Consider the following 53,636-nt stretch of genomic DNA (forward strand, 5'->3'; position numbering starts at 1 on the left):
CACTATGTTCCGGGGTGTCGGGCGGGGCCGGACCTCGGTCCACCCCCAGTTTCTGGGCCGGGGGCGGGCGGCGGCCCCCCCCCCCCGGGGGCCGCCCCGCCCCCCCCCCCCCCCGGCCCGGGAAGCGAGTTGGGTTCGGCCCGGCGGACCGGCCATGATCGGACGCATGACACCGTCGCTCAAGGCGCCGCTCAAGGCCCCGCGCCAGACCCCGCGTCCGACCCTGATCGCCGACGCAGCCATCGCCCTGATCGCCGAACGCGGCCTGCGCGGGCTCACCCACCGCGCCGTGGACGAGTCGGTCGGCCTGCCCGCCGGTTCGACGTCCAACCGCGCCCGGACCAGGGTCGCGCTGCTCGAACTCGCCCTGACCCGGATCGCCGAGCTGGAGTCCGTCGGCTTCGGCGTGCCGACCATGGTCGAGGGCTCGCCCCGCGACCTGCTCACCCAGGGCGTGGCCGACGGCCTGCACCAGGCCATGAACGACGGCCGCGCCCTCGCCGTCGCGCGCATCGAACTCGCCCTGGAGGCCGCCCGCCGGCCCGAACTGCGGGAGGTCTACGACCGGCTGGGCGCGCGCTTCCTCGACCTCGCGACCTTCCTCCTCACCCGCTGCGGCTCGCCCGAGCCCGAGGAGGACGCCCGCCGCCTGGTCCGCTGGTGCGACGGCGTGGTGTTCAACGCGGTGGTCGGCAGCGGCCACGGCCACCCGCAGACCGCCGTCGAACTGCACGAGGAGGTGACCCGCTACCTGGACGCCCTGCTCGGCCCGGCTTCCTGAGGCCCGGCTTCCTGAAGCCCGGCCTCCTGTGGTCCGGCCTCCTGGGGCCCGGCTCCCTGGGGCCCGGAATCTCCTCCCGCCGGCGATGTCGAGATCCCGTCGGCGGCTCCGTCCTCCTCGTGAAGGGCGCTCCCGGGGTACCGGCGGGCGCCGCAGCGGAGAGCGGAGAGGACATGATCGCCATGCAGGAGCTCGTCCAGCGGACCATCGACCAACTGGTGGAGTCCGGCGCCGAGCTGGGCGTCCAGGTCGCGGTGTACCGGCACGGTGAGCTGGTCGCGGACGCGGTCGCGGGCGCCGCCGACCCGGAGGGCGGCCGTCCCGTCACCCCGGACGTCCCGTTCTTCAGCGCCTCCACGGGCAAGGGCGTGACGGCGACGGTGGTGCACGTCCTCGCGGAGCGCGGCGCCCTCGACTACGACACGCCGATCGCCGAGCTCTGGCCCGAGTTCGGTGCCCACGGCAAGGGCGGGGCGACGATCCGTCACGCGCTCACCCACTCCCTCGGCGTCCCGGCGGTGCCCTCCGGTCTCACGGTGAAGGACCTCGCCGACTGGGACGGCATGTGCGCCCTGATCGCCGGCACCGAGCCCTGGTGGGAGCCCGGCACCAGGACGGGCTACCACGCGGTGACCTGGGGCTTCGTCATGGGCGAGATCGTCCGCCGGGCCGTCGGCAAGCCGATCTCGCAGGTGCTGGAGGAGGAGGTCGCGGCCCCGCTGGGCATCGCCGACGAGCTGTACTTCGGCGTCCCGGAGGCCGAACTCGGCCGCCTCGCCCGGCTGGAGGACGCGCCCGGCTCCGCCGGGATGCTCGCGGCGATGCCCGCCGACCTGCCGCTGTTCAAGGCCACCCCGCCCGCCGTCACCCCCAGCGCCGCCTACGGCAACGACCCCCTGGTACTCACCTCGGACATCCCCTCGGGCGGCACGATGTCCGCCCGCGCGGTGGCCAGGATGTACGCCGCGCTGCTGGGCGAGGTCGACGGCGTGCGGCTGATCTCGCCGGAGCGCCTGCGCGAGATCACGGCCCTGGCCACGGCCGACGTCGACCAGATGGTCGGCTTCCCCGCCCCGCGCGCCCTCGGCTACAACCTCGGCCGCCCGGGCGCCGACCCGCAGCAGACGCCGAGCGTCTTCGGCGTGCCCGGCATGGGCGGCAGCGCGGCCTACGCGGACACCGCGACCGGGTTCTCCTACGCCGTGACGAAGAACCGTTTCTTCCCCGGCCCCTCCGCCGCCGTCGACCGGATCGCCGCACTGGTCGCCGAGGCCGCCGAGAACTGAGGCCCCGAAGCCCACGAGCGCGGGCACGAGCGCGGGCGCGGGCACGAGCGCGAACCGGCCACGGAACTCCGGCACCTGGCAGGCTGGCCCGCATGATGATCCGTGAATCCTGGCGGGACGACGAGGTGCTGGAGATCAGCCCCGAGCTGACGGACGCCGAGCTCGACGAACTGTTCGCCGCGTCCTGGCCGGGCCACCAGCCGACCTCCTTCGCCCCGATCCTGGCCCGCAGCCTGGCCTGGGTCTCGGCCCGGAGGGGAGGCCGCCTGGTCGGCTTCGTCAACGTCGCGGGGGACGGCGGCCGGCACGCCTTCATCCTCGACACCACCGTCCACCCGGACGAGCGCCGCCGGGGCCTGGGCATCCGGCTGGTGCGCGCGGCGGCCGAGGAGGCGAGGGCCCGCGGCGCCGAGTGGCTCCACGTGGACTACGAGCCGCACCTGGAGTCCTTCTACGCCCGCTGCGGCTTCCGCCAGACCGCCGCGGGCCTCATGCAGCTGTAGAGCCGGACAGCCGCGTGCACAGGAAGTCGGCGACACCGACTTCCTGTGTACGCCACACAGCGGCACGGCCCCACAGCGGCACGGCGCTCAGCACACGACCGGCGAGGCGATGGCCGGGCGGACCAGGGCGAGCATCAGGTCGAGGAACTGCTCCGGGTGCCGGAAGCTCGCGAAGTGGCTGGCGTCGCGGATCAGGGCGAACTCCTTGACCGGCGCGCTCACGTCGTCGAAGAAGCGGCGCGCGGACTCGGGCGGGGTGAGCACGTCGCCGTCGCCCTGGAAGACGAAGAACGGGATCCGGAACTCCGTCCCCTCGGCCCACTCGTCGACGCTCCGGGCCTGGAGCTGCAGCCCGAGCGAGAAGTGCATGGCCTTCATGGACGACCGCAGCCCGCGCAGCGTGTGCAGGGGCGAGAACCAGAGCGAGCGCACGACGACGGTCTTCATGGTGTCGTACGAGAGCGGGTCCGTGGTCAGTATCAGCTTGTTGAGCTCGTCCGTCTGCTCGAGGGTCGGGCCGTCCGGGCGTGCGCCCGCCGCCAGGACGGTGGCCAGCTGCTTCCTCTTCCCCTTCCCCGCCGCCCGCAGCCGCCGCACCAGCGCGTCGTACGCCGTGCGCTCCCGGCCGCCGGCGATGACGTTCTGGTCGGTGCCGACGTAGGCGCTGTACAGCTCGGGGTGGCTGCGGGCGAGCCGCAGGCCGAGGACGCTGCCGAAGGAGTTGGCGACGAGCACCAGCCGGTCGACGCCGAGGCGCTCGCGGACGTGGCGGGTGACCTCCAGGGCGTCGCGCTGGAGCTGGTCGAGGGTCAACTCGCCCTGGCCTTCGGGGGCGTTGGCGAAGGTGAACCCGGCGCCGCGCATGTCCCAGCGGACGATCGTGAAGTGCCGCTCCCAGCTGCGCGTGCGGGGGAGGTGGATCAGGTTGGAGGCGCCGGGCCCGCCGTGGATCTCCAGGATCACCGGGTTGCTCAGGTCCTCGCCGCGGACGGAGACCCAGGTGTCGATGCCGTTGATCCGGACGAAGCCCGACTCGTCGATCCCGTTCGGCGTGCTGATGCGCAGCTGCGCGGCGAGGCGGGTGCGCTTGAGCTGCCGGTAGCCGAGCAGGCCCGCGACGGGCGTGGCGAGGGCGGCGGCGGTGACGGCGGTGACGGCGGTGAGAGTGGAGAGGGTGGAGAGGGTGGCGAGCATGGTGTATCCCCCAAACTGTTTAGTGCATCAGCAGTTCCGATGTGTTTAAGGTATACGCAGTTTCGGGGTGCGTCAACGGGCGCCCCGAGGGACGAGAGGCAAGGGGAGCCGGAGATGGCCAAGGAGAAGCCGCGAGACCTGCGCGCGGGCATCGCGCTGCTGTGGGGCGAGCAGGACCGGCCGACCCGGGGCCCCAAGCCGAGCCTCACCCCGCAGGGGATCGCCGCGCGCGCGGTGGCGATCGCCGACGCCGAGGGGCTGGAGACGGTCTCGATGAGCAAGGTGGGCGCGGAGCTCGGGGTGTCCGCGATGGCGCTCTACCGCTACGTACCGGGCAAGGCCGAGCTCGTCGAGCTGATGGTCGAGGACGTGCTCGCCGACGTGCCCGACCTGGCGGCGGCCGGCGAGGGCTGGCGGGAGCGGATCACCGCCTGGGCCCGCGCCTCCGAGGATGTCAACCGCGCCCACCCCTGGCTGCTGACGGCGACGGCGATGCGCCGCCAGCTCATGGGCCCCCACCAGATCGCCTGGCTGGAGGCCGCGCTCGCCGCGCTGGAGCCCACGGGCCTGAGTGCGGTCGAGCGGCACCGGGTCTTCCTGCTGGTCGCCGGGCTCGTCCGGACGATCGCCCAACAGCGGATCGACTTCGACGAGGAGCACAGCCGCGAGTGGGGCCGCCTCGCCGGCGAGGTGCTCGAGCGCCACGCCGAGCGCTTCCCGAGCTTCACCCGGGCCGTCGCGGACGGCGCCTTCGGGCCGGACCCGGTCGATCCGCTGGAGTTCGGCCTCGGGTGCATCCTGGACGGCGTCCAGCGGCTCATCGACGCGGGCTGAGCCCCGCGTCGCGCTCGCGCCAGGCGCGCTCCCAGGCCCGGGTCAGCGCGGGGTAGACGACCAGGTGCCGGAACGGCGCGATGAAGGCCATGTAGAAGCGCCCGAACGGGCCGTTGGGCTTGACCAGCACGGCCATCCGCAGCTCGTACTCCCCGTTCGCCCCCTGCGCCCACCCGAGGTGCATGACGGCGTGGACGGTCCCGTTGGCGATCTCCCGGGCCGCCTCGTCCGGCAGCTCGTACATCGAGGTGAACGGGCTGCCGGCGGGCAGCTCGACGGCGGTCCCGGCGAGTTCGGCGGGTAGGCGCTCGCGCAGTGGGCGGACGCGGGTGCTCAGGCCCTCGCCGTCGCGGTCCCAGCCGAGCAGTCGGCCGAGCCGCCATCGCACCGCGAACAGGAAGCGGGTCGGCAGGTTCCTCGGGGCGAAACCTCCCTGGAGCATGGCGGCGAGCATCTCGGGGAAGTCCTCCGGCCCGGCGCCCGGGGTGCGGAAGGACCACACGTCCTCCAGTCGGAAGTCCCGGGTGAACTCGTGGATGCGCCACGGCTGTCGCGTGTGCGCGGTGGAGGGGAGCTTCATGGCCGTCATCGCCCTTCCGGCTCGTTATACGCTTGCGTACAACCGAGGCTAGACCGGTTTATACGGCTCCGTATATCGGGCCGGCGAGTGAGGTGGAGCACACCGTGGGCGCAGCGCGCACACCCCGTGACCGGTGGGTGGAGGAGGGCCTGGCCGTCCTCGCCGAATCCGGCCCCGACGCCGTCCGCGTCGAAGTGCTCGCCAAGCGCCTCGGCGTCACCAAGGGCGGCTTCTACGGGCACTTCGCCGACCGCGACGCCCTGCTCGCCGCCCTGCTCGACGCCTGGGAGCGCGAGGCCATCGACGAAGTCCTCGACCGGATCGAACGCGAGGGCCCCGACCCCAGGGCCAAGGTCCTGCGCGCCCGCGAACTCACCTTCTCCGGCGACCGCCTGCTCCCGCTCGACCTCGCCGTCCGCAACTGGGCCCGCCGCGACGCGGCGGTCGCCGAACGGCTGCGCCGCGTCGACAACCGCCGCTTCTCCGTCCTGCGCGGGATCCTCGCCGCCCACTGCCCCGACCCCGCCGAGGTCGAGGCCCGCTGCCTGCTCCTCTACTGCCTCGCCATCGGCCACCACTCCCTGCCCGCCGACCACGAGGGCTTCACCCGCGCCGAAGTCCTCACCCGCGCGGCCGAGTTGATCCTCGAACCGCTCCCCGGGAAGCTCTAGAACCGGTCGGCGTTCTCCCGCGCCCAGTCGCGGAAGGTGAGCGCCGGGCGGCCGGTGACGGCCGGGACGGCCTCGCTGACGGCCTCCGGATCGCCGATCCGCGCCCCGAGGAAGTCCAGGGCGCCGTCGGCGATCCCGGGCGGCCAGCCGCTCGCCAGCATCCGCTCCCGGGCCGCGCCGCGCGGGATCTCCTCCCAGCGCGCGGGCAGCCCCGTCGCCTCGGCGACGATCCGGAGCTGCTCGGCCTGGGTGAGCGCCTCCGGCCCGGTGAGGTAGTGCCGGGCGCCGTCGTGGCCGTCCCCGGTCAGTGCGCGGACGGCCACCGCCGCGATGTCCCGCTCGTCCACCGGGCACAGTGCGGCCTCCCCGCCGAAGCCCCGTACGACGCCGCCGGAACGGATCTCCTCCGCCCAGCGCAGCGCGTTCGCCGCGAAGCCGTGCGGCCGCAGCGCGGTGTACGCCACCCCGCTGCGCTCCAGCAGCGCCTCCACCTCCCCGTCCGGGCGCCCGGGGGACTGCGGACCCACCCCGGGGACGTCCCGCACGGCCGCCGAGGACAGGAACACCACCCGCCCCACCTCCGCCGCCAGCGCCTCCACGGCCTCCCGCGCGCCCTCGATCGGCAGCGGCCACACCAGGAAGGCCGCGTCGGCCCCGCGCGCCGCCTCCCGCAGGGTCTCCGGGCGCCGCAGGTCCCCCTGGACGAACCCCGCCCGCCGGGCCCGCTCGCCGTCCCTGGTCAGGGCCCGCACCCGGACCCCGGCGGCCGCCAGCTGCTCCACCACCCGGCTCCCGACCACCCCGGAGGCGCCCGTCACCAGGACCGTCGACACGTCGTCACTTCGCTTCGTCGCCATGCCTCGACCGTAGGCGGGCGCCACCGGGCGGCCCATGCGCGTGGATCTCGCGTTCCTGCGCGATCGTCTACGGTCGGTCAGGTGGACGGGCACATGGACGGGAACACCACGGGCAGGACCACGGGCAGGAACGCGGGCGTGGACGTGCTGAGCGACGTGATCGCGACCCTGCGGACGGGCGAGCCGCGCTCGGCCCGGGTCGCCTGGCGGGCGCCGTGGGGTCAGCGCTTCCCGGGGGCCCCGGGCGCGGGCTTCCAGGTGATCCTGCGCGGCCGCTGCTGGCTGCTCCCGGACGGTGGCGAGCCGCTCCAACTCGCCACCGGCGACGTGCTGTTCCTCCCGCGCGGCACCGGGCACTCCCTCGCCGACGACCCCGGCACACCGGTCGCCGAACCGCGCTGCGAGGAGCCGGTCGAGCCGATGCGGCCGGAGCTCGCCTCGGACACCGTCACCCTCTGCGGCGCCTACCAGCTCGACCCGCTGCACGCCCACCCACTGCTGGCCGACGTCCCGGACGTGCTGCACCTGCCGGCCGCCGGCGGGCGGCACCCGGAACTGCGGGCGGCCGTCGGGATCCTCGCCGGCGAACTGGAGCAGCCCCGCCCGGGCGCGGCGGCCGTCGTCCCGGCGCTGCTCGACATGCTGCTGCTGTTCATCCTGCGCGCCTGGTCGCAGCAGGGCCACGGCGACGGCACGGGCGAGGGCTGGGCCTCCGCCCTCGCCGACCCCGCGCTCGCCCGTGCCCTCCAGGCCGTCCACGCCGAACCCGGCCGCGCCTGGACGGTCGAGGCCCTCGCCGCCGAGGCCCGCCTGTCCCGCGCCGCCTTCGCCCGCCGCTTCACCGCCACCGTCGGCCGGACGCCGCTCGCGTACGTCACCTGGTGGCGCATGGCCCTGGCCGCCCGGCTGCTGCGCGAATCCGAACTCCCGCTGGGCGCCCTGGCCTCCCGGGTGGGCTACGCCTCCGAGTTCGCCTTCTCCCACGCCTTCAAGCGCCAGCACGGCGTGGCCCCCGGCAGGTACCGCAGCGCGCCGCGGTGACGCGTCCTCAGGGCAGCCGGGGCGCGTCCGGGTGGTAGGCGCGCTGGCGTTCGACCGGCGCGGCGTGGAAGTCCCCGGCGCCGTTGAGGACTTCGCCCCGCCCGACGCGCAGCCCGTGCGCCCGTCCGTAGCCCTTCAGCACGCCCCCGCGCCCGTCGGGGTCGGGGTGGGTGTGGGGGCCGCCCGCGGCCAGTTCGACGTCGCGGACGGAGATCGGGCCGAGCACCTGCGCGCCGTCGCCGACGCGGCAGTCGCCGCTCAGCTCCGCGCCGTTGGAGATCCTGGCGCGGTCGCCGACGTAGACCCGGTCGGGGCCGTCGGCCCTGATCCGGGCGCCGCCCTCACCGATCAGCGCGCCGCGGCCGACGACGATCCGCCCGCCGTCGCCCGCGACGAGGCGGGCGCCGCCGTACAGGACGACCCCGGGCCCGAGTTCGCACCGGCTGCGCTCGTCGCACTCGATCGTCGCGCCCGGGTACAGCACGGTGTCCGGGCCGAGGCGCGCCCGGCGCGACACCAGCACCGAGAACGGGTCGAGCACGGAGACCTCGTGCCGGACGAGCGCCATCGTCTCGGCGGGCGTGAGGAATCCGCGCTCGCGCCGTACGTCGTCCAGCCGCTGCCAGAACCTGTCATCCACCATGATCGTCGGATCATAGTCACGCCGCGCGGGCTCGCGGAGAAGCCGGTGCGCGGATAAGCCGGTGCGCGGACCCGCCCGTGGTGTCAGACTTCCCAGTCGCCACGCCACGCCCCACCCCCGCGAGGAGAGCCGTGATCGGCAAGCTGCAGTGCCTGGTGATCGACTGTTCCGAGCCCGCCGCGCTCGCCCGCTTCTACGCCGCCCTGCTCGGCGGCGAGGTGGACCGCCCGGACGGCCGCTGGTCGCTCGGCGAGTCCTGGTCCACGCTGCACCTGGACGACGGCGAGGTGCTCTGCTTCCAGCGCGTCGCCGACCACCGGCCCCCGCGGTGGGCCTGCGCCGAGCACCCGCAGCAGGCTCACCTGGACGTGGACGTGGCCGACCTCGACGAGGCCGAGCGCCGGGTGCTCGCCCTCGGCGCCGTCCGCCTGCACGACGCCGGCGGCTGGCGGGTCTTCGCGGACCTCGCCGGCCACCCGTTCTGCCTGGTCAGGGGCTGAGCCCCCGAGGGCGTGCCGAGGGGCCGCCCGCAGGCGGCCCCCGGCACCCGGCGGCGGGGTCTCAGCCCCGCAGCACCTCCATCTCGACCTCCTGCCGCGTCGCGTCCCCGGGCACCGGCAGCCGCAGGCCGGTCACCGCGAAGCCCGCCTTGACGTACGCGGCCTCGGCGCGGGTGTTGTCCTCGTGGACGAACAGCCGCACCCGCCCGATCTCCGGCTCGCTCAGCGACCAGGCCCAGGCCGAGGCCGCCCCCACGAGTTCCTGGAGCAGCCCGGCGCCCCGCGCCTCGGGCCGGACGTAGACCCCGACGAGGTGGATCTGCGGGGCCTCGATCACGTCGCCCTCGATGGCGCCGTCCCCGCCGGGCAGCTCGACGATCGCCGTGATGGTGCCGAGCCAGCGCCCGTCCTCGGTCTCGGCGACGAACTGCCGGGCGGAGGCGGCGCCCTCGGAGGCGTTGGCGGCGCGGGTCCGCCAGAACTCGTCGGGCTTGGCGGCGGCCTGCTCGTGGGTCTCAAGGAAGGCGACGGCGGCGGCCGGGTCGAGGAGCGCGTCCAGCCGCATCCGCCGGACCTGCTCCCAGTCCCCGGCCCTGATCTCTCTGATGATGGTGCTCATCGCATGATGATTCCATCGGCCGAGGTGAGAGCCGCAAGCGGGTTTCCCGGACGCCCTACGAGATCCGCCGGATCTGCCGCACCGCGAGCATCACCAGCAGCGCCGTCAGGGTCAGGAAGATCCCCGACTCGATCGCCTGGAAGGTCCAGAACCGGTCGGCGGGCTGGTACTCCATCACATTGGTGTACGGCCCGACGCCCATGCCCCGCCCGGCCATGTTCTTCCCGCAGTCGGCGGCGCCGGGGCTCCCGGGTGGCGGGCAGCCCATGACCCCGTCGCTGATCACCGTCTCCCCGGTGCCGTCGTGCACGGACTGGCTGAACACCCAGTCCCCGGACAGCCGGTTGGGGAGCAGCCCGCTGTCCGCCGCGTACGTCACCGTCTTCGCCGGCAGGAGGTTCGGCCGCACCACGGTCTCGACCAGGACGCGCACCACGGCGAACGCGGCCAGTGAGATGCCCATGGCCGGCAGCACCCTGCGGGTCGCCGTGCCCACGTACACGCCCAGAGCCACCGCGAACAGCGTGTAGGCGACCGGCGTGACACCCTGCACGTCGAAGAGCATGTAGCCGAACCGCCCCGGTCCGGCGGTCGCCAGAGGCTCGATCCACCAGGCCACGCCGAGTGCGTAGACCACCGCCAGCAGGACCGAAACGCCGCCCACCAGGGCGAACTTGGAGAGTGCCCACTGCCGCCGGCTGATCCCCTGGGTCCACACCATCCGGTGCGTGCCGTTCTCCACCTCGCGGGCGACCATCGGCGCGCCGAGGAAGAGGCCGACCAGCACGGGCAGCAGCAGGAGCAGGATGGCCGCGTAGAGCAGCCCGCCGTACTTGTTGTCGAAGCGCTGGGCGAGCCGTTCGCAGCTGCCGCTGTCCTGCGTCATGGTGGCGTGGCCGAGCTTGCCGAGGCAGTCGGCGAGCCCGAGGTCGTGGAAGGTGCCCCGCATCGCGAGACCGGTGGGCGCCATCACCGCGGCCAGCGCGGCCAGGGTGACGAGCATCCAGAGCAACTGCTTGCGGTGCTGGCGCCAGATCAGCCAGGTCATGCGGTCACCTCCGCGGAGAGCGGGCTGCGGGTGTCGCCCGCGCCCAGGTAGGCGAGGACGAGGTCTTCGAGGGTGATCGGGTGGACGGACCAGACGTTCTCGTCCACCGGGCCGTCGGTGCGCACCAGCAGCGTGGACTGCCGGTCGGTGTGCCCGGCCTGGATCACCGACGCCACGCCCGGCACCGGCCCGGGGCCCACCCGGGGGCCGACCAGCGTGCAGTGCTCGGCCAGCAGGTCGTCGGCCGAGCCCGCGAGTTGGACGTGCGAGCGGTTCAGCAGCATCAGGTGGTCGCAGACCCGTTCCAGGTCGGCGAGCAGGTGCGAGGAGAGCAGCACGGTGGTGCCGAACTCGGCGACGGCGCCCATCAGTTCCTGCATGAAGGCGTGCCGCGCCAGCGGGTCGAGCGCCGCCACCGGCTCGTCCAGGAGCAGCAGCCGGGGCTGCTTGGCGAGGGCCAGCGCCAGGGCGACCTGGGCGCGCTGGCCTCCGGAGAGCCTGCCCACCGGCCGGTCGAGCGGGATGTCGAGCCGCCCGAGCCGGTCCCGCGCGGTGGCGGGCTCCCAGCGCCGGTTGAGCTTGCCGCCCATGGTGATCAGGTCCTGGCCGCTGAACTCCCGGTACAGCGGGGTGTCCTGGGCGACGAAGCCGATGTCGGCCATCACCTCGGCGCCGCCCCGGGGGTCCTGCCCGAAGACCCGCACCTGCCCGGCGTCGGGGCGCAGCAGTCCGACCGCCAGGTGCAGCAGGGTGGACTTGCCGGCGCCGTTCGGGCCGACCAGTGCGGCGATGCAGCCGGCCGGTAGGTCGAAGGAACAGCCCTCCAGCGCCCAGGACTTGCCGTACCGCTTCCCCAATCCTTGCGCCTGCAAGGCGATTTCCGTCATGTCTTCCCCCAATTGAGCGTGGCCCGCATCGTGGTGTCGATCAGCGCGGCGATGTCCTCGTGCGCGAGCCCGGCCGCCTCGGCCTTGTGCAGCCAGACGACCAGGTCCTCGCGCAGCTCGGCCTGGTTGGCCAGCGCGGGCCCGGCCAGGGTGCCGACCAGGAAGGTCCCCACTCCCGGCCGGCCCTCGGCCAGCCCCTCCAACTCCAGTTCCCGGTAAGCCTTCAGGACGGTGTTGGGGTTGATCACCAAGGCCCGCGCCACATCGCGCACCTTCGGCAGCTGGTCGCCGGGCTCGGCCAGCCCGACCCGCAGCGCCTGCTTCACCTGCAGCACGAGCTGCATGTACGTGGCCACCCGTGAGCGGCCGTCGAGGACGAACTCGATCACTTCCTGTTCTCCTGTCTTACGACAGTAAGACAGCATGGGCGCAGATAGGTCAAGTAGTCAACCGGAATGCGTTGTTGACGAACCGTGTGCCGGGGCTGAGGCTCAGGAGGTTCGGGAGGTTGAGGAGGTTATGGAGATTCGGGAGGTTCAGCCGAGGACGAGCCGGTCGCCCAGCCGCAGCCGCCCCGGCGCCGCCACCTCGGCGAGCGCGTCCAGCCGCCCGTCGTGGGTGTGCACGATCGTCTTGAGGATCTCCGGGGCGTGCGGCAGCCCCGGCTGCGGCGCGGCGGTCATCGCACAGCGCTCGCTGGAGCGGACGAACGCCAGCCGGGCACTGTCCGGCGCCTCCCCGTGCGCCTCGCGGCCGAACCACTCGTCCTCGACGAACGGCGGCGTGCCCGGCGGGGTGCGCAGCACGATGTTCGGCCGGAACCGCCGCTCGTCCACGGCCGTGAACGGGACGGCCTCGCGCAGCCAGTCCAGGGTGGCGGTGGTGAGCAGGCTGACCGGCAGGTCGTCGAAGTGCGAAACGCCGTCCTCGCGGGCGAGTTCGACATCCGGGCGCTGGAGGTAGGCGCGCAGGAAGGCGGTCGGGTCGGCGACCCGGCGGCCGAGCGGGTCGAACAGCTCGGGCCCGTCGATGCGGTGGCCGAGCCGGGAGGACAGCCGCAGCAGGCCGTCCATCCGGCGGAACCGCCGGGGAGTGCTCTTGCCGGAGCCGAGCCGGCCGGCCGCGTCGCGCACGGCGTAGAGGCGGTCGCCGGCCAGGCCGCGCCCGTCCACCTCGACGGAGTCGAGCCGCTCGCCGCCGGTGGATTTCACGGGGTAGCGCCAGAGTCGCTCGATCACTCCGATGATCTCAGCCATGGCCGGAAAGCCTAGCGGCGGCTCCCGGGGATGGTCTAGACCAAGTGCAGGGCCTGCGAACGGCCCGCGCGATCCGACCGAAACAGCGTCAGCCCAGGCGCGCCACCGCCCGTACGGGGGCGCCGTCCGCCGCCACCAGCCGCAGCGGGAACAGCGAGACCTCCACGGGCCGCCCGGCCTCCTGCGCCTCCAGCAGGGGCCGAAGGTCGGTCAGGTTCTCGGCGATCACCCCGCCGCCGCTCGCCCCCAGCAGCACCCGGTGCGCGGCCAGCGTCGGCTCCTCGCCGGCGGGGCGGTCGCGCTCGTCGTGTTCGTCGGTCAGGTCGGCGAGCAGCGCGGCCACCGCCGGGTCCTCCGGGCCCGGGTCCGGCGTGGGGTCCACGCTCAGCGCGTCCACCCCGACCGTGCGCACCCCGGCGGCCACGATCGCCTCGGCGGCGGCCGCGCTCAGGCTCGGGTGGGCCAGGTACGCGTCGGTGCCCCAGTGCCGGGCCCAGCCGGTGGCCAGCAGCAGCACGCTGCCCTCGGTGCAGCGCTCCAGCGCGGGCGCCAGCGACTCGGGGGTGACGACCGCCCGGGGCTCCAGCCCCCGCAGGTCCGCCACCACGGCCGGTCCGGTGAACCGCTCCAGCGGAAGCCCGTCCAGAGTGGGCCAGGTGACGTCCACGTGGTACGGCGCGTCCACGTGCGTCCCGGACTGCGAACCCAGGTGCAGGGCCAGCACGTTGACCCCGGCCGTGGCGGTGGTGAGCGCGGGTGCCAGCACCACGGCCGGATCGCCGGGGTAGACCGGCATCGCGGTGGTCACCTGATGGGTGAGGTCGACGAGAGTCGCTGCCATGACCCCCATGCTCCCAGGACCGGCGCCCGCGCGGGCCCGGTCGGCGATGCCGGGCACGAACCCACGCGAACCCTCACACGAACCCTCACGTGAAGCCGGGGACGAACCCCCAGGTGAACCCGGGATAGAAAGGGCGCATGGGAACAGCGAAGCGTCAGCCGTGGGTGGTCGGGGTCTCGGGAGCGTCGGGGACGCCGTACGCGGCGTCGGTGATCCGGGCGCTGCTCGCCGCCGGGGAGGCGGTGGACCTGATCGTCAGCCGCGCCGCCCGGCTCACCATCCTCGACGAGACGGGCATCTCCTTCCGTGACGCCCACTGGCGCACCGACCTCGCCGCCTGGCTGGGCGCCGACGAGGCCGCCCTCGACGACGTCCGCCACTGGCCCGCCGGGGACTTCGCCGCCGGGCCGTCCAGCGGCTCGTACCCCGCCAAGGGCATGCTCGTCGTCCCCGCGACGACCGGCGCCGTCGCCGGCATCGCCCTGGGCCTCAGCAAGGACCTGCTCCAGCGCGTGGCCAGCGTCACTCTCAAGGAGCGCCGTCCACTCGTCGTGTGCGTGCGCGAGACACCACTCAACGGGGTGACGTTGAAGCACCTGGTGGAGCTGGACGCGCAGGGCGCCGTGGTGCTGCCCGCCTCGCCCGGTTTCTACGCCGGCGGCTCCACCGTCCGGGAACTGGTCGACTTCGTCGCCGGACGGGTCCTGGACGCCGTCCGCGTACCGCATTCCCTGTACCTGCGCTGGGAGGGCGAGTTGGGAGCGGCGGCCCGGAAAACGGGCGACACCGAGGCCGCACAGGCTGAGGGGGAGTAAGGAGAGCGAGGGCGGGAGAGTATCTTCTCTGCGATATCCGGGTCGGTCAGCGCGCAGCGCCTTTGAATCCGGATAATGATCTGTGGGTCTGGTGAGGTTCGGAAGGACGCGGACGGTATATGGACACGGTGGACAGGCAGCTCATCCAGGCGCTCCGGGAGAACGGCCGCGCGTCCTACGCCGAGCTGGGCCGACTGGTCGGCCTCTCCGGGCCGAGCGTCACGGACCGCATCAACCGCCTGGAGCAGGCCGGTGTGATCACCGGCTACCGGGCGACGGTCAACCCGGCCTCGCTCGGCTTCGGCGTGACGGCCCTGATCGGCCTTCAGCTCACGGACGCCGCCGACCACGAGGACGTGGCGTTCCGGCTGAAGGACCTCAACGAGGTCGAGGACTGCTGGTTCATCGCCGGCGACGACTCCTACATGCTCAAGGTCCGGGTGGCCGACGTGGCCGGCCTGGAGTCGGTGGTCAAGCGGATCTCGGGCACCAAAGGCGTGGCACGCACCCGCACCACCGTCGTACTCTCCACGAAGTGGGAGAACCGCGTGAGTGAGCTGCCCCCGGTAGGAGAGTGACGACGATGGCCCTGGTCGGTCTGGAGGAACTGCGCGCCGCCCGGCAGCGCATCGCGGGCGTGGTGGTCCGCACCCCGCTCGTCCCCGCCCCCTGGGCGGCGGACGGCGAGCGGCGGCTCTGGCTCAAGCCGGAGAACCTCCAGCCGACCGGGGCCTTCAAGACCCGGGGCGCGTACAACCGGCTGGCGGCGCTGACCGCCGAGGAGCGCGCCCGGGGCGTGGTCGCCCAGTCGAGCGGCAACCACGCCCAGGCGGTGGCCTACGCGGCGCAGCTGCTCGGGATCAAGGCCGTGATCGTGATGCCGGACACCTCTCCGGCCGTCAAGGTCGAGGGGACCCGCTCCTTCGGCGCCGAGGTGATCCTGGTTTCGCCGGGCGAGCGGGACACACTGCCCGGCGAACTGGCCGAGCGCCACGGCTACGTCTGGGTGCCCCCGTACGACGATCCGTTCATCATCGCCGGCCAGGGCACGGTCGGCCTGGAGATCGCCGAGGACGCCCCCACCGAGCTGGACACCGTCCTGGTGCCGGTCAGCGGCGGCGGTCTGATCAGCGGCACGGCGGCCGCCCTCAAGCTCACCCGTCCCGGTGTCCGGGTGATCGGCGTGGAGCCCGAACTGGCCGCCGACGCCCAGGCCAGCCTGCGTTCCGGCCGCCGGGTCGAGTGGCCGGTCGCCGACACCTACCGCACCATCGCGGACGGGCTGCGCACCCCCTCGGTCGGTGAGCTGCCCTTCGAGCACCTCACCGCCTACGTGGACGACGTCGTGACCGTCACCGAGGACGAGATCCGCGCCACCGTCGCCCTGCTGGCCCGCCGCGGCCGCCTGGTCGCCGAGCCCTCCGGCGCGGTCGCCCCGGCGGCGTACTTCCACCGGGCCGCCGAGACCGGCGGGCAGACGGTGGCGGCCGTGGTCAGCGGCGGCAACATCGAGCCCGCACTGCTCGCGGAGCTGCTGTCGGCGAAGGCGTGACCGCAGGGGCATGAGCACATAGGCGTAACCTCGTCTCCGGCAAGGAATCGAAAGTCGGAGGAGGCGGGGCACCGCATGGACGCAGGGCTCAAGCGCGAGCTGGAGGCGAAGGTCTACGCGGGTGAGCGGCTGACCCGCGAGGACGGGATCGCGCTCTACGAGAGCGACGACCTGGCCTGGCTGGGCGGCCTGGCCCACCACGTGCGGACGAAGAAGAACGGCGACGTCGTCCACTTCAACGTCAACCGCCACCTCAACATGACCAACGTGTGCAACGCGTCCTGCGCGTACTGCTCGTTCCAGCGCAAGCCGGGCGAGAAGGACGCCTACACGATGCGCATCGAGGAGGCCGTGCGCCTGGCCAAGGCCATGGAGAGCGAGTCCCTCACCGAGCTGCACATCGTCAACGGCCTGCACCCGACCCTGCCGTGGCGGTACTACCCGCGCTCCCTGCGCGAGCTCAAGGCCGCCCTGCCGAACGTCTCCCTCAAGGCGTTCACCGCCACCGAGATCCACTGGTTCGAGAAGATCAGCGGCCTGCCCGCCGACGAGATCCTCGACGAGCTGATCGACGCCGGCCTGGAGTCGCTGACCGGCGGCGGCGCGGAGATCTTCGACTGGGAGGTCCGCCAGCACATCGTCGACCACGACACCCACTGGGAGGACTGGTCGCGCATCCACCGCCTGGCGCACTCCAAGGGCCTCAAGACGCCGTCCACCATGCTGTACGGCCACATCGAGGAGCCCCGCCACCGGGTGGACCACGTGCTGCGGCTGCGCGAGCTCCAGGACGAGACCGGCGGCTTCCAGGTCTTCATCCCGCTGCGCTACCAGCACGACTTCCACGACTCCAAGGACGGCGTCGTGCGCAACAGGCTGATGGCCCGCACGGAGATGGCCACCGGCGCCGAGGCGCTCAAGACCTTCGCCGTCTCGCGCCTGCTGTTCGACAACGTCCCGCACGTCAAGGTCTTCTGGGTGATGCACGGCGTCACCACCGCGCAGCTGGCGCTCAGCCACGGCGCGGACGACATGGACGGCTCGGTGGTCGAGTACAAGATCACCCACGACGCGGACAACTTCGGCACCCCGAACAAGCTCGGCCGCGACGACCTGCTCGGCCTGATCCGCGACGCCGGCTTCCGCCCGGTCGAGCGCAACACCCGCTACGAGATCATCCGCGAGTACGAGGGCCCGGACCTGACGCGCCGCGAGTCCCCGCAGGCCATGCGCCTCTGACCCCGCCTCGGCGCACCCCGTCACCCGGCTCGTCCCGGGTGACGGGGTGACGGTCTTCACTGCCTTCGCACGCCGCCCGGGTTTACCAAGGGGTACGCCGTTTGGCAGGATCGAGACATGTCCGGTTCCCATAGCGCCACCACGTACCCGCCGTACGACCCGGCGCACGAGCCGGTGTACGAGGTGCCGCAGCAGCAGGAGCACCACTCCTACGGCGAGTACCGGACGTACGACCAGGGCTACGGACAGAACTACGGGCAGGGCTACGGGCAGGGCTACGACCAGACCTACGACCAGACCTACCGGCAGCCGTTCCAGCAGTCCGCCCAGCAGGCCCCCGACGGGTACTTCGAGGCGTACGACCAGCCCTTCCAGGCGTACCCGGCGCAGGAGCAGTACGCGGCCTACGAGCCGTACGAGCAGCCGTACGAGCCCGAACCGCTGTACGCCTACGAGCCGGAGTTCCAGCCGGAGCCCCAGCCCGAGCCCGTCCTCCTCGCGCCCGCACCCTCGACCGCACCGGCCGCCGCCCCCGTAGGCTCCCGCGCCGCCGCCCGAGGCCACCGCCGCAAGGCGAAGAAGAAGCGCGGCGGCAAGGCCGTGATGGCCGGCACCGCCCTGCTGGTCGCGGCCGCCGCCGGCTGGTACACCGTCGGCCAGGACGAGGCCCGCCCCGGCCTCGCCGCCGCCGGCGGCCCCGCCCCGGACGCCGCGAGCCGCCCCGACCAGCCCACCCCCGACGCCGCGCCCGCCGCCGTCCAGGCCGCCGACGCCCGGCAGACCCAGGCCGCGGCCGCCGGCCGCAGCCAGACCCGGGCGGACGCCTCGGTGGCCGCGATACCCGGCCTCGGCCCGGCCTTCACCGCGAAGATCCCGGCCGGGACGAACCAGGTACTGGTCGCCACCGGCCAGGACAGGAACACCGACAAGAACGCCGTCACCCTCTGGACCCGCACCCCCGAGGGCCGCTGGCTGGCCGGCGAGACCTGGCAGGGCCACAACGGCAAGAACGGCTGGACGGCCGACCACAACCAGGGCGACCTGCGCAGCCCCATCGGCGTCTTCTCCCTCACCGACGCGGGCGGCCGCCTGGACAACCCGGGCAGCAAGGTCCCGTACGACAAGGACCCGAGCTTCGTGGTCTCCGGCACGGGCTTCTTCGGCGACCAGCTGGCGGGCTCCTTCGACTACGTCGTCGCGATCAACTACAACCGGGTGCCCGGCAGCTCCCCGCTCGACATGCGCCGCCCGATGGGCGCCGGCAAGGGCGGCGGCATCTGGCTGCACGTCGACCACGACGGCCCTACCCACGGCTGCGTCTCGATACCCGAGGACAAGATGGTCCAGCTGATCCGCACCCTGGACCCCGCCGCGCACCCCGTCATCGTGATGGGCGACACCACCTCACTGGCCGCCTGACCTCGCAGAACGCCCCCGCCGAAGGGCCGCCGACCCGTCTGGGACAAGGCCCCTTGTGGGTCTCCTACAGTTCGCAGCCGATGATCCTGTGCCGGTCACGCCCAGCTGACCAGCGGGTAACCCGGTTCCATGGCAGCATGAGCGGTTCGCGCATTGTGGCACTCGGGCACTACCAGCCCCCCAAGGTCCTCACCAACGACGACCTGGCGGCGCTGGTCGACACCGACGACGAGTGGATCCGCACCCGGGTCGGCATCCGGTCCCGGCACGTCGCCGAGGCCGAGAGCCTGGTGGACCTCGCCACCGAGGCCGCGCAGAAGGCGCTCGCCCGCAGCGGCCGCACGGCGGACGAGATCGACCTCGTCGTCGTCGCCACCTGCACCGCCGTCGAGCGCAGCCCCAACACCGCCGCCGCCGTCGCCGCCCGCCTGGGCGTGCGGGCGCCCGCCGCGTACGACATCAACACCGTCTGCTCGGGCTTCTCCTACGCGCTGGCCACCGCCGACCACGCGATCCGCGCGGGCGCGGCCCGTCGCGCACTGGTGATCGGCGCCGAGCGGATGACCGACACCCTCGACTGGACGGACCGCTCCACCTGCGTGATCTTCGGCGACGGCGCCGGCGCCGCGGTGGTCGAGGCCCAGGAGGAGGGCGCCGAGCCCGGCATCGGACCGGTCGTCTGGGGCTCCGAGCCGGAGAAGGGCGACGCCGTGGTGATCTCGGGCTGGAACCCGGTGATCAGCCAGCAGGGCCAGAGCGTCTTCCGCTGGGCCACCACCCAGCTCGCCCCGCTCGCCCGTCAGGCGTGCGAACGCGCCGGGATCGACCCCTCCGAGCTGAAGGGCTTCGTCCCGCACCAGGCGAACCTGCGCATCATCGACGCGATCGCCGCCAAGCTCGGCCTGGCCGACGCCGTGGTCGCCCGCGACGTCGTCGACTCCGGCAACACCTCGGCCGCCTCCATCCCGCTCGCCTTCTCCAAGCTGGTCGAACGCGGCGAACTCTCCCCGGGGGACCCGGTGCTCCTCTTCGGCTTCGGCGGCGGCCTCGCCTACGCCGGCCAGGTCGTGCGCTGCCCGTGACTCGCCCGCTCGCCTCCGGGCGCTCTTGACCCGACCCCGACGGTCGTCGCTCCCTCGCTCCTGCCCTTTCGGGGTCGGCGCGCCCTTCGGCTCGGGGCGGGGGCGGCGGTAACCGCACATGCCGGTGGGCGGCACCCCGTGTGAAGGGTGCCGCCCACCGGCATGTCTGGCGCGCCTGCGGCACGTCGGCGGACCTCCCCCGAGGACACGGCCGCCGTCCGTCGTCCCCGGACAGGAGGCCGGGGCTGCGCGCGGAGCGGATGGGGTGGTGGAGGGGTGGTCCTACTTGGGCGCCTTCTTGCCGGTGACGCCCAGGTACACCAGGGGAGCGAGGTTGGGCTTGAGGTCCTTGACCTTGACGCCCCAGGAGGTGAAGGCCTTCTGGTGCTCGGCCGCCGAGGCGAGCAGCGAGACCAGGGCCCCGGCGACGGCGTTCGGGTCGAGAGACTTGTCGGCCTGCCCCTTCGCCTGGAGTTCCTTGACGGCTTCCGCGAGCGGCTTGGCGACCGCGTTGAGGACGGTCATGCGGATCTTGAAGAACCGCTTGTCCCCTTCGGCGGCACCGAGCGTGACCACTCGGAGAATGGCGTCGTTCTTGCGCCAGAAGGCGAGGAATCCGTCGACCAGTTCTTCCGAAGTGGTCGGGCCGGACTTCCCTGCCCAGGACTTTCCGGCCACCAGCTCTTTGAGGCTGTCGGCGTCCTTGGCCATTTCCTCGGCGATTTCGAGGACTGCGCCCTCGACATCCGGGAAGTACTGGTAGAAGGTCGCGGGGGAGGTACCCGCCATACGGGCGACGTCGATGACCTTGACGTCCCGATAGGGCGACGTGCTGAGCATCTCGCGGAGGCAGTCGAGCAGCTTCTGCCGCGTCTCCTGTCCGCGTCGCCCGGCGACGCGACCGTCGACGGTGCGAACTTGTCCTGTCATGCCGTCAGCTTACCGTGGCACGATCTTGGCGCGATTCGGTGATGCGACTATTACTCCGCACGGGGGTTGCCATAACGGTCCGGGCCTCTTGGAGGGTTATTCACCGCACTCGGGGGGCCGGTTGTAGCCCCCCCGTGTGCCTTTGACCCCACAGCGTGACGGCGAGTCCGCTGAGGGGTGGTCGAGTGACAGAGCGTGACGATTTTTGCCGTGAACTGCCATGGCTTCGTGCGGAGTGTCCGGGCGCCGGGGTGCAAGCGACTTACGGAGCGGGCGTCAGAATCCGGCCTTTCCGTCATCGCTGACCAGGGAACCGTTCCCCGGGCGTCCTGGGCGGGGGAGGTTGGAGTTGCGCGCGGCGGCAATGGAGAATCGGGTCCGGCACCACGCGGTAGGTGCTGACGACGGGGAGGTGGCAGCGGAGTGGACCAGCTGACGGCGCACGATCCGAGGCGGATCGGGCCCTTCGAGGTGCTGGGGCGGCTGGGCGCGGGCGGGATGGGGCTGGTCTACCTGGCGCGCTCCGCCTCGGGGCGCAGGGTGGCCATCAAGACCGTCCGGGGGGAGCTGGCGGAGGACGAGCTCTTCCGGGTCCGCTTCGCCCGGGAGATCGCGGCGGCCAAGACGGTCGGCGGCTTCTACACCGCGGCCGTGGTGGACGCCGACGCGGACGCCCGCGTGCCCTGGCTGGCCACCGCCTACATCCCCGCGCCCTCCCTGGAGGACCTGGTCGAGGAGTGCGGCCCGCTGCCGGTGGACGCCACCCGCTGGCTGATCGCCGGCATCGCCGAGGCCCTCCAGTCGATCCACGCGGCCGGGCTGGTCCACCGCGACCTCAAGCCCTCCAACGTGCTGGTTGTCGAGGACGGCCCGAAGGTGATCGACTTCGGCATCGCCGCCGGCGTCTCCAGCACCCGGCTGACCATGACCAACGTCGCGGTCGGCACGCCCGCCTACATGTCCCCCGAGCAGGCCAGGGACAGCCGCAACGTCCGGGGCGCCAGCGACGTCTTCTCGCTCGGCTCGCTGATGGTCTTCTGCGCCACCGGCCACCCGCCGTACCGGGGCTCCAACCCGGTGGAGACGGTGTTCCAGCTGCTGCGCGAGGAGCCGGACTTCTCCGGCATGCCGCACGAGCTGATGGACCTCGTGCGCGCCTGCATGCGGCAGTCGCCCGAGCACCGGCCCACCCCGGCGCAGATCCAGGCCGAGCTGGCCCCGCACCTGTTCTCCCGGGACGACGCCGCCGGCGAGGCCGGGGACTGGCTGCCCGCCAACGCGCTGGCCCTGATCGAGAGCAAGCGCCGCCCGCAGCGCCCGGTGCCCGAGCCGCAGCCGCCGCACCAGCCGCCGCACGCCCCTCCGTACGTCCCGCCGAAGCCCGAGCCGGAGCACCAGCCGCGCCCCCACGGCGGCGGCCGGCACGCGGGCCACGGGGAGGGGCACGGCCACGGGCCGGTGCACACGCCCGGCCCGATGACCGAGGACGGCATCCCGACCTCGAAGATCCCCTCCCCGGGCCGCCGTCCGGCGCCCGCGGGCGCCGGCGAGGTGCAGCTGTCCGGCGTCAACGTGCGGATAGGCCCCGGGCCGCGCGCCGAGCACGAGCAGACCGGCCCGGACAGCGCCCCGGCCGAGACGGACTGGGTCCGCCACCCGACCCAGGCCCCCGCGCTCGCCCCCGCCCCCGTGCCCACGCCGCAGCCCGCCCCGGCGGCCCGCTGGCGCCCCTGGCGGTTCCGGATGTCCAACGACGTCTGGGGCACCCCGGTGGTCGCGGGCGGGACGCTCTTCGTCTCCAGCTTCGAGGTGCACGCGCTGGACATCGCCTCCGGCGAGCGCCGCTACAAGACCAGGGACGTCGCCTGGGCGCTCGCGGTGGACGCCGGCCGGCTGCACGCCGCCGACGGCCCGCACCTGTTCACGGTGGACGTCGCGGACGGCGCCGAGCGCTGGCGCACCTCGCTGGACGGCTGGGTCTACTCCCTCTCCGCCGCCGACGGCGTGCTCTGCTGCGGCGTGCGCGGCGGCGGCGTCCAGCTGCGCTCGGCCGTGACCGGCGCCGAGCTGTGGCGCGCCGACGACGCCCAGCAGGACTACGAGAACCCGCAGGCCGGCCCCGTCCTGGTGGCGGGCGCCGCGTACTACCACGGCGCGGGGCGGCTGCGCTGCGTGGACCCGCGCGGCGCGGGCCTGCGCTGGTCCGTCGCGGTCGGCGAGGACGTGCCCTCGCACCCCGTCGAGCGCGGCGGCGTGCTGTACGTGACGGCCGGCACCCGGGTGTACGCGCTGGACGCGGCCACCGGCGCCGAGCGCTGGCGCTTCGAGGCCCCGGTGGTGATGTTCACCCCGCCCGCGCTGGACGCCGACACCGTCTACGTCGCCGACTACCTGGGCACCGTCCACGCGCTGGACGCGGCCACCGGCCGGGAGCGCTGGCGGGCGCTCACCGGCAGCCGTCAGGGCGCCGAGCCGGTGGTGGTCGGGGACGGCATGGTGCTGGTCGGCAGCGGCGAGGTGCTGTACGCCTTCGAGGCGGCGGGCGGCCGGGAGCGCTGGCGCTACACCGCCCGCGGCGAGATCGTCGGTGTCCCGGCGGTCGCGGACGGCCTGGTGCACCTGGGCAGCCGGGACCACTCGCTGCACACCCTGGACCTGGCGAGCGGTCAGCTGCGCTGGGAGCTGGGCACCAAGGGCGAGCTGACGGGCTCCCCGGTGGCGGTCGGCGGGCGGGTCTTCGTCGGCTCCAAGGACCGCTGCGTGTACGCGCTGGACGCCTACTACGGCACGGCGGTGCCCGTCCGGTAGGCGGCTCGGGCGCTCGGGCGCTCAGACGTCCAGGCGCTCAGGCGCCCAGCGCCTCCGGGTGGTGGTGGCACCAGCCCTCCCACGCGGAGGCGATCATCTCGGTCACGTCGTGCCGGGCCCGCCAGCCCAGCTCGCGGCGGATCGCCTCGGCCGAGGCCACCACCCGGGCCGGGTCGCCGGGGCGGCGCGGGGCGATGACGGGGGTGGTGTCGCGCCCGGTGACCTCGCCGATCAGGGCGAGCATCTCGCGGACGCTGACGCCCTCGCCCCGGCCGATGTTGAGCGTCAGTGCGGTCTCCCCGGGCCGGCCCTCGCCGAGTCGGCGGGCCGCCGCGACGTGGGCGGAGGCCACGTCGGAGACGTGGATGTAGTCGCGCACGCAGGTGCCGTCCGGGGTCGGGTAGTCGGCGCCGAAGACCTGCGGGGTGCGGCCGGTGGTGAGGCACTCGAAGACCATCGGGACGAGGTTGAACACCCCGGTGTCCGCGAGCTCGGGCGCACCGGCCCCGGCGACGTTGAAGTAGCGCAGCGAGGCGGTGGAGATGCCGTGTGCCCGCCCGGCGGAGCGGACCAGCCACTCCCCGGCGAGCTTGGTCTCGCCGTACGGGTTCATCGGCGCGCACGGCGTCCGCTCGGTGACCAGGTCGACGTCCGGCATGCCGTAGACGGAGGCGGAGGAGGAGAACAGGAAGCGCCGCACGCCCTCGGCCGCGCACGCCTCCAGCACGGTCTGCAGGCCGAGCATGTTCTCGCGGTAGTAGAGGAACGGCCGCTCGACGGACTCGCCGACCTGCTTCTTGGCGGCGAAGTGCAGGACGCCGACCACCCCGTGCTCGCGGATCGCGGCGCGCACGGCGGCGCCGTCCAGCGTGGAGCCCTTGACCAGCGCGACCTCGGCGGGCAGCCGGCTCGGGTCCCCGGTGCTGAGGTCGTCCAGGACGGCGACCCTCTCGCCCGCGTCGAGCAGCCGGCGGACCACGTGCCCGCCGATGTATCCGGCACCGCCAGTGATCAGCCAAGTCATGCGCCGATCCTAGGCCCTCTCTCACCGAAACCACCCGCCCGGGCGAGTCCGGCCGCAAATACGGACAAAGCGGTGGAATGCTGGCAAGGATTTCCGTGTCCGCAGGTTCGGCGACGATTCGGAGGCCGTCAGGTGAGCCGCAAGAAGGAACACACCCGCCCCCTTCCCGGCGGCCCCCGGCCGACCGGCCCCAAGGCTTCCCAGGCCTCCCACGGGGCCGTCCGCGGGCGGCTGGCAGCCCCGGGCGCGGTGGCGCTGGCGGCCGTGCTGGCGCTGGCCGGGTGCAGCAGTTCCTCCAAGGGCTCCTCGGCCTCGTCGCCGGCCTCGCCCTCCGCGGGGGCCTCCACCAAGCAGCCCTCCTCGGCCCCCGGGGCCCAGTCCGGCGGTGCCAACCAGCTGCAGGACGCCTACCAGCGGGTGATCGCGGACGTGCTGCCCTCCGTGGTGCAGATCACCACCGGCGACAGCCTCGGCTCCGGGATCGTCTACGACGACAAGGGCGACATCGTCACCAACGCCCACGTGGTCGGCACCGCGACCACCTTCGCCGTCACCCTGGCCAACAGCAGCAAGACCCTCGACGCCACCCTCGTCGCCAGCTACCCCGACTCCGACCTCGCGGTGATCAGGCTCAGCAGCCCGCCCGGCGGCCTCAAGCCCGCCGCCTTCGCCGACTCCGGCAAGGTCCAGCTCGGCCAGATCACCCTGGCCATGGGCAGCCCGCTGGGGCTCTCCAGCTCCGTCACCCAGGGCATCGTCTCGGCCACCGGCCGGACGGTCTCCGAGCCCCGGGGCGGCGGCTCGCCGGGCGCGACCATCGGCAACATGGTGCAGACCTCCGCCGCGATCAACCCGGGCAACAGCGGCGGCGCGCTCGTCAACCTGGACAGCCAGGTCATCGGCATCAACACCCTCGCCGCCACCGAGCCGCAGACCAACGGCGGGGCGGCCCCCGGCATCGGCTTCGCGATCCCGGCGTCCACCATCACGAGCATCGCCGACCAGCTGATCAAGCAGGGCAAGGTCACCAACACCGGCCGGGCCGCGCTCGGGATCGTCGCCCGCAGCAGCTTCAACCAGCAGTTCCAGCCGGCCGGCGCGGTCATCGTCTCCGTCACCCAGGGCGGGGCCGCCGCCGGGGCGGGCCTCCAGGCCGGGGACGTGATCACCAGGATCGGCGACACCCCCGTCGACTCGCTGAACGCGCTCACCACCGCGCTCGCCTCGCTCACCCCGGGCAGCAAGGTCACCGTCACCTACACCCGGGACGGCAAGGACCAGACCGCCGACGTCACCCTCGGCACGCTGGAAACCCCCTGACGCCGGTACGGCGGCTGCCCCGCATCACCGTGCAAGGGTCGCGCGGGGCGGCCGTCGTGCCGGTTCCCCCTCACGGGAGGCTCAGCGCCGGGCGGTGCGGGTGCGCCAGGGCAGTTCGACGGTGACGGTGGTCGGGCCCCCCTCGGGGCTGTCCACCACGAACACCCCGTCCACCGCGCGGACCCGCTCGGCCAGGCCCGCCAGGCCGCTGCCCGGGTAGGGGGCCGCCCCGCCCCGGCCGTCGTCCTGGACCAGGACCATCAGCTGGTCGTCCGAGCGCCACACCTCCACCGTGGCGGAGCGGGCGCCGGAGTGCTTGGAGACGTTGGTCAGCAGCTCGCTGACGGTGAAGTACGCGATGCCCTCGACGGCGGAGTCCGGCCGCTCGGGCTCGCCGTCCCGGACGGGCAGGTCGACGCTCACCTTGACCCCGCCGGGCACGGTGCAGCGGGCCGCGACCGCCGACAGGGCCGCGTCCAGGCCCCGGTCGGTGAGCACCGCCGGGTGGATGCCGCGGGCGAGGTCGCGCAGCTCCTGGAGGGCGAGCTTGACCTCGCCGTGCGCGTTGTCGACCATGCGGGTCGCGGCGGCCACGTCCTCGGGGCCGTCCACCTCGCGCAGCCGCTCCTTGGCCATGCCGAGGTCCATGGCCAGGGCGACCAGCCGGGCCTGGGCGCCGTCGTGCAGGTCCCGCTCGATGCGGCGCAGGTCGGCGGCGGCGCCGTCGACCACGATGCCCCGGTCGTCCTCCAGCTCGCGCACCCGCTCGGCCAGCGCGCCCGGGAAGAGCAGCGACTCGATCAGGATGCGGTCGATCGCCGCCAGGCCGCGCACCACCCAGGGCAGCAGCGGCCAGAGCGCGATGGTGGAGACCAGGGTGAGGACGAAGCTGATGATGCCCCAGGGCAGCATCAGCACGTTGTAGAGCACCGAGCGCCAGCTCAGCAGGTCGGTGAGGTGGGCGGTGGTGTAGCCGACCATCCCCGGGCGGCGCGGCTTCACCGGCTCCGGCTCCTCGATCGCCGAGCCGTACGCGTTCCGCGCCCGCTGCCGGCCCAGCCGGCCCATCGACCGTGAGCTGGACAGGCCCGCGCCCAGCAGCGGCAGGCCCACGACCGTGACGGCCGTGCCCAGGCCGACCGAGAGCAGGACGACGGTCACGACGAAGCCGGCGATGCCCACCGGCAGGTTGGAGAGCAGATAGCCGGCCTGCCGCCACATCCGTGATCCGTAATGGGGCGGGCGCTTCATCCGGGCGTCCTGCTCCCTGATGGCGTTCACGGCTCGGCGGTGCACGGACTTCACGGGTCCACCGTCCCTCACGGTCGGGCCGGCGTACGGGCCGGGGCTTGTCAGCTTTCCGACCAAGCTTCCCGAACCGGAGGTGGGGAGTGCCATGGGGGTGATACATCTTCCCGGGCGGGGGTTATCCCCACCCCGCGTTCCGGGCAGCCGGGGTGTCCACCGGACGTCTTGCGGAGCGGGCAGGGTTCGGGCGGATCCGAGCCGTCCCCTTAGACTCACGCATTGGCCGTGGTCACAACGGTGCGAGCAAGCGCCGCAGGAGCCGCCCGAGGGCGGGTCTGCGGCCGAGGTGGAGGGCGAGGGCATGGAGGGGCAGCACGCGGCTGCCGCCGCGGCGGACCCTGCGGTCGGCAGCGGCTACTTCGACGCGTACGCCGCGACGGGCCTGCTGGCCGTCGTCGGGGTGCTGTTCGTCGCCGTGGCGTTCACCGCCAACCGCCTGCTGCGGCCGGTCGTGTACTCGCCGGAGAAGCTGCTCACCTACGAGTGCGGCGTGGACCCGGTGGGGGAGGACTGGGCGCACACCCAGATCCGCTACTACGTGTACGCGTTCCTGTACGTGATCTTCGCGGTCGACGCGATCTACCTGTTCCCGTGGGCGACGGTCTTCGCCGCGGCCGGGTACGGCGCCGGGACGCTGGTCGAGATGTTCCTCTTCATCGGATTCCTCGCGGTCGGCCTGCTCTACGCCTGGAAGAAGGGCGTTCTGGAATGGACGTGACCCCCCAGCACAGCCACGGGCACCAGCACGGCGCCGAGGGCGGTCCTGTGCCGCTGGGCCTGCCCGACCCGTCGCAGCCCGGCCCCGGGGCCGTCGAGCGGCGCTCGCTCGGCCCGCTGGCCCGGCTCGCGCCGGACCCGGTCAAGGTGGTGCTCAACTGGGGCCGCCGCTACAGCCTCTGGTGCTTCAACTTCGGCCTGGCCTGCTGCGCGATCGAGTTCATCGCGGCGTCCATGGCCAAGCACGACTTCATCCGGATGGGTGTCATCCCGTTCGCGCCCGGCCCGCGGCAGGCGGACCTGATGATCGTCTCCGGCACCGTCACGGACAAGATGGCGCCCGCCGTCAAGCGCCTCTACGAGCAGATGCCCGAGCCGAAGTACGTCATCTCCTTCGGCGCCTGCTCCAACTCCGGCGGCCCGTACTGGGACTCCTACTCGGTGACCAAGGGCGTCGACCAGATCATCCCGGTCGACGTGTACGTGCCCGGCTGCCCGCCCCGGCCGGAGGCGCTGCTCCAGGGCATCCTCAAGCTGCAGGAGAAGATCGCCGCCGAGTCCCTGCCCGGCCGCTACGCCGCCCCCGCGTCGGCGCTGCGCCGGCCGTTGGTCGCGGGGCCCAGCGCTGACGGACCCACTGCCGATGGAGGAGTGTCGTGAGCACGGCGGAGCAGTACGCGGCGTCGGTCGGCGAATGGGCGACCGGCGCCGAGGCGTACGGGCTGGTCACCGTCGACGTCCCGGCCGAGCACTGGATCGAGGCGCTCACCAACGCCCGGGACGCGCTGGGCCTGGGCTACTTCGACTGGCTGAGCGCCATCGACGAACTGGCCGAGGGCTTCTCCGTCGTCGCCCACCTCGCCGCCGTCGGGGCGCCGGGCGTGCGGCACCTCGCGCTGCGCACCCGGGTGCCCCGGGACGCTTCCGCGCTGCCGACCGCCGTCGGCGTGTACGCGGGGGCGGGCTGGCACGAGCGCGAGACGCACGAGATGTTCGGCATCGACTTCCCCGGGCACCCGTACCTGGCCACCCTGCTGCTGCCGGACGGCTTCGAGGGGCACCCGCTGCGCAAGGAGTTCGTGCTCGCGGCCCGCGTCGCCAAGGACTGGCCGGGGGCCAAGGAGCCCGGCGAGTCCGACCACGGCGGCGGGCCTGCGCGGCGCAAGATGCAGCCGGCCGGTGTGCCGGACCCGAACGAGTGGGGGCCGCTCAAGGGCACCCTGCCGCCGGTCGCCGAGCGGCCCGCGCGCGGTGCGCGGGCGGCGGGCGCGGCGGCGCGCACGCCCCGGGCGGCGGCTGCGGCCGCGGGCGCCGAGGGCGCTCCCGAGGTGCGGGCGGACCGGCCCCGGCGGACGCGGTCGGTCTCGGAGGGGTCGGCGAGTCAGCCGGCTCCGGAGAGCACCCCGGAGAGCGCCCCGGAGAACGCACCGGAGAGCGCCCCGCCCGTACGGGCCGACCGGCCCCGGCGGACGCGGTCCGTCTCGGACGGGTCGGTCAGTCAGCCGGCCGCCCCCGAGGGCGAGCAGCCCGAGCGGCAGGCCCCGGCCCGGACCCGGTCCTCTGACGCGCCCTGGCACCACGCGGTGCCCGCGCACGAGGAGAAGCCCGGCGAGGAACCGGGGGAGACGTCGGGCGAGAAGTCGTCGGGCGAGAAGACCGACCAGGACGGAGACGGCGCGTGAACCTGCTCGACACCCTGCTGCGCTGCGTCGCCACCCTCGTCGTCTTCCTGGTGTTCCCGCTGGTCATCGGCCAGACCGAGCACAAGGTCATGGCGCACATGCAGGGCCGGCTCGGCCCGATGTACGCCGGCGGCTTCCACGGCTGGGCGCAGCTCGTCGCCGACGGCGTGAAGTTCGCGCAGAAGGAGGACATCGTCCCCTCCGGGGCGGACCGCCGGATCTTCCAGCTGGCGCCCGCCGTCTCGCTGCTGCCGTACCTGTTCGTGCTGCTGGCGATCCCGGTCGGCCCGAACGGCTTCGTCGGGCAGGCGATCGACGCCGGGCTGTTCTTCGTCCTGGCCGTGATGGGCGTCGGCGTGATCGGCAAGCTGATGGCCGGCTGGGCCTCGGCGAACAAGTTCTCGCTGCTCGGGGGCCTGCGCACGGCCGCGCAGCTGATGTCGTACGAGCTGCCGATGGTGCTCGCGGCGGCCTCGGTGGCGATGGCGGCCGGCACGCTCTCGCTGCCCGGGATCGTGGACTCCTGGCAGTGGTACTGGCTGCCCTGGCAGATCATCGGCGCGTTCGTGTTCTTCACGGCCGGCCTGGCCGAGCTGCAGCGGCCGCCGTTCGACATGCCGATCGCCGACTCGGAGATCATCTTCGGCGCGTACACCGAGTACACCGGGCTGCGCTTCGCGCTGTTCCTGCTGTCCGAGTACGTCGGCATCCTGGTCGTCTCCGCGCTGACGGCGGTGCTGTTCCTGGGCGGCTGGCACGGGCCGATGGCCGACCAGCTCGGCTGGCTCTGGATGCTCCTCAAGACCTTCGCGCTGGCCTTCGTGGTCATCTGGCTTCGGGTCACCTACCCGCGTCTGCGCGAGGACCAGCTGATGCGCTTCGCGTGGGCCGTGCTCGTCCCGCTCGCCCTCGTCCAGCTGGCCCTCACCGGCATCATCAAGGTGGCGATCTCATGAGTTTTCCCGGTGTCGGCCTGGCGAAGGGCCTGGCCGTGACGCTGCGGACGATGACGAAGAAGAGTGTCACCGCGCAGTACCCCGAGGTGCAGCCGGTGCTGCCGCCGCGTTCGCGCGGTGTCATCGCGCTGCTGGAGGAGAACTGCACGGTCTGCATGCTCTGCGCGCGCGAGTGCCCGGACTGGTGCATCTACATCGACTCCCACAAGGAGACGCTGCCGGCCGCCGAGCCGAACGCCCGGGCCCGCACCCGCAACGTGCTCGACCGGTTCGCCATCGACTTCTCGCTCTGCATGTACTGCGGGATCTGCATCGAGGTGTGCCCCTTCGACGCGCTGTTCTGGTCGCCGGAGTTCGAGTACGCGGAGACGGACATCCTGGAGCTGACCCACGAGCGGGACAGGCTCCGCGAGTGGATGTGGACCGTCCCGGCGCCGCCGGCGCTGGACCCGGCGGCCGAGGAGCCCAAGGAGATCGCCACCGCCCGCAAGGCGGCGGACAAGCTGGCGGCCGCGGCCGCCGTGACGGACGAGAAGGGTGACGAGGCATGAGTACCGCCGCCACCCTCCTCGCGGCGACCGGCTCGCTGGAGCCGGCCGCCCGGTCGTTCCTGTCCCCGACCGGGCAGGAGATCGTCTTCCTGCTGGTCGGCATCGCCGTGGTCGGCTCGGCCGTGGTCTCGGTGACCACCAAGCAGCTGGTGCACGCCGCGCTGTGGCTGGTCGCCGCGCTCGGCGGGCTGGCGGTGGAGTTCCTGCTGCTGACGGCCGAGTTCATCGCCTGGGTGCAGGTGCTGATCTACCTCGGCTCGGTGGTCGTGCTGGTGCTGTTCGGGCTGATGCTCACGAAGGCGCCGATCGGGCGCTCGCCGGACGCCGACTCCGAGAACCGCTGGGTGGCCCTGGTCGTGGCGCTGGCCTCGGCCGGGACGCTGGTGACGCTGGTCGTCGACGCCTTCCGCACCTCCTGGATCGACCTCGGCGCGGGCGGCGGCTCGGCCTCCGTCACCGGGGCCAGCCTGTTCCGGCACTGGGTGCTGCCCTTCGAGGCGCTGTCCGTGCTGCTGCTGGCCGCGCTGGTCGGCGCGATCGTGCTCTCGCGCGGGGCCGGCCGGCGGGTGCCGCCGCCCCGGGCGGGCCGGCTGCGCGCCGGGCGTCCGGTGGGCTCCAACGGGACGGTCGCCGCGACGGCGCCGAAGCCGGCCGAGCCCTCGGCGCCCGTGGCACCCGTGACGCCCGTGACACCCGTGACGCCCGTGACGGAGGAGAGCTGATGCACCTCGCCTATCCCGCCGTCCTCTCCGCGCTGCTGTTCAGCGTCGGCGTGTACGGCGTGCTCGCCCGGCGCAACGCCGTCCTGGTCCTGATGTCCGTCGAGCTGATGCTCAACGCCGTCAACCTCAACCTGGTCGCCTTCGACGCCTGGCTGCGCGACTCGCTGCACGCCGGGCAGGCGCTCACTCTGTTCACCATCACCGTCGCCGCCGCCGAGATCGGGCTGGGGCTCGCCATCGTCCTGCTGCTCTTCCGGGCCCGGGGCACCGCGGACATCGACCGGGCCACCGCGCTCGGGGACCCGGCCGAGGCGCTGCCCGTCGAGGAGACGACGCCCGTCGCCCCCGCGGCGGGCGGAGCCGAGGCGCTGAAGGGCCAGGCCACCGCATGAACCTCGCCCTGCCCGCCCTCGTCCCCGCGCTGCCCGCGCTGGGCGCCGCCGCCACGCTGGCCGTCGGCCGGAAGCGGCCCGGACTGGCCCGGCCGCTGGCCGTCGTGCCCGTCGCCTTCTCGGCCGTGCTCGCGCTGGTCGCGGCCCTGCAGCTGGGCTCCGGCAAGACGCTGGACGCCGCCACCCGGCTCACCCCGACCGGCGGACCGGACATCTCGCTCGCGATCCACCTGGACGGCTTCACCTCGCTGATCTCGGTGCTGGTCGGCCTGGTCGCCACCTGTGTGCAGGTCTACTCGACCGCCTACCTGAAGAAGGACCCGCGCTATCCCTCGTACGCGGCGCTGGTCTCGCTCTTCACCGCCGCCATGTTCCTGGTGGTCTACTCGGGCGACCTGATCGTGCTGCTGGTCGGCTGGGAGGTCATGGGCGTCTGCTCGTACTTCCTGATCGGCCACCACTGGGAGGGCGCCGACGCCCGCTCGGCCTCGCTCAAGGCGTTCCTGGTCACCAAGCTCGGCGACGTGCCGTTCCTGTTCGGGATCTTCCTGCTCGCCTCCGACGCCGGGAGCTTCCGGATCTCCGAGGTGCTGGCCGCCGCGGGGGAGGGGCGGCTCGGCCACCCGACGCTCACCGCGCTGCTGCTGCTCGCCGGGGTCGCCGGCAAGAGCGCGCAGTTCCCGCTGCACACCTGGCTCCCGGACGCGATGGCCGGCCCGACGCCGGTCTCCGCGCTGATCCACGCCGCCACCATGGTCGCGGCCGGCATCTACCTGGTCGCCCGGCTGATGCCGGTGTTCCTCCAGTCGGGCGCGGCGCTGGTCGTGCTCGCGGTGATGGCCGCCGTGACGATGATCGGCTCGGCGCTGTGCGCGCTCGCCCAGGACGACCTCAAGCGGGTGCTCGCCTACTCCACCGTCGGCCAGCTCGGCTACATGGCCGGGGCGCTGGCCGCCGGGGACCGCGAGGCCGCCGTCTTCCACCTCGTCAGCCACGGCGCCTTCAAGGCGCTGCTGTTCCTGGCCGCCGGTGTGGTGATCCACGCCGCGCACACCAACTCGCTCTCCGCGATGTCCCGCATCCCGGGCCTGCGCAAGCGGGTGCCGGACGCCCACCTGCTGATGGGCGTGGCCCTGGCGGCCCTGGCCGGGCTGCCGCCGCTGTCCGGCTTCTTCAGCAAGGAGGCGGTGCTGACCGCCGCCGAGCACGCCGCCCACGGCGAGGCGCTGACCAACGGCGTCGGCCCGGCCTCGGCGGTGCCGCACGCCGCCGGGTGGATCGTGCTGATCTCGGCCGCGCTCACGGCCCTGCTGACCGCCGCCTACGCCGCCAGGCTGTTCCTGTTGGCCTTCCACAGCCCGAGCGCGGCCCTCCCGGCGCCCGTGGCCGGGGCTTCGGCGGACCACGAGCCCGACGCGCCGTACTCGCCCGAGCCGGACGAGGCCGATCCGGCCACCGCCGAGCCGCACGCCATGCGCTGGCCGCTGTGGGTGCTGGCCGTGCCCACCGTCGCCTTCGGCATGATCGGCGGCGCCTGGGACTGGCTGCCCTCGCTGCTGGACGGCGGCTCGCTGCGGCCCACCGGCGTCACCGGGGTCACCGGCACCGGGCTCGCCCTGGTCGGCGCCCTCGCCGCGTACGGCGCCTGGCGCGCGGCCACCGCCCGGCTGGGCACCGGCCGGCCGGCCGCCGTCGGGCGGGTGCCCGAGCAGGGCACGGCCCCGGCCGCCGAGGTGATCGTCGCCGACCCCGGGCGCACCCTGCTGGGCCCGCTGTTCGGCCCCGCCCGGCACGGCTTCGGCGTCGACCGGCTCTACCACGCGCTGTTCGTCCGCCCCGTCCTCGCGGCGGCCGGGCTGGTCCGCTTCCTGGACCGCGAGGTCGTCGAGGGCTACGTGCAGGGCAGCGGGATCGGCGCCAACCTGCTCGGCCGGGCCGTCCGGCTCGCGCAGACCGGCAACGCGCAGACCTACCTCAGCGCCCTGCTCGCCGGTGTCGTCCTGCTGGCCGTCCTGGTGGCGGTGTAACCGGTGCGCTACCTCCCCCTCCCCTTCCCGCCCCTCACTGGGAGCCCCCGATGAACGCGGTCCTCATCGCCCTCCTGGTGCTGCCGCTGCTCGGCGCCGCGCTCACCCTGGCCCCGGTGTTCGGGCCGGACCGGGCCGTGGCCGACCGGCGGGCGCTGCGGCTGAACACCGTCGTCACCGGCGCGGTGTTCCTGCTCGCCCTAGCCCTCGCCGCCGGCTTCGACCACGACGAGCCGGCCCGGATGCAGGCCACCACCGACGTGTCCTGGATCCCGGCCCTGCACGTGCGCCTCCACCTCGGCGTGGACGGCGTCTCGCTGCCGCTGATCGTGCTGACCGCACTGCTGACCCTCCTCTGCGCGCTCTACTCGGAGAAGAAGCTGCCCGACGGCGAGGGACGGCCCTCGGCCCAGGCGTTCGTCGGGCTGTTCCTCCTCCTCGAGGTCGGCATGCTCGCCACCTTCGCGGTGCTGGACCTCCTGCTCTTCTTCGCGGCCTTCGAGATCGTGCTGATCCCGATGTACTTCCTGATCGCCCGCTGGGGCAGCGGCGCCAAGGTGCCCGCCGCCAACCGCTTCATCCTGTACACGCTGCTCGGCTCGGCCGTGATGCTGCTCGGCTTCCTGCTGATCGGCGGCAAGGCCGGGACCTTCGACATGCAGGCCCTGGCCGCCGCGCACGGCAAGGGACTGAGCCACACGACCCAGGTGATCGCCGGGCTGGCGATCCTGGTCGGGCTCGCCGTCAAGGCTCCCGCCTGGCCGCTGCACAGCTGGCTCCCCGACGCGCACACCGCCGCCCCGACGGTGGGCTCGGTGCTGCTCGCCGGCGTGATGCTCAAGATGGGCACGTACGGTCTCGTGCGCGTCCTCCTCCCGGTCGTGCCGGACGGCGCCACCACGCTCGCCCCCTACCTGGGGGCCTTCGCGGCGGTCGGCATCGTCTACGGTTCGCTGGCCTGCCTGGCGCTCGCGCGCCCCGGCGCCAAGGGCGACCTCAAGCGCCTGATCGCCTACTCCTCGGTCGGCCACATGGGCTTCGTCCTGCTGGGCATCGCCTCCCTCACCCCGGTGGGCGTCAACGGCGCGCTGTTCGCCAACATCGCCCACGGTCTGATCACCGGTCTGCTGTTCTTCGTCGTCGGCGCGCTCAAGGACCGCTACGGCACGGCTGACCTCGACACCCTCTCCGGCGCGACCGGGGCCGCGCTGTACGGCCGCGCACCGAGGATCGGCGCCCTGCTCGCCTTCGCCGCCGTGGCCAGCCTGGGCCTGCCCGGCCTGGCCGGTTTCTGGGGCGAGCTGCTCGCCATGCTCGGCGCGTTCGACCCGGCGGACGGCCTCTCGCGCCCCGCCTTCGTCACGTACATGGTCCTGGCCGGTATCGGCACCCTCCTCACCGCCGCCTATCTGCTGATCATGGTCAAGCGCGTCTGCATGGGGGACCCGAAGCAGCCCGCGCCCGTGGCCGAGGTGGCCGACCTGCGCGCCTACGAGGCCGTCAGCTGGACGCCGCTGGCCGCGCTCACCCTGCTCGCCGGCCTCTGGCCCGCACTCCTGCTCGGACTCTCCGACCCCGCCGTCAAGCACCTCCTCGGGGGTGGCTGACCGTGCTCGCAGCCCACACCGCCGCACTCGGACCTCACTCCACGGGGCAGCACACTGTGACCTCCCTCGCCGTAGCCAATCCGGGCAGCCTGATCCAGTCCGTCGACTGGGTGGCGATCGCGCCGCCGCTGATCGCCGCCGTGGCCGCCGTCGCCGTGCTGGTCACGGACCTCTTCCTGCCCGAGCGGCACAAGAAGTGGCTCGGCCGCCTCACCGCGGCCGGACTCGTCCTCGCCCTCATCGCACTCCTCCCCCTCACCGGAAAGTCACCCCGAGCGACCTTCTGCGTGCAGAACGTAGCAGGGGGGTCTGACAACGGAGGCTGCTCCTACGTCGCCGACCACTTCGCCCTGGTGTTCCAGCTGCTCGCCCTCGGCGGCGCGCTGATCGCGGCCCTGCTGTCGATGCACACCGTGGACGACGAGCGGCTCCCGCGCGGCGAGTACTGGTTCCTGCTGCTCTCCAGCGCCACCGGCGCCGCCCTGCTGCCCGCCTCCCGGGACCTCGCCACCATGGTGGTCGCCCTGGAGGTCGCCTCCCTGCCCGCCTTCGCGCTGGTCGCGCTGCGCCGCGACGGCCGGGGCGCGGAGGCCGCGCTCAAGTTCTTCGTCTCCTCGGTCACCGCGACGGCCGTGATGCTGCTCGGCATCGGCTTCGTCTACGCGGCGAGCGGCAGCCTGCACCTGGGCGCCGTCGCCCAGGGCCTGGAGCACGCCCCCGCCCAGCTCAAGCCGCTGGCCGAGGCGGGCGCCGTGCTGACCCTGGTCGGCTTCGCCTTCAAGGTCGCCGCCGTCCCCTTCCACTTCTGGGTGCCCGACACCTACACCGGCGCCCCGCTGCCGGTGGCCGGGTACCTGTCGGTGGTCGGAAAGGCGGCGGGCCTGTCCGGCCTCGCGCTCGCCACCACCGTCGCCTTCCGGCCGTACGCCCACACCTGGGGCCTGGCGCTGGCGGTGCTCGCGGCCGTCACCATGACCGTCGGCAACGTCGGCGCGCTGCGCCAGCGCTTCGACACCCGCTACAGCGCGGTGCGGCTGCTCGCCTGGTCCTCCGTCGGCCAGGCCGGGTACCTGCTGGTGCCGCTCGCCGCCGCCGGCTACGCGCCCACCGGCACCGACCCCCTCGGCGCCACCGCCGCGTACGCGCTGATCTACGGCGTGGTGAACCTCGGCGCCTTCGGGGTGGTCGCGGCCGTCGGCCGCCGGCCCGGGGTCGGGGTGGACGACTTCCGGGGCCTGTTCGCCCGCAACCGCTGGACGGCGCTGGCGCTCGCCTTCTTCCTGCTCTGCCTGGCCGGGCTGCCGCCGGGCCTGATCGGGCTCTTCGGCAAGGTCGTGGTCTTCCGCGCCGCCGTCGACGCCGGGCTGGGCTGGCTGGCGGTCGTGATGGCCGTCAACGTGGTCGTCGCGCTGTACTACTACCTCCTCTGGACGGCCCGGCTGTTCGCCCCGGTGGCCCAGAGTCCGGTGGCGCCGGGTGCGGACGGCGGCGAGGCTGTCGGGGGCGCGGACGGGCAGCACAGGCTGCCGGTCGGCCTGACCGCCACGCTGGCGCTCACCGCCTCGGCCGCCGTGGTGCTGTCGGTGGCTCCGCAGCTGGTCCTCCAGGTGACCGGGGGCTCGCTGTTCTGAGCCTCCGTCGGCCCGCCGGGTGAGGCTCCGGTGGGGGTGCCGTGCCGGTGTCGCGTCGGTCACAAGGGAACAAGGCCGCTGATCCCGCCCGTTGTCAGGGCAAGAGGGACGAGGCGGAGAGGGCTTCCCCACCGGCACCATTGGAGGGCCTGACGTGCACAGCCGGCACAACGGACTGAGGACCGCCGTACTGCTCGGTGGCCTCTCTGCGCTGATCCTGGTGATCGGCGGCTTCTTCGGCCGGACCGGCTTGGTGATCGCCCTGGTGGTCGCCCTCAGCACCAACGCCTACGCGTACTGGAACAGCGACAAGCTCGCGCTGCGGGCCATGCGGGCCCGGCCCGTGAGCGAGTTCGAGGCGCCGCAGCTGTACCGGATCGTGCGCGAGCTCTCCACCTCCGCCCGCCAGCCCATGCCCCGGCTCTACATCTCCCCGACCCCGGCCCCCAACGCCTTCGCCACCGGCCGCAACCCGCGCAACGCGGCGGTCTGCTGCACCGAGGGCATCCTGCGGATCCTGGACGAGCGCGAGCTGCGCGGCGTGCTCGGGCACGAGCTGAGCCACGTCTACAACCGGGACATCCTGATCTCCTCCGTCGCCGGGGCGCTCGCCTCCGTGGTGATGTTCCTGGTCAACTTCGCCTGGCTGATCCCGTTCGGCCGCGACGACGACGAGGACGGCCCCGGCCTGTTCGGGATGCTCGCGATCATGATCCTCGGGCCGATCGCCGCCGGGCTCATCCAGATGGCCGTCAGCCGCTCCCGCGAGTACCAGGCCGACGCGGACGGCGCCCGCATCACCGGCGACCCGCTCGCCCTCGCCGCCGCCCTGCGCAAGCTCGACGCCGGCACCCGCCAGCTCCCGCTGCCGCCCGAGCCCCAGCTGCAGACGGCGAGCCACATGATGATCGCCAGCCCCTTCCGCCCCGGCGAGGCGGGCGCCCGGCTCTTCTCCACCCACCCCCCGATGGACGAGCGCATCGCCCGCCTGGAGCGCATGGCGGGGTACGGGCGCTAAATGTCCCCCGCGACGGCGTCCAGGGCGAGCCGCAGGCGGTGGACGCCCTCCGCGACCTGGGCGGGGCTCTCGGCGGCCGCGTAGCTGAGGCGCAGGTGCGGCGCCGGGGGCTCGGCCGGGTGGTACGGGCGGCCGGGGGAGACCTGGACGCCCGCGCGCAGGGCCGCCGCCGCGAGGGCGCCGTCGTCGACGCCGTCCGGCAGGCGCAGCCACAGGTGGTACCCGCCCGGGCTGTGCGAGGTGGTGACCCCGGGCAGCTCGCGCCTCAGCGCGGCGAGGGCGGCGGTGCGCCGGTCGCGCAGCTCGGCGCCGAGGGTGCGCAGGTGGCGGGCCCAGCCCGGGTCGGCGACGAGTTCCAGCGTCGCCTCCTGGAGGGGCCGGGGCACGAAGAAGCTGTCCACCACCTGCGTCGCCCGCAGCCGGGCGAGGGCCGGGCCGCGCGCGGTGAGGGCTCCCACCCGCAGGTTGGGGGAGGCCGCCTTGGTGAGCGAGCGCAGGTGCACCACGACCCCGTCCGGGTCCTCCGCGGCGAGCGGGCGCGGCAGCGCGGGGGCGTCCGCGTGGATGAGCAGCCGGGCGAAGTCGTCCTCGATCACGAACGCCCCGGCCGCCCGGGCGATCCCGAGCACCTCGGCCCGCCGGGCGGGGGAGAGCACCGCGCCGGTGGGGTTCTGGAAGAGCGGCTGGCAGACGAAGACCCGCGCCCGGGTGGCGTCGAAGGCGTCGGCGAGCAGGTCGGTGCGGACCCCGTCCGCGTCGACGGGCACGGGCACGGGCCGCATCCCGGCCGCCCGGATCACGGCGAGGATGCCCGCGTACGTCGGCGACTCCACGAGGACGGCGGAGCCGGGCGCGGCGAGGGAGCGCAGGGCGACGGTGAGGCCGCTCTGCCCGCCGGAGGTGATCAGGACGTCGCCGGTGCCGATCGGCCCGCCGTGCCCGCCGATGTCGCGGGCGAACCAGCCGCGCAGTTCGGTGAGGCCGTCGGTGGGCGGCCGGTCCCAGGCGCCGGGGCGGCGGCCGGCGCGGGCGAGGGCGGTGGCGAGGAGGCGTTCGGGCAGCAGGGAGGCGTGCGGGTAGCCGCTGTTGAGGTCGACGACGTCCGGCGGCGGCACCCGGAGGGTGGCGAACACCGGGGCGGCGAACAGGTCGCGGGGGCCGGAGTCGGCGCTGAGCGCGATCTCCTGCCAGGAGAGGTCCCCGCTGCGGGCCGGGGGCGCGGCGGTACGGGCGGAGGCGCCCGCGAAGGGCGCCGCCCGGAACACCCCGGCGCCGGGGCGGGAGACGACGAGCCCCTCGGCGACCAGCACGGCCATCGCCCGGGAGACGGTGACCGGGCTGACCTGGTGGCGCTCGACCAGAGCCCGGCTGGAGGGCAGCTTGCGTCCCTCCGGATAGCGCTCCACCTCCCGGCGCAGGCTTTCGGCGAGATCGGCCACACTGCTACGCTCGTTCATGACGGCACAAGATAGCGCTACCCGGCCCGCGGCGATAGCACCGCAGTCCCGCATGGTCTCCCGCAGCCTCTCCGGCACGGTCTCGCGCAACGCCTCCGGCACCGCCTTCGCGGCCCTCGGCGTCGCCTGCTTCTCGCTCAGCTTCCCCGCCACCGCCTGGTCCCTGACCGGCTTCGGCCCCTGGACGTCCACCGGGCTGCGCGGCGCCCTGGCGGGCCTGCTCGCCGCGCTCTACCTGGTGGCCGTCCGCGCCCCGCTGCCGCAGCGGCGCCACCGCGCGGGCCTGCTGGTGGTCTCGGCCGGCTGCGTGCTGGGCTTCCCGCTGCTGACCACCCTCGCCCTGCGCACCTCCTCGACGGCCCACTCGGCGGTGGTGATCGGCGTCCTGCCGCTGGCCACGGCCGTGGTGGCGGCGCTGCGCACCGGCCGCAGGCCCTCCCGGGCCTTCTGGGCGGCGGCGCTGGCCGGGGCGGGGGCGGTGCTGGTCTTCACCCTGCTCCAGAGCCACGGGCGCCCGAGCCTCGCGGACCTCTACCTGTTCGTCGGGCTGCTGGTCTGCGCCGCCGGGTACGCGGAGGGCGGGCGGCTGTCGCGGGACCTGCCGGGGGCGCAGGTGATCGCCTGGGCGGCGGTGGCCGCGCTGCCGGTGACGGTGCCGGTCGTAGCGCTGGGGCTGGCCGCGGAGCCGGTGCACCTCGGGGCGAAGGCGCTGGCCGGGCTGGCGTACGTGGCGGCGGTCTCGCAGTTCGGCGGCTTCGTGCTCTGGTACCGGGGGATGGCCGCGATCGGGGTGCCGAGGGCGAGCCAACTCCAGCTCGCGCAGCCGCTGTTGACGCTGGTCTGGTCGGTGCTGCTGCTGGGTGAGACGCTGCCCGCGGCGGCGCCGGTGACGGCGGTGGTGGTGCTGGTGTGCATCGCCGTCACTCAGCGCTCGAAGGCTTGAGTCCCGGTGCGGCAGGGTCATGACGGCCCTGCGCTCGTTAGGATGAACGGGCGCCCGGTCGGTCCGGGGCGGCATCCGGAGGGAGTGGGCCGTCATGGCAGACGAGAGGCACGCCCCGGCGGCAGGGGACGCGCCCGCACGTCGGCGCGGCCAGGGCGAGCTGGAGGCGCAGGTCCTGGCGGTGCTCCAGCAGGCGCCGGGCCCGGCCACCGCCGGGTGGGTCCAGGAGCGGCTGGAGGGCGATCTCGCCTACACCACGGTGATGACCATCCTCTCCCGCCTCCACGCCAAGAACGCCGTCTCCCGCAGCCGCTCCGGCCGCTCCTACCTCTGGCAGGCGTCCTCCGACGCCGCCGGGCTGGCCGCGCTGCGGATGCGCCGGATGCTCGACGGCGAGGCGGACCGGGACGCCGTCCTGGCCAGCTTCGTCACCGCGCTGCTCCCGCACGACGAGGACCTGCTGCGCGCGCTGCTCGACGCCGCGTCCGCCGAGCCGGCGGCGTCCGACAGCGAGAGCTGACGCCCGTGGGCTTCTTCGTCTTCCTCCCGCTCATCCTGCCGCTGACGGCCCTGCCGATCGCGCGGCTGACCGAGCAGCACCTGCACCCGCGCGGCGCGGCCCGGCTGCTGACGGTGATCAGCGCGGTGATGGCGGTGTGCAGCGTGCTCTGCCTCGGGCTGATCGGCGTGGTGGGCACCGCCCAGATCCCCGGCAACCCGCTGCCTGACAGCTGGTCCGACCCGGAGGTGCGGGCGGCGCTGCCGTACCACGAGACGGTCGGCACGGCCGCGATGTGGATGCTGGTCCTGGTGGGCTACGCCTGCACCCGTACGCTCGTGCGGCACCTGCGGGTGCGCTCCCGGGCCCGGCGGGCGCTGGCCGGGCTGCCGGACGGGCCGGCGGAGGCCGGGGACCTGGCGGTGCTGCCCGACAGCAACCCCTACGCGTACGCCCTGCCGGGCTCGCCGGGGCGGGTGGTGGTCTCCACCGGCATGCTGGACGGCCTCGCCGAGGACGAGCGGGAGGCGCTGCTCGCGCACGAGCGGGCGCACCTGCGCCACCGCCACCACCGGTACCTGCTGACCACCCAGCTCGCCGCCTGCGTCAACCCGTTCCTGCGGCCGCTGCAGTACGCGGTGGCGTACAGCGCGGAGCGGTGGGCGGACGAGGAGTCCGCCCAGACGGTGGGCGACCGCCGGCTCACCGCGCGGGCCGTCGCCCGGGCGGCCCTGGTCTCGCACGCGGCCCCGGCGCCCGGCTTCGCGGCCTTCGCCGCGCCGGCCCCGGCCCCCGGGCCGGTGCCCCGCCGGGTCGCCGCCCTGCTCGGCCCGGTGCCGACCTCCCGCAACTGGCCGCCGGCCAAGACCCCGGCGGGCCTGGCGGCGATGGTCGCGGCGGCCGGTACGGCGGCGTCGGCGCTGTGCGCGCTCAACGCCGCCGTGGCGCTGCTGGTGGTCCTGAAGGCCGTCACCCCGCTCTAAAGGGTCGCTGCCAGGGCGTCGAGGGTCGCCTCGGCCTTGGCCAGGGACTCGACGGCGAGCGGCCGCAGGTCGTGCAGTGCCGGGATGTCCTCGGCCCGGGTGAGCTCGGCCGTGACCACGTGCAGGTGCTCCGCCGTGACGCCGGAGCGCTCGAAGTACGCCCGCAGGTACGGGACCTGGAAGTCCCAGTGCTCGCGCGGGGCGCCGGGGCCGTACCCGCCGCCGCGCACCGCGACCAGCACCACCCGGGTGTCCCGCAGCAGGGCCTCGTTCGTGGCCGCGTCCTGGTAGACGCCGGGGAAGGTGATCCGGTCGATCCACGCCTTCAGACCCGTCGGCACGGTCAGGTTGTACATCGGGGCGCCGATCAACAGGACGTCGGCGGCCAGCAGCCGGGCGATCATCGGGCGGCTGAGGGCCCACTCCCGCTCCTCCTCCGGGGTCTGCGCCAGCGAGGCGATCTCCTCCAGCGGCAGCACCCCCTTGCGCTCGGCGCGGCGGCCCAGCGCGTCGAAGGCGGCGCCCAGCGCGGGCACCGGCTCGGCGGCCAGGTCGAGGTGGTGGTGGCGCAGGGCCGCGCCGTGCCGGGCGCGCCAGGCGGAGGCGAAGCGGGCGGTCAGGGCGCGGCTGACCGAGCCGTCCGGGCTGATGCTGGAGTCCAGGTGGAGCAGGGTGGTCGTCATGGGTCACCTCGGGGTCGGGCGGAACGTCATGGTGGTGACGGGCCGGCCCGAGGAAAGGTGACCGATGAACGGATATCCGGCAGGCGGCGAGACCGAGGAGCCTGAGGAGGCTACGGCGGCGCGGTTCGAGGCCGAGCGCGGACGGCTGCGGGCGATCGCCCGGCGCATGCTCGGCTCCACCGGCGAGGCCGAGGACGCCGTGCAGGAGGCGTGGCTGCGGCTGGTGCGGACGGACGCGGCGGAGATCGGGAACCTGCCCGGGTGGCTGACCACGGTCGTCTCCCGGATCTGCCTGGACGCGCTGCGCGCCCGCGCCGCCCGCCGGGAGGAGCCCACCGACGAGCCGCTGCCCACCGGCGAGGGGGACGATCCCGAGCAGGAGGCCCTGCTGGTCGAGTCGGTCGGCCGGGCGCTGCTGGTCGTGCTGGACCGGCTGGGCCCGGCCGAGCGGGTCGCCTTCGTGCTGCACGACGGCTTCGCGGTGCCCTTCGAGCAGATCGCGCCGATCGTCGGCCGCACCCCGGTGGCCGCCAAGAAGCTGGCCAGCCGCGCCCGGCAGCGGGTGCGGGGCACCGCGGCCCTGCCGCCCGGGCCGCTGGCCGGGCACCGGCGGGTGGTGGAGGCGTTCCTCGCGGCCGCCCGGGGCGGGGACCTCGACGAGCTGCTGGCCGTCCTGGCACCGGACGTGGTGCGCCGGGCCGACCCGGCCGCCCTGGCACCCGGCCGGGCCCTGGAGGTGCGCGGCGCGCGGACCGTCGCCCAGGAGACGACGGTCTTCGGCCGCCGGGCCCGGTACGGCGCGGTGGCGCTGGTGGACGGCCTGCCCGGGCTGCTGATCGCCCCGGACGGGCGGCTGCGGCTGGCGCTGCGGATGGCGGTCGCGGACGGCCGGGTGGCCGGCTACGAGGTGGTCGCCGACCCGGCGCGGCTGGCGGCGCTGGAGCTGGGGGTGTTGGAGCTGGGGGTGCTGGAGCTGGGGGTGTTGGAGCTGGGGGTGTTGGAGCCGCTCGAGTCGATGGCCTCCCTGAGCGCGCGGAACTCCTCGGCCAGCGCGTCCAGTGTGTAGTGGGCGTTCAGCCCGCTCGGGTTGGGCAGCACCCACACCTCGGTGTCGCCGACGCCCTCCGGCTGGCGTCCGATCGCGGCCTTCCGCCGGCCGAAGGCCGTCCGGTAGGCGCCGATGCCGAGCACGGCCAGGACGCGCGGGCGCAGCCGCAGCACCCGCTCGGTGAGCGCGGTGCCGCCCTCGCGCAGCTCCTCGGCGGTGAGCTCGTCCGCCTTGGCGGTGGTGCGCGGGGCGACGTTGGTGATGCCGAGGCCCAGGGCGGGCAGCTCGCCCTGCTCCTCCGGGAGGAAGAGGCGCGGGGTGAAGCCGGAGCGGTACAGGGCGGGCCAGAAGCGGTTGCCGGGGCGGGCGAAGTGGTGGCCGGTGGCGCCGGACCACAGGCCCGGGTTGATGCCGCAGAAGAGGACCTTCAGGTTCGGGCCGGTGACGTCCGCGATGGTGGTGTCCTGGGCGGCGCGCAACTGCTCGGGAGTCGGTTTCACCCGGCCAAGTCTGCCGTCGCGGCCTGCCGTCGCGTGCTGAGGGTGCTGCGGGTGCTGCGCCGTCGGCTCAGCCGCCGCAGGCCGAACACGACCACGGCCGCGTACGCCCAGCCGACGAGGACGTCCACGATGAAGTGCTCGGCGCCGTACACCAGGGTGAAGGTCATCGCGAGCGGATAGGCGACCAGCAGGGCCCGCAGCCGGCGGCTCGCGGTCGGCCAGAAGAAGAACAGCAGCATCGCCGGGTAGGCGGAGTGCAGGGAGGGCATCGCGGCGACGTCGTTGGCGAACTGGCTGCCGTTCTCCAACAGGGAGTCGGCCTGCGGCAGCCCGCTGACGGAGATGACCTCCCACACCACCCGGGTGAGGTGGGGCAGGTGGCCCTCCTGGGCGACCAGCCACGGCGGGTCGGCCGGGTAGAGCAGGTAGGTGGCGAAGCCGGCGAAGGTCAACGTCAGGTAGCAGGCGAGGAGTTGGCGGAAGCGGTGGTGGGCGCGGCGCCACAGCACGGCGAGCAGGACGAAGACCACGAAGAAGTGCGAGAGGTAGACGGCGACGGCCGCGTAGTCGTACCAGTGCGGCGAGCCCGGGGTCCAGAGCGCCTGCTGCAGCCGTACCGTCCACGTCTGCCCGAAGCCGAGCCATTCGTCGGCGCGCAGCTGCGGCAGCCAGTGCGGGGCCCACGGGGTGTGGGCGCCGTAGCCGCGCAGCAGCGAGTACGCCCAGACGACGGCCATCACCGGCACCCAGTCGCGCAGCACCAGCAGGAAGCCCCGGGCGCCGTGGCCGCTGTGCACGGCGCCGGTGAGCAGGGCGCCGATCAGCCAGAGGAACAGCACGTCGTTGGCGGAGGGCAGGCCCTGGCGGCCGATGAACCAGAGCAGGGCGGCCAGGTAGACCGGCCAGGCCAGCAGCCGCAGTCTCGCCGCCCCGGTGCGGGGCCGCCGGGACGGGGTCAACGGTTGCGGTCGCCCGGCCCGCACCGGGGGCGGCGGGGCCGGGCTGAGCAGCTTGGTCATGCTCAGGGAAACTAGCAACGCAAACTTGGAGCACTCTGGGTGAAACATGACCGGTAGGTAAGAAACCCCCGGATGGACCCCGGGCGAACGTCCCGAATCGGTCGCAATCGGCTGCCGGCTCGGGGGTGGCTCCGGCTGCCGGCTTCGGGGGCGGCTCGGGGGTGGCTCGGGGGTGGCTTCGGGGTGGGCCCAACTGTCAGGAGACGACGGCCAGTTCGTGCGGGGTGTTGTTGAGGCGGCGCCCGCCGGTGGGGGTGACGGTGACGATGTCCTCGATCCGCACGCCGAAGCGGCCGGGCAGGTAGATCCCGGGCTCGATCGAGAAGCACATGCCGGGGACGAGCGGGCGCTCCTCGCCCTCGACCAGGTACGGCGGCTCGTGGGTGGTCAGCCCGATGCCGTGGCCGGTGCGGTGGATGAAGTACTCGCCGTAGCCGGCCTCGGTGATCACCCGGCGGGCGATCCGGTCGATCTCCTGGCAGCTGATGCCGGGGCGGACGGCCTCGAAGGCGGTCTGTTGGGCGAGGCGGACGACGTCGTGCACCCGCTGCACCTCGGCGGGGACGTCCGGGCCGACGTGGACCGTACGGGTGGTGTCGGAGCCGTAGCCGTCCTTGAGGCCGCCGAAGTCCAGCACCACGGTGTCGCCCGGCAGGATGACCCGCTCGTCGGCCTCGTGGTGCGGGTCGGCGCCGTTGGGGCCGGAGCCGACCACGGTGAAGTCGACCTGGCTGTGCCCGTACTGGATGAGCAGCGCGCCCAGGTCGGCGGCCACGTCCGTCTCCCGGCGGCCGGCGAACCCGACCTCCAGGATGCGCCGGTACGCGGCGTCGGCGGCGCCCCCGGCGGCGGCCAGGCGCGCCAGCTCCTCGGCGTCCTTGACGGCGCGCAGCATCGGCAGGGTCTCGGTGAGGGAGGTGAAGCCGACGCCGGGCAGCGCGGCCTGGAGGCCGAGCAGGTGCATCGCCCAGGCGTTGTCCGAGACGCCGTAGCGCCCGGCCGGGTCGAGCAGCGGGGTGACGGCGGCGTACTGGTCCTCGCCGTCCGTCCAGTCGAGCAGGCGCAGGGCCGGGACGCCGGCCGCCTTCTCGGCGTCCGGGCGCTCCAGCTTGGGGACGACCAGGGCGGGCTCGCGTCCGGTGGTCAGGACGAGGGCGGTGAGGCGCTCGGTGATGGCGGTCGGGGTGTAGCCGCAGAGGTAGGCGAGGTCCGGGCCGGGGGCGATGACGAGCCCGGCCAGCCCGGCGGCGGTCGCCTCGGCGGTGGCCCGGGCCAGCCGGGCGGTGTAGTCCTCGGTGGTGAAGGGGCGGGGCACTGGTCTTCCTCCTCGGTCGTGGCGCGCGTGGGTCCTCTCCGGCACTCCATCACAGGCGTGCGGCGTCGCAGCGCTGATTCAGTGCTCCGTGCTCGCGGAATCGGTAGCCGGGTCGGTGGCCGAGTCGGCGGCCGGGTCGGCGGCGGGCCAGGTGGCGCGGCGCAGGGTGCGGCTGAACGTCGCGGGGAGCAGGGCGACGGCGAACAGGGCGGTGACCGCGACCAGGGTGGCGGCGGGGGAGAAGCGGTCGAGCAGCAGGCCGCTGACGAAGGATCCGGCCGGCATGCCGGCGGTCAGCAGGGCCACGGTCGCGGCGATCACCCGGCCGCGCAGCTCGTCCGGCACCTGGCGGAAGACCAGCAGGTCGAGCATCACCCGCAGCGCCGGGGTGGCCGCGCCGACCACGAACAGCGCGGCGAAGACGGTGAACGCCCCGCCCGGCAGCAGCGGCGCCAGCGAGGCCAGGGCCGACACCCACGCCACCACCGTCAGCAGCACGCCCGGACCGGCCGCCCGGTGCAGCCGGGCGACCAGGGTCGTCCCGGCGAGCGCCCCGACCGCCTCGCCGGCCAGCGTCAGACCGATCCCGGCGCTGCCGGTGCCCTGCTCGCGCAGCATCACGATGACGGGCAGCAGCAGCGCGACCCCGCACAGGTTGATCAGGAACAGGACGCCCAGGGCCGCCCGCAGCAGCGGGGAGGCCGCGATGACGCGGAACCCGGCCAGGGCGCCGTCTCCGCCCTTCGCCTCCTGGGCGGGCGGGCTCGGGAAGCGGACCACCACGGCGGAGGTGAGGGAGAGACCGGTGGTGAGCGCCGCGCCGAGGAAGGGCACCGCGTGGCCGAGCCCGAACAGGAACCCGGCCAGCGGCGGCCCGGCCAGCGCGGCCCCGCTCATCCGGGCCTCGTCCTGGGCCAGCGCCTGGCGCATCTGCTCCGGCGGCACCACCGAGCGCAGCGCCAGTAGCCGGATCGGCCCGCCGTAGGCGACGGTCGCGCCGACGGCGGCGGCGACCAGCAGCAGGTGGACGAGCGTCAGCCGGTCGAGCCACACGGCCACGGGGACACTGGCGAGGGCCGTCAGCCGGGCGGCGTCGGTGACGATCAGCACCGTACGGCGGTCCCGCCGGTCGGCGATCACGCCGCCGTGGACGCCCAGCAGCAGGGCGACGGTCATCTGCACGGCGCCGAAGGCCCCGGCGGCGCTGGGGGAGTCGGTGAGCGCGAGGACCAGCAGGGGGAAGGCGGTCTCGCCGACCATCATGCCGAGGGTGCCGGACGCCTGGCCGATCCAGAGGGCCTGGAACCGCAGGTTGCGCCGCAGCGGCACGGGCTGCTCCTGCCGCTGTTCTCTTTCCCGCTCCGCCGTCATGTGCTCGTTCATGGTCCACCCCGTTGGTCGCGTCGCCCGGTCGCGTTGGCGCTTGTTTGAAACGTTCACGCTTCGATGAATGATGACGTCTCTGTGATCGATCGCGCAAGAGTGAGCGCTTACTTCGATGTGATTGCTCACCGGGGCGTGATTGCGATCGGCGTGTCCGATCTGCGAGGGTTGGCCCGTGGCCGAGGACGAACGTGAAGCAGACGAGACGGGCGAACAGCCTGGCGGCTGGGTCGAGCAGCGCGACGTGACCGACGTCGCCGTGCTCAAGGCGCTGGCCGACCCCCTGCGCCTGGCCATCCTCGACGCCCTGCGCCGCGCCGACGGCGGCCCGCTGACCGCCAAGGAACTGGCCGTCGCCCTCGGCGAGCCCCAGACCAAGCTCTACCGGCACATCAAGCAGCTGGAGAAGGCCGAGCTGATCCTGGTGGCCGGCACCCGCCTCGTCTCCGGCATCGTCGAGAGCCGCTACAGCCTCGCCCAGCGCTCGATCCGCCTCGCCTCCGAGGTGTTCAGCGAGGACTCGCCCGTCCGCGACGAGGCGTACGGCGCGATGCTCGCCGGCATGGACCGCGTCCGCGAGGAGTTCCGCGCCCGGGTCGCCGAAGGGCGGGTCGACTTCAGCCGCCCCCGCGACGGCTCGGACAGCTCACCCGCCATCTTCGCCGACGTCTCGCTGCGGCTCACCCCCGAGCGGCTGCGCCGACTGCGCGACCAACTCGGCGACATCTTCGACGAGTTGACGCGCGAAGGCCCGAGCGAGGCCGAGGACGCGATCGAGGTCACCGCCTTCGCCCTGCTCTACGGTCTCCGGCCGGGCACGGAATCGTAAACCCCGGCGCGGCTGTCGGTGCCGTGGGCGACGATGTCCGGCATGTCCTACGAACTCCAGGCACTGATGGGAACGTTGGAGCTGCTCACGGTGGCGGCGGCGGAGGTCCCGGCCGCCCGGGTGGTCCCGTTGGCCCAGGGCCTGGCGCTGATCCCGCTGACCCCCGCCGTCCTCGCCGCCCTCCACGGCCCCGGTACCGGCCGGCTCGCGGACGGCTTCGAACTGCGCCTCGCCGCCTGGTCCAAGGCGGGCCCGATCGCCTGCGTCGAGGCCGAGCACCTCGGCGCCACCCGGCGTGCCGCCGTCTGGTCCGACGGCCGCCTCGTCCCCGGCGACTCCACCGTCTCCCGGGCCCTGCGCCTGCTCGGCGCCCGCGTCGAGCCGGGCCACGAGGACGAGTTCACCTCCGCCGGCGTCCGCTGACACCGTTCGGAGTACGTGCGGTGGCTGCGCCCGGACGGCTGCCCCACGGTGTGAATCAGGCGAATCCGCCTGAAACACAGTGAGAGAAAGCAGTACCCCATGCGTGCCACCCGGATGGCCGTCGTACTGACGGCAGCCCTCGTGCTGACCCCGGTCGCCACGGCGTCCGCCACCACCGCCGCCGGCAGCGAAGCCGCGGCCGCCGCCCGTACCACCGTCACCGCCCCGGCCGTCCCGCCGCTCCCGTCCCTCCCCTCCGTCGCGCTCCCGTCCATCTCGCTCCCGTCCCTCCCCGCGACGCCCTCCCTCCCGGCCGTCCCCTCAACGCCGGCCGTCCCCTCTCTCCCGGCCCTCCCGGCCCTCGGCGACATCGTCAAGACGATCACGGGCCTGCTCTCGTCGGTCACCTCCGCGGTCCCCGACCTCGGCGTCGTCCAGCAACTCCTCGCCACCCTGCAGTCCACCCTGCAAGGACTCCTCGGCCAACTCCCCGCCCTCCCCCAACTCCCCACCCCCTGACCGCCGCTCCCCCCCCCGCAACGCCGACGGCCCCGTTCCCCGGATCACCGGGGAACGGGGCCGCCGTCGACGGTCCGGTCAGGGCGAGGGGGCGGACGATGCGGACGGGGGCATCAGACACGGGGTGGTGACGCTCAGGACCATGCGGTCGTCGCCCGCCGTACTGGCGACGTCGACGACGTACCGGCTGTCGGGATGGCGTGCGCTGACGGTGGAGTCCGGCGCGGCCCCTCGGGACTCCTGGTACTCGGTGATCTTGAGGCCCTCGCCCGTGAGCCGGTCGCGCACCTTGCGGACGACGTCGTCGTGCTGGGCGTTGGGAACGTTGCTGTGCACCCCGTAGATCAGGATGTACCGGTCGTCGGGCGCGGTCTCGCCGTTCTTGCCGGTGCAGGAGGAGAAGACGGGGTCGGCGGGCTCGTCGTTGATCCGGATCCCGGCGTCCTGGGCCAGGTGCTCGGCGAGCTGCTTCGCCCAGCCGAGCGCCTCCTGACGGGACTTGACGGGCAGCGGGTCGTTCTTCCCGGTTCCGGGACTGGGGCTGGACATGCAGGCTCCGAGTGTCGCGGCCATCAGCGCCGTCGCCAGCAACTGCTTCAGCCGGGTGCCGACGTACGGCGGACAGGTGGTCAGGGTGCGCATGGGTACTCTCCGGCCGACGGTCTAGTGGGGGATCGAGCCCCAGAGCGGATCCTCGCCGCCGTAGGCCTTGCGCTTGCCGTAGGCGGTCTGGGAGAGGCCGAGGGAGGCGGGCGTCCCGGACTCGTGTCGGTGAGTCGCTTGCGGAGTGCGTCGACGGACAGGGAGGGCACGATCGAGGGCGGCGCTCAACGTTTCGGTGTTGTGCCCTCGATGTGCCCTCCCTGCCGGAAGAGCTGGCGTTTTCGCAGGTCGGCGATTTCGACTAGCGGTAGTTGACGTACTGGATGGCGAAGTCCAGGTCCTTGTCCTTGAGCAGCGCCTGCACGGCCTGGAGGTCGTCGCGGCTCTTGGAGCTGACGCGCAGCTCGTCACCCTGCACCTGCGCCTTGACGCCCTTCGGGCCCTCGTCGCGGATGATCTTCGCGACCTTCTTGGCATCCTCCGTGGTGATGCCCTCCTTGATGTTCGCGAAGATCTTGTACTCCTTGCCGGAGAGCTGCGGCTCGGCGGCGTCCAGAGCCTTCAGCGACAGGCCGCGCTTGACGAACTTGGTCTGCAGCACGTCGAGGATGGCTCGGACGCGCTCCTCGCCGTTGGCCTTCATCTCGATCTTCTCGCCCGACCGGCTGATCTCGCCGCCCACGCCCTTGAAGTCGAACCGGGTGGCGATCTCACGGGAGGTCTGGTTGATCGCGTTGTCGACCTCCTGCCACTCGACCTTCGAGACGATGTCGAAACTGGAGTCGGCCATGGGTGTTGGTCTCCTTGATGCTCTGGCTTCACTGACACGGCCCGCCCCACCGGACGTCCGCCGCCACAGCCTATCCAGCGCCACCCCGCCCCCGCCTGCGACAACCGCACCCCGCCCCCCGATCCCCACCCGACCAATCGAGTGGCGAACCACCCCCCGGCATCGGGTATGGTTTACCAAGTCGAACGGGGCGAACACCTCGCGAGACACCAACCCTGGCTGGTTGCCCGAGCGGCCAAAGGGAGCAGACTGTAAATCTGCCGCGCAAGCTACGCAGGTTCGAACCCTGCACCAGCCACAGGGATACGAAAGAGCCCCTGATCAGCGGAAACGCTGATCAGGGGCTCTTTCGTTGCGCTCGAACAGGCGGCTACGGCGGGTGGTCGTTATGGGTGGTTTGTCTCACCTCATGTCGCCCGAATCTCGCCCCTGACCAGCGCATCCGGACCAGCTACGGACCAGAATCCGGTGCCGGACGGTTGCGGTTGAGCCGCTTCGAGATCAGCTCGTTCGCGTACTCGACGGTGCCGTGCAGGCACTTCGCGTAGACCCGCAGCATGACGGCCACGCTGTGCCCCGCCCGCCTGGCGACCTCCGTCGGGTCGACCCCGGAGTTCAACCCGAGCGAGATCCCGGCGTGCCGAAGGTCGTACGGCCGCTTGCCGAGCTTCGTCGCGCAGTCGGCCGGCGACAGCACCTCCGTACGGGCCCGCTGCCAGACGACCCCGTAGCCGCTCTCCTGCACCATCCCGCCCCGGGACGTCCGGAACAGCCGCCCGTCCGGCGCGGCCCCGAAGGCGGCGACGTGCTCCCGCAGGATCACCACCAGCTCGGGCGGGATCGGCACCCGGCGGGTCGCCTTCTCCGCCCGGTGCTTCAACCCGCGCTTGTCGTGCGACGTCCCGTCGTCCGTCCACGACGATCCGACCCGCGGCCGCGTCTCGTCCAGGACCACGTACCCCCACCCCTCGGCAGGGAGGTGGCAGCGCGTGAGCGTGAGGAACACCGCTTCGGCCGGCCGAAGCCAGCCGTAGTAGAGGCAGGCGAAGAAGGCCCGGAGATGAGCCCCGCGTTTCCCCTGACGGCCGGCCGCCGCGATGAGCGCGGCGGCCTGGTCCTCGTTGACCACCACGCCGGGGTCGACCTCCTCCTCGGCCTCCGGCGGCTGCCACTGGACGGTCGGGAGGGGGTTAGCGGCCAGGTAGCCCTCCTCGACGGCGTAGCCGAAGAGGTGACCGAGGATGCGCCGCTTGCGCAGGATGACGGACGGGGCCGCCTTCTTACCGTCGAGCTTCACCGCCAGGGCGTTCAGGAGCCGCCGCACCATCGGCGGCTCCTCGAAGGCGGAGACCGCTACGGACTGCTTCTGCACCCACGCCAGCGCCTTCGCCCAGTCCGCCGACGGCTCCTCCGCCCACGCGTTGACGTTGAACGCCCAGCTGTAGAGCGCCCGGCGGACGATCCGCTTGTCCGGCATCCCGGCCTTCGACTTCACCAGCTCGAAGGTGACCGTGGCGAGGGCGTCGGCCCACGTCGTACGGGTCTTCGCCGGGGCGCCCTCCCATCGGGCTTCGACGTATTTCCGACCGAGCTCGTACCAGCTGATCTGCTTCTCCTTGCGGAGCTCGGAGAGCGGCAGGCCGCGGTCGATGTCGAACGGCTGGCCGTCGCGGAGGGCTGAGATCAGCTCGGACTTTCGGCCGTCGGCGGCGGTCTTGGTCAGGAAGGACTCGGAGAACTCCCGCCCCGCGACGGTCCAGCGGACCATCCAGGGCGCCCGGCGGTCCGGGCGGTGCCGGTGGTCCCAGAACTTGACCTTGTACGAGGTGGCCATCAGGCGGCCACCCCACAGGCGTTGGTCATGCGGCGCCTTTCCGGATCAGCCGTTGTAGTGCAGGTCGATGACCAGGGCGGTGGCGTTGTCGGCCCTGGTCAGGTCGGTCAGGCGTCGGGCGACGGTTTCGGGGGTTCCATCGAGGACGGGAGCCAGAAGGTCGGGCCCGCTGCGGTGCCGGTGTGAGCCGTCCGCGCTGGGTGGGGGCAGGGCGCCCGTGTCCTCGTGCGGCAGGTAGGCGCCGTCCGAAGCGAGCACCAGCCGTCGGGGGCGAGCGGAGGGCGAGAACTGCACGCCGCCGGCCTCGACGACGCCGGTGAGGAAGCACAGCGACGACGTCAGGTGGTCGTGTGCGTCGGACTCGGGTTCGCGTCCCTCACGGCGCTGCCGGGTGGCCTCGTTGTGGTCGGTGGTGAGGAGGCGGGCGCGGCCGTTCTCGGCGAGGTAGGCGCGGCAGTCTCCGGCCC

Annotated in this window: 55 protein-coding genes, 1 tRNA gene and 1 pseudogene (1 of these 57 running past the window's edge); 34 read left to right on the forward strand and 23 right to left on the reverse strand. The window is 73.6% G+C overall.

What is annotated here, in order from left to right; translation table 11 throughout:
- The first annotated feature begins 166 nt into the window (after positions 1-166).
- The 3 genes from ACIBCA_RS11190 (at position 167) to ACIBCA_RS11200 (ending at position 2,570) form a co-directional block, all read left to right on the forward strand.
- Positions 167-781, forward strand: coding sequence for a TetR/AcrR family transcriptional regulator (locus ACIBCA_RS11190; RefSeq protein WP_396282607.1), 615 nt, complete (start codon positions 167-169; stop codon positions 779-781).
- Between the two features lie 173 nt (positions 782-954).
- Entirely contained in the window at positions 955-2,067 is a 1,113-nt protein-coding gene (locus ACIBCA_RS11195) for a serine hydrolase domain-containing protein (protein ID WP_396282608.1), read from the forward strand.
- A gap of 92 nt (positions 2,068-2,159) precedes the next feature.
- The gene (locus ACIBCA_RS11200; protein WP_396282609.1) at positions 2,160-2,570 is read left to right on the forward strand and encodes a GNAT family N-acetyltransferase; all 411 of its coding nucleotides are present in this window, start codon (positions 2,160-2,162) and stop codon (positions 2,568-2,570) included.
- 87 nt (positions 2,571-2,657) lie between these two features.
- On the opposite strand, the gene ACIBCA_RS11205 is transcribed toward ACIBCA_RS11200, so the two are convergent.
- A complete protein-coding gene (locus tag ACIBCA_RS11205) occupies positions 2,658-3,764 on the reverse strand; it encodes an alpha/beta fold hydrolase (protein ID WP_396282610.1) in 1,107 nt (368 codons plus the stop codon).
- 114 nt (positions 3,765-3,878) lie between these two features.
- Between ACIBCA_RS11205 and ACIBCA_RS11210 the strand changes: the two genes are divergently transcribed.
- Positions 3,879-4,598 carry a TetR/AcrR family transcriptional regulator gene (locus ACIBCA_RS11210; RefSeq protein WP_396282611.1) on the forward strand — a complete coding sequence of 240 codons (720 nt, stop codon included), beginning with the start codon at positions 3,879-3,881 and terminating at the stop codon, positions 4,596-4,598.
- On the opposite strand, the gene ACIBCA_RS11215 is transcribed toward ACIBCA_RS11210, so the two are convergent.
- The gene (locus ACIBCA_RS11215) at positions 4,582-5,178 is read right to left on the reverse strand and encodes a DUF2867 domain-containing protein (protein ID WP_396282934.1); all 597 of its coding nucleotides are present in this window, start codon (positions 5,176-5,178) and stop codon (positions 4,582-4,584) included. The genes ACIBCA_RS11210 and ACIBCA_RS11215 overlap by 17 nt on opposite strands.
- A gap of 104 nt (positions 5,179-5,282) precedes the next feature.
- Here ACIBCA_RS11215 and ACIBCA_RS11220 point away from each other — a divergent pair, with 104 nt between their 5' ends.
- On the forward strand, positions 5,283-5,849 hold the full coding sequence (locus ACIBCA_RS11220) for a TetR/AcrR family transcriptional regulator (RefSeq protein ID WP_396282612.1): 567 nt from the start codon (positions 5,283-5,285) through the stop codon (positions 5,847-5,849).
- On the opposite strand, the gene ACIBCA_RS11225 is transcribed toward ACIBCA_RS11220, so the two are convergent.
- Positions 5,846-6,706: an NAD(P)H-binding protein gene (locus ACIBCA_RS11225; RefSeq protein WP_396282613.1), complete on the reverse strand. Its 861-nt coding sequence runs from the start codon at positions 6,704-6,706 to the stop codon at positions 5,846-5,848. The two genes, ACIBCA_RS11220 and ACIBCA_RS11225, sit on opposite strands and share 4 nt — an antisense overlap.
- A 138-nt stretch (positions 6,707-6,844) precedes the next feature.
- Here ACIBCA_RS11225 and ACIBCA_RS11230 point away from each other — a divergent pair, with 138 nt between their 5' ends.
- Positions 6,845-7,747, forward strand: a complete 903-nt coding sequence (locus ACIBCA_RS11230) for an AraC family transcriptional regulator (RefSeq protein ID WP_396282935.1) — start codon at positions 6,845-6,847, stop codon at positions 7,745-7,747.
- Positions 7,748-7,754: 7 nt separating this feature from the next.
- Here ACIBCA_RS11230 and ACIBCA_RS11235 read toward each other — a convergent pair whose 3' ends face one another.
- Positions 7,755-8,390 (reverse strand): hypothetical protein, encoded by a 636-nt coding sequence (locus ACIBCA_RS11235; RefSeq protein ID WP_396282614.1) that lies wholly within the window; start codon positions 8,388-8,390, stop codon positions 7,755-7,757.
- A gap of 131 nt (positions 8,391-8,521) precedes the next feature.
- On the opposite strand from ACIBCA_RS11235, the gene ACIBCA_RS11240 reads away from it, so the two are divergent.
- On the forward strand, positions 8,522-8,890 hold the full coding sequence (locus ACIBCA_RS11240; RefSeq protein WP_396282615.1) for a VOC family protein: 369 nt from the start codon (positions 8,522-8,524) through the stop codon (positions 8,888-8,890).
- Positions 8,891-8,951: 61 nt separating this feature from the next.
- On the opposite strand, the gene ACIBCA_RS11245 is transcribed toward ACIBCA_RS11240, so the two are convergent.
- From ACIBCA_RS11245 to ACIBCA_RS11270, 6 genes are all read right to left on the reverse strand, one after another.
- Positions 8,952-9,509: a GNAT family N-acetyltransferase gene (locus ACIBCA_RS11245; RefSeq protein ID WP_396282616.1), complete on the reverse strand. Its 558-nt coding sequence runs from the start codon at positions 9,507-9,509 to the stop codon at positions 8,952-8,954.
- Between the two features lie 55 nt (positions 9,510-9,564).
- Positions 9,565-10,557 (reverse strand): ABC transporter permease, encoded by a 993-nt coding sequence (locus ACIBCA_RS11250; RefSeq protein WP_396282617.1) that lies wholly within the window; start codon positions 10,555-10,557, stop codon positions 9,565-9,567.
- A complete protein-coding gene (locus tag ACIBCA_RS11255; protein ID WP_396282618.1) occupies positions 10,554-11,444 on the reverse strand; it encodes an ABC transporter ATP-binding protein in 891 nt (296 codons plus the stop codon). The genes ACIBCA_RS11250 and ACIBCA_RS11255 overlap by 4 nt, the downstream gene beginning before the upstream one ends.
- Positions 11,441-11,833 (reverse strand): GntR family transcriptional regulator, encoded by a 393-nt coding sequence (locus tag ACIBCA_RS11260; protein WP_396282619.1) that lies wholly within the window; start codon positions 11,831-11,833, stop codon positions 11,441-11,443. The genes ACIBCA_RS11255 and ACIBCA_RS11260 overlap by 4 nt, the downstream gene beginning before the upstream one ends.
- Before the next feature lie 147 nt (positions 11,834-11,980).
- A complete protein-coding gene (locus ACIBCA_RS11265; protein ID WP_396282620.1) occupies positions 11,981-12,700 on the reverse strand; it encodes an MOSC domain-containing protein in 720 nt (239 codons plus the stop codon).
- A gap of 88 nt (positions 12,701-12,788) precedes the next feature.
- A complete protein-coding gene (locus ACIBCA_RS11270; protein WP_396282621.1) occupies positions 12,789-13,541 on the reverse strand; it encodes a cyclase family protein in 753 nt (250 codons plus the stop codon).
- Between the two features lie 137 nt (positions 13,542-13,678).
- Between ACIBCA_RS11270 and ACIBCA_RS11275 the strand changes: the two genes are divergently transcribed.
- The 6 genes from ACIBCA_RS11275 (at position 13,679) to ACIBCA_RS11300 (ending at position 19,648) form a co-directional block, all read left to right on the forward strand.
- A complete protein-coding gene (locus tag ACIBCA_RS11275) occupies positions 13,679-14,356 on the forward strand; it encodes a UbiX family flavin prenyltransferase (RefSeq protein WP_396282622.1) in 678 nt (225 codons plus the stop codon).
- Positions 14,357-14,475: 119 nt separating this feature from the next.
- Positions 14,476-14,934: an Lrp/AsnC family transcriptional regulator gene (locus ACIBCA_RS11280; RefSeq protein WP_030055719.1), complete on the forward strand. Its 459-nt coding sequence runs from the start codon at positions 14,476-14,478 to the stop codon at positions 14,932-14,934.
- 5 nt (positions 14,935-14,939) lie between these two features.
- On the forward strand, positions 14,940-15,908 hold the full coding sequence (locus tag ACIBCA_RS11285; RefSeq protein ID WP_396282623.1) for a threonine/serine dehydratase: 969 nt from the start codon (positions 14,940-14,942) through the stop codon (positions 15,906-15,908).
- A 75-nt stretch (positions 15,909-15,983) separates the two neighbouring features.
- Positions 15,984-17,147 (forward strand): aminofutalosine synthase MqnE, encoded by a 1,164-nt coding sequence (gene mqnE, locus ACIBCA_RS11290; RefSeq protein WP_396282624.1) that lies wholly within the window; start codon positions 15,984-15,986, stop codon positions 17,145-17,147.
- A gap of 117 nt (positions 17,148-17,264) precedes the next feature.
- The gene (locus ACIBCA_RS11295) at positions 17,265-18,566 is read left to right on the forward strand and encodes a L,D-transpeptidase family protein (RefSeq protein ID WP_396282625.1); all 1,302 of its coding nucleotides are present in this window, start codon (positions 17,265-17,267) and stop codon (positions 18,564-18,566) included.
- A gap of 137 nt (positions 18,567-18,703) precedes the next feature.
- Positions 18,704-19,648 carry a beta-ketoacyl-ACP synthase III gene (locus ACIBCA_RS11300; RefSeq protein WP_396282626.1) on the forward strand — a complete coding sequence of 315 codons (945 nt, stop codon included), beginning with the start codon at positions 18,704-18,706 and terminating at the stop codon, positions 19,646-19,648.
- A 282-nt stretch (positions 19,649-19,930) separates the two neighbouring features.
- On the opposite strand, the gene ACIBCA_RS11305 is transcribed toward ACIBCA_RS11300, so the two are convergent.
- Positions 19,931-20,578: a TetR family transcriptional regulator gene (locus tag ACIBCA_RS11305; protein WP_396282627.1), complete on the reverse strand. Its 648-nt coding sequence runs from the start codon at positions 20,576-20,578 to the stop codon at positions 19,931-19,933.
- A 423-nt stretch (positions 20,579-21,001) separates the two neighbouring features.
- On the opposite strand from ACIBCA_RS11305, the gene ACIBCA_RS11310 reads away from it, so the two are divergent.
- On the forward strand, positions 21,002-23,386 hold the full coding sequence (locus ACIBCA_RS11310; protein WP_396282628.1) for a PQQ-binding-like beta-propeller repeat protein: 2,385 nt from the start codon (positions 21,002-21,004) through the stop codon (positions 23,384-23,386).
- 37 nt (positions 23,387-23,423) lie between these two features.
- On the opposite strand, the gene galE is transcribed toward ACIBCA_RS11310, so the two are convergent.
- Entirely contained in the window at positions 23,424-24,410 is a 987-nt protein-coding gene (galE, locus tag ACIBCA_RS11315; RefSeq protein WP_396282629.1) for a UDP-glucose 4-epimerase GalE, read from the reverse strand.
- 231 nt (positions 24,411-24,641) lie between these two features.
- Between galE and ACIBCA_RS11320 the strand changes: the two genes are divergently transcribed.
- The gene (locus ACIBCA_RS11320) at positions 24,642-25,730 is read left to right on the forward strand and encodes a S1C family serine protease (protein WP_396282936.1); all 1,089 of its coding nucleotides are present in this window, start codon (positions 24,642-24,644) and stop codon (positions 25,728-25,730) included.
- An 81-nt stretch (positions 25,731-25,811) separates the two neighbouring features.
- Here ACIBCA_RS11320 and ACIBCA_RS11325 read toward each other — a convergent pair whose 3' ends face one another.
- The gene (locus tag ACIBCA_RS11325) at positions 25,812-26,981 is read right to left on the reverse strand and encodes a sensor histidine kinase (RefSeq protein ID WP_396282937.1); all 1,170 of its coding nucleotides are present in this window, start codon (positions 26,979-26,981) and stop codon (positions 25,812-25,814) included.
- Between the two features lie 358 nt (positions 26,982-27,339).
- Between ACIBCA_RS11325 and ACIBCA_RS11330 the strand changes: the two genes are divergently transcribed.
- The 11 genes from ACIBCA_RS11330 to htpX all read left to right on the forward strand — a co-directional run bounded on the left by ACIBCA_RS11330 (position 27,340) and on the right by htpX (position 38,341).
- The gene (locus tag ACIBCA_RS11330; protein WP_396282630.1) at positions 27,340-27,756 is read left to right on the forward strand and encodes an NADH-quinone oxidoreductase subunit A; all 417 of its coding nucleotides are present in this window, start codon (positions 27,340-27,342) and stop codon (positions 27,754-27,756) included.
- Positions 27,747-28,415, forward strand: coding sequence for an NADH-quinone oxidoreductase subunit B (locus ACIBCA_RS11335; RefSeq protein ID WP_396282631.1), 669 nt, complete (start codon positions 27,747-27,749; stop codon positions 28,413-28,415). The genes ACIBCA_RS11330 and ACIBCA_RS11335 overlap by 10 nt, the downstream gene beginning before the upstream one ends.
- A complete protein-coding gene (locus tag ACIBCA_RS11340; protein WP_396282632.1) occupies positions 28,412-29,437 on the forward strand; it encodes an NADH-quinone oxidoreductase subunit C in 1,026 nt (341 codons plus the stop codon). The genes ACIBCA_RS11335 and ACIBCA_RS11340 overlap by 4 nt, the downstream gene beginning before the upstream one ends.
- Before the next feature lie 2 nt (positions 29,438-29,439).
- Positions 29,440-30,393, forward strand: coding sequence for an NADH-quinone oxidoreductase subunit NuoH (nuoH, locus tag ACIBCA_RS11345; RefSeq protein ID WP_396282938.1), 954 nt, complete (start codon positions 29,440-29,442; stop codon positions 30,391-30,393).
- Entirely contained in the window at positions 30,390-30,944 is a 555-nt protein-coding gene (locus ACIBCA_RS11350) for a NuoI/complex I 23 kDa subunit family protein (RefSeq protein WP_396282633.1), read from the forward strand. The genes nuoH and ACIBCA_RS11350 overlap by 4 nt, the downstream gene beginning before the upstream one ends.
- Positions 30,941-31,666, forward strand: coding sequence for an NADH-quinone oxidoreductase subunit J (locus tag ACIBCA_RS11355; RefSeq protein WP_396282634.1), 726 nt, complete (start codon positions 30,941-30,943; stop codon positions 31,664-31,666). Before ACIBCA_RS11350 ends, ACIBCA_RS11355 begins: the two co-directional genes overlap by 4 nt.
- Positions 31,666-32,058, forward strand: a complete 393-nt coding sequence (gene nuoK / locus ACIBCA_RS11360; RefSeq protein WP_396282635.1) for an NADH-quinone oxidoreductase subunit NuoK — start codon at positions 31,666-31,668, stop codon at positions 32,056-32,058. The genes ACIBCA_RS11355 and nuoK overlap by 1 nt, the downstream gene beginning before the upstream one ends.
- Positions 32,055-34,085, forward strand: coding sequence for an NADH-quinone oxidoreductase subunit L (locus ACIBCA_RS11365; protein WP_396282636.1), 2,031 nt, complete (start codon positions 32,055-32,057; stop codon positions 34,083-34,085). The genes nuoK and ACIBCA_RS11365 overlap by 4 nt, the downstream gene beginning before the upstream one ends.
- Before the next feature lie 50 nt (positions 34,086-34,135).
- A complete protein-coding gene (locus tag ACIBCA_RS11370; RefSeq protein WP_396282637.1) occupies positions 34,136-35,692 on the forward strand; it encodes a NuoM family protein in 1,557 nt (518 codons plus the stop codon).
- Positions 35,693-35,748: 56 nt separating this feature from the next.
- On the forward strand, positions 35,749-37,323 hold the full coding sequence (locus ACIBCA_RS11375) for an NADH-quinone oxidoreductase subunit N (protein ID WP_396282638.1): 1,575 nt from the start codon (positions 35,749-35,751) through the stop codon (positions 37,321-37,323).
- A 154-nt stretch (positions 37,324-37,477) separates the two neighbouring features.
- Positions 37,478-38,341, forward strand: a complete 864-nt coding sequence (gene htpX, locus ACIBCA_RS11380) for a zinc metalloprotease HtpX (protein ID WP_396282639.1) — start codon at positions 37,478-37,480, stop codon at positions 38,339-38,341.
- On the opposite strand, the gene ACIBCA_RS11385 is transcribed toward htpX, so the two are convergent.
- Complete coding sequence (locus ACIBCA_RS11385) at positions 38,338-39,798, reverse strand: PLP-dependent aminotransferase family protein (RefSeq protein ID WP_396282640.1); 1,461 nt, start codon at positions 39,796-39,798, stop codon at positions 38,338-38,340. The two genes, htpX and ACIBCA_RS11385, sit on opposite strands and share 4 nt — an antisense overlap.
- Here ACIBCA_RS11385 and ACIBCA_RS11390 point away from each other — a divergent pair.
- From ACIBCA_RS11390 to ACIBCA_RS11400, 3 genes are all read left to right on the forward strand, one after another.
- A complete protein-coding gene (locus tag ACIBCA_RS11390; RefSeq protein ID WP_396282641.1) occupies positions 39,797-40,741 on the forward strand; it encodes a DMT family transporter in 945 nt (314 codons plus the stop codon). The genes ACIBCA_RS11385 and ACIBCA_RS11390 overlap by 2 nt on opposite strands.
- A gap of 94 nt (positions 40,742-40,835) precedes the next feature.
- Positions 40,836-41,261 carry a BlaI/MecI/CopY family transcriptional regulator gene (locus ACIBCA_RS11395; protein WP_031063244.1) on the forward strand — a complete coding sequence of 142 codons (426 nt, stop codon included), beginning with the start codon at positions 40,836-40,838 and terminating at the stop codon, positions 41,259-41,261.
- A 5-nt stretch (positions 41,262-41,266) separates the two neighbouring features.
- The gene (locus ACIBCA_RS11400; protein ID WP_396282642.1) at positions 41,267-42,223 is read left to right on the forward strand and encodes a M48 family metalloprotease; all 957 of its coding nucleotides are present in this window, start codon (positions 41,267-41,269) and stop codon (positions 42,221-42,223) included.
- On the opposite strand, the gene ACIBCA_RS11405 is transcribed toward ACIBCA_RS11400, so the two are convergent.
- A complete protein-coding gene (locus ACIBCA_RS11405) occupies positions 42,220-42,906 on the reverse strand; it encodes an FMN-dependent NADH-azoreductase (RefSeq protein ID WP_396282643.1) in 687 nt (228 codons plus the stop codon). The genes ACIBCA_RS11400 and ACIBCA_RS11405 overlap by 4 nt on opposite strands.
- Positions 42,907-42,970: 64 nt before the next feature.
- Here ACIBCA_RS11405 and ACIBCA_RS11410 point away from each other — a divergent pair.
- A pseudogene (locus ACIBCA_RS11410) lies at positions 42,971-43,864 on the forward strand (sigma-70 family RNA polymerase sigma factor); the annotation flags it as partial.
- Here ACIBCA_RS11410 and mug read toward each other — a convergent pair.
- The 4 genes from mug to ACIBCA_RS11430 all read right to left on the reverse strand — a co-directional run bounded on the left by mug (position 43,807) and on the right by ACIBCA_RS11430 (position 48,171).
- On the reverse strand, positions 43,807-44,454 hold the full coding sequence (mug, locus tag ACIBCA_RS11415; RefSeq protein ID WP_396282644.1) for a G/U mismatch-specific DNA glycosylase: 648 nt from the start codon (positions 44,452-44,454) through the stop codon (positions 43,807-43,809). The pseudogene ACIBCA_RS11410 and the gene mug overlap by 58 nt on opposite strands.
- On the reverse strand, positions 44,451-45,473 hold the full coding sequence (locus tag ACIBCA_RS11420; RefSeq protein ID WP_396282645.1) for a phosphatase PAP2 family protein: 1,023 nt from the start codon (positions 45,471-45,473) through the stop codon (positions 44,451-44,453). The genes mug and ACIBCA_RS11420 overlap by 4 nt, the downstream gene beginning before the upstream one ends.
- A gap of 196 nt (positions 45,474-45,669) precedes the next feature.
- On the reverse strand, positions 45,670-46,788 hold the full coding sequence (locus ACIBCA_RS11425; RefSeq protein ID WP_396282646.1) for an aminopeptidase P family protein: 1,119 nt from the start codon (positions 46,786-46,788) through the stop codon (positions 45,670-45,672).
- Positions 46,789-46,866: 78 nt separating this feature from the next.
- The gene (locus tag ACIBCA_RS11430; protein WP_396282647.1) at positions 46,867-48,171 is read right to left on the reverse strand and encodes an MFS transporter; all 1,305 of its coding nucleotides are present in this window, start codon (positions 48,169-48,171) and stop codon (positions 46,867-46,869) included.
- 175 nt (positions 48,172-48,346) lie between these two features.
- Between ACIBCA_RS11430 and ACIBCA_RS11435 the strand changes: the two genes are divergently transcribed.
- The 3 genes from ACIBCA_RS11435 to ACIBCA_RS11445 all read left to right on the forward strand — a co-directional run bounded on the left by ACIBCA_RS11435 (position 48,347) and on the right by ACIBCA_RS11445 (position 49,942).
- On the forward strand, positions 48,347-49,000 hold the full coding sequence (locus ACIBCA_RS11435; RefSeq protein WP_396282648.1) for an ArsR/SmtB family transcription factor: 654 nt from the start codon (positions 48,347-48,349) through the stop codon (positions 48,998-49,000).
- Positions 49,001-49,042: 42 nt separating this feature from the next.
- A complete protein-coding gene (locus ACIBCA_RS11440; protein WP_396282649.1) occupies positions 49,043-49,423 on the forward strand; it encodes a hypothetical protein in 381 nt (126 codons plus the stop codon).
- A gap of 99 nt (positions 49,424-49,522) precedes the next feature.
- Positions 49,523-49,942 carry a hypothetical protein gene (locus ACIBCA_RS11445; protein ID WP_396282650.1) on the forward strand — a complete coding sequence of 140 codons (420 nt, stop codon included), beginning with the start codon at positions 49,523-49,525 and terminating at the stop codon, positions 49,940-49,942.
- A 78-nt stretch (positions 49,943-50,020) separates the two neighbouring features.
- Here ACIBCA_RS11445 and ACIBCA_RS11450 read toward each other — a convergent pair whose 3' ends face one another.
- Positions 50,021-50,584 (reverse strand): hypothetical protein, encoded by a 564-nt coding sequence (locus tag ACIBCA_RS11450; protein WP_396282651.1) that lies wholly within the window; start codon positions 50,582-50,584, stop codon positions 50,021-50,023.
- A gap of 262 nt (positions 50,585-50,846) precedes the next feature.
- Positions 50,847-51,335 carry a YajQ family cyclic di-GMP-binding protein gene (locus tag ACIBCA_RS11455; protein WP_031063219.1) on the reverse strand — a complete coding sequence of 163 codons (489 nt, stop codon included), beginning with the start codon at positions 51,333-51,335 and terminating at the stop codon, positions 50,847-50,849.
- A gap of 217 nt (positions 51,336-51,552) precedes the next feature.
- Between ACIBCA_RS11455 and ACIBCA_RS11460 the strand changes: the two genes are divergently transcribed.
- Positions 51,553-51,633, forward strand: a tRNA-Tyr gene (locus ACIBCA_RS11460).
- 153 nt (positions 51,634-51,786) lie between these two features.
- Here the strand turns inward: ACIBCA_RS11460 and ACIBCA_RS11465 are convergent.
- Entirely contained in the window at positions 51,787-53,169 is a 1,383-nt protein-coding gene (locus tag ACIBCA_RS11465) for a tyrosine-type recombinase/integrase (protein ID WP_396282652.1), read from the reverse strand.
- Between the two features lie 45 nt (positions 53,170-53,214).
- A protein-coding gene (locus tag ACIBCA_RS11470; protein WP_396282653.1) for a hypothetical protein crosses the window boundary here: on the reverse strand, positions 53,215-53,636 show its 3' portion. Its footprint extends 337 nt past the window's final position; 422 of the gene's 759 nt are visible here — the last part of the coding sequence; the start codon falls outside the window, past its right edge — the gene reads right to left on this strand; its stop codon occupies positions 53,215-53,217.

Source organism: Kitasatospora sp. NPDC051170, from assembly GCF_044455705.1.
Taxonomy (GTDB): domain Bacteria; phylum Actinomycetota; class Actinomycetes; order Streptomycetales; family Streptomycetaceae; genus Kitasatospora.

What these genes read in the sequence shown, in the direction of transcription:
- ACIBCA_RS11295 (WP_396282625.1), top strand. Translation starts at nt 17,265, where the DNA reads ATGTCCGGTTCCCATAGCGCCACCACGTACCCGCCGTACGACCCGGCG.
- ACIBCA_RS11420 (WP_396282645.1), bottom strand. Translation starts at nt 45,473, where the DNA reads ATGACCAAGCTGCTCAGCCCGGCCCCGCCGCCCCCGGTGCGGGCCGGG.
- ACIBCA_RS11225 (WP_396282613.1), bottom strand. Translation starts at nt 6,706, where the DNA reads ATGGCGACGAAGCGAAGTGACGACGTGTCGACGGTCCTGGTGACGGGC.
- ACIBCA_RS11265 (WP_396282620.1), bottom strand. Translation starts at nt 12,700, where the DNA reads ATGGCTGAGATCATCGGAGTGATCGAGCGACTCTGGCGCTACCCCGTG.
- ACIBCA_RS11455 (WP_031063219.1), bottom strand. Translation starts at nt 51,335, where the DNA reads ATGGCCGACTCCAGTTTCGACATCGTCTCGAAGGTCGAGTGGCAGGAG.
- ACIBCA_RS11430 (WP_396282647.1), bottom strand. Translation starts at nt 48,171, where the DNA reads ATGAACGAGCACATGACGGCGGAGCGGGAAAGAGAACAGCGGCAGGAG.
- ACIBCA_RS11255 (WP_396282618.1), bottom strand. Translation starts at nt 11,444, where the DNA reads ATGACGGAAATCGCCTTGCAGGCGCAAGGATTGGGGAAGCGGTACGGC.
- ACIBCA_RS11385 (WP_396282640.1), bottom strand. Translation starts at nt 39,798, where the DNA reads ATGAACGAGCGTAGCAGTGTGGCCGATCTCGCCGAAAGCCTGCGCCGG.
- ACIBCA_RS11445 (WP_396282650.1), top strand. Translation starts at nt 49,523, where the DNA reads ATGCGTGCCACCCGGATGGCCGTCGTACTGACGGCAGCCCTCGTGCTG.
- ACIBCA_RS11280 (WP_030055719.1), top strand. Translation starts at nt 14,476, where the DNA reads ATGGACACGGTGGACAGGCAGCTCATCCAGGCGCTCCGGGAGAACGGC.
- ACIBCA_RS11350 (WP_396282633.1), top strand. Translation starts at nt 30,390, where the DNA reads ATGAGTTTTCCCGGTGTCGGCCTGGCGAAGGGCCTGGCCGTGACGCTG.
- ACIBCA_RS11335 (WP_396282631.1), top strand. Translation starts at nt 27,747, where the DNA reads ATGGACGTGACCCCCCAGCACAGCCACGGGCACCAGCACGGCGCCGAG.
- ACIBCA_RS11405 (WP_396282643.1), bottom strand. Translation starts at nt 42,906, where the DNA reads ATGACGACCACCCTGCTCCACCTGGACTCCAGCATCAGCCCGGACGGC.
- ACIBCA_RS11275 (WP_396282622.1), top strand. Translation starts at nt 13,679, where the DNA reads ATGGGAACAGCGAAGCGTCAGCCGTGGGTGGTCGGGGTCTCGGGAGCG.
- ACIBCA_RS11450 (WP_396282651.1), bottom strand. Translation starts at nt 50,584, where the DNA reads ATGCGCACCCTGACCACCTGTCCGCCGTACGTCGGCACCCGGCTGAAG.
- ACIBCA_RS11370 (WP_396282637.1), top strand. Translation starts at nt 34,136, where the DNA reads ATGAACGCGGTCCTCATCGCCCTCCTGGTGCTGCCGCTGCTCGGCGCC.
- ACIBCA_RS11215 (WP_396282934.1), bottom strand. Translation starts at nt 5,178, where the DNA reads ATGAAGCTCCCCTCCACCGCGCACACGCGACAGCCGTGGCGCATCCAC.
- ACIBCA_RS11390 (WP_396282641.1), top strand. Translation starts at nt 39,797, where the DNA reads ATGACGGCACAAGATAGCGCTACCCGGCCCGCGGCGATAGCACCGCAG.
- galE (WP_396282629.1), bottom strand. Translation starts at nt 24,410, where the DNA reads ATGACTTGGCTGATCACTGGCGGTGCCGGATACATCGGCGGGCACGTG.
- ACIBCA_RS11325 (WP_396282937.1), bottom strand. Translation starts at nt 26,981, where the DNA reads ATGAAGCGCCCGCCCCATTACGGATCACGGATGTGGCGGCAGGCCGGC.
- ACIBCA_RS11365 (WP_396282636.1), top strand. Translation starts at nt 32,055, where the DNA reads ATGAACCTCGCCCTGCCCGCCCTCGTCCCCGCGCTGCCCGCGCTGGGC.
- ACIBCA_RS11270 (WP_396282621.1), bottom strand. Translation starts at nt 13,541, where the DNA reads ATGGCAGCGACTCTCGTCGACCTCACCCATCAGGTGACCACCGCGATG.
- ACIBCA_RS11245 (WP_396282616.1), bottom strand. Translation starts at nt 9,509, where the DNA reads ATGAGCACCATCATCAGAGAGATCAGGGCCGGGGACTGGGAGCAGGTC.
- ACIBCA_RS11355 (WP_396282634.1), top strand. Translation starts at nt 30,941, where the DNA reads ATGAGTACCGCCGCCACCCTCCTCGCGGCGACCGGCTCGCTGGAGCCG.
- ACIBCA_RS11190 (WP_396282607.1), top strand. Translation starts at nt 167, where the DNA reads ATGACACCGTCGCTCAAGGCGCCGCTCAAGGCCCCGCGCCAGACCCCG.
- ACIBCA_RS11250 (WP_396282617.1), bottom strand. Translation starts at nt 10,557, where the DNA reads ATGACCTGGCTGATCTGGCGCCAGCACCGCAAGCAGTTGCTCTGGATG.
- nuoK (WP_396282635.1), top strand. Translation starts at nt 31,666, where the DNA reads ATGCACCTCGCCTATCCCGCCGTCCTCTCCGCGCTGCTGTTCAGCGTC.
- ACIBCA_RS11285 (WP_396282623.1), top strand. Translation starts at nt 14,940, where the DNA reads ATGGCCCTGGTCGGTCTGGAGGAACTGCGCGCCGCCCGGCAGCGCATC.
- ACIBCA_RS11205 (WP_396282610.1), bottom strand. Translation starts at nt 3,764, where the DNA reads ATGCTCGCCACCCTCTCCACCCTCTCCACTCTCACCGCCGTCACCGCC.
- ACIBCA_RS11305 (WP_396282627.1), bottom strand. Translation starts at nt 20,578, where the DNA reads ATGACAGGACAAGTTCGCACCGTCGACGGTCGCGTCGCCGGGCGACGC.
- ACIBCA_RS11235 (WP_396282614.1), bottom strand. Translation starts at nt 8,390, where the DNA reads ATGGTGGATGACAGGTTCTGGCAGCGGCTGGACGACGTACGGCGCGAG.
- ACIBCA_RS11330 (WP_396282630.1), top strand. Translation starts at nt 27,340, where the DNA reads ATGGAGGGGCAGCACGCGGCTGCCGCCGCGGCGGACCCTGCGGTCGGC.
- ACIBCA_RS11210 (WP_396282611.1), top strand. Translation starts at nt 3,879, where the DNA reads ATGGCCAAGGAGAAGCCGCGAGACCTGCGCGCGGGCATCGCGCTGCTG.
- ACIBCA_RS11300 (WP_396282626.1), top strand. Translation starts at nt 18,704, where the DNA reads ATGAGCGGTTCGCGCATTGTGGCACTCGGGCACTACCAGCCCCCCAAG.
- ACIBCA_RS11395 (WP_031063244.1), top strand. Translation starts at nt 40,836, where the DNA reads ATGGCAGACGAGAGGCACGCCCCGGCGGCAGGGGACGCGCCCGCACGT.
- mqnE (WP_396282624.1), top strand. Translation starts at nt 15,984, where the DNA reads ATGGACGCAGGGCTCAAGCGCGAGCTGGAGGCGAAGGTCTACGCGGGT.
- ACIBCA_RS11195 (WP_396282608.1), top strand. Translation starts at nt 955, where the DNA reads ATGATCGCCATGCAGGAGCTCGTCCAGCGGACCATCGACCAACTGGTG.
- ACIBCA_RS11440 (WP_396282649.1), top strand. Translation starts at nt 49,043, where the DNA reads ATGTCCTACGAACTCCAGGCACTGATGGGAACGTTGGAGCTGCTCACG.
- ACIBCA_RS11200 (WP_396282609.1), top strand. Translation starts at nt 2,160, where the DNA reads ATGATGATCCGTGAATCCTGGCGGGACGACGAGGTGCTGGAGATCAGC.
- ACIBCA_RS11465 (WP_396282652.1), bottom strand. Translation starts at nt 53,169, where the DNA reads ATGGCCACCTCGTACAAGGTCAAGTTCTGGGACCACCGGCACCGCCCG.